Annotated in this window: 53 protein-coding genes (2 of these 53 running past the window's edge); 20 read left to right on the top strand and 33 right to left on the bottom strand. The window is 53.7% G+C overall.

All coding sequences use genetic code 11. The features are described 5' to 3' along the window. The 3 genes from PSE_RS08435 to PSE_RS08425 all read right to left on the bottom strand — a co-directional run. On the bottom strand, nt 1–622 hold the 5' portion of the coding sequence (locus tag PSE_RS08435; RefSeq protein WP_014284458.1) for a TIGR02186 family protein. It extends 164 nt beyond the left edge of the window; only the first 622 of its 786 coding nucleotides appear in the window; its start codon is at nt 620–622; its stop codon lies beyond the left edge, outside the window. Further along, nucleotides 619–1,548 carry a sulfite exporter TauE/SafE family protein gene (locus tag PSE_RS08430; RefSeq protein ID WP_008549954.1) on the bottom strand — a complete coding sequence of 310 codons (930 nt, stop codon included), beginning with the start codon at nt 1,546–1,548 and terminating at the stop codon, nt 619–621. The genes PSE_RS08435 and PSE_RS08430 overlap by 4 nt, the downstream gene beginning before the upstream one ends. A gap of 157 nt (nt 1,549–1,705) precedes the next feature. Next, nucleotides 1,706–6,250 (bottom strand): peptidoglycan-binding protein, encoded by a 4,545-nt coding sequence (locus tag PSE_RS08425; RefSeq protein ID WP_014284457.1) that lies wholly within the window; start codon nt 6,248–6,250, stop codon nt 1,706–1,708. Between the two features lie 478 nt (nt 6,251–6,728). Here PSE_RS08425 and PSE_RS08420 point away from each other — a divergent pair, with 478 nt between their 5' ends. Next, the gene (locus PSE_RS08420; RefSeq protein WP_008549503.1) at nt 6,729–7,175 is read left to right on the top strand and encodes a MerR family DNA-binding transcriptional regulator; all 447 of its coding nucleotides are present in this window, start codon (nt 6,729–6,731) and stop codon (nt 7,173–7,175) included. A gap of 142 nt (nt 7,176–7,317) precedes the next feature. Here PSE_RS08420 and PSE_RS08415 read toward each other — a convergent pair whose 3' ends face one another. Next, nucleotides 7,318–7,626 carry an antibiotic biosynthesis monooxygenase gene (locus PSE_RS08415; RefSeq protein WP_014284456.1) on the bottom strand — a complete coding sequence of 103 codons (309 nt, stop codon included), beginning with the start codon at nt 7,624–7,626 and terminating at the stop codon, nt 7,318–7,320. A gap of 30 nt (nt 7,627–7,656) precedes the next feature. Next, a complete protein-coding gene (locus PSE_RS08410; RefSeq protein ID WP_008549957.1) occupies nt 7,657–7,977 on the bottom strand; it encodes an NIPSNAP family protein in 321 nt (106 codons plus the stop codon). Between the two features lie 134 nt (nt 7,978–8,111). On the opposite strand from PSE_RS08410, the gene PSE_RS08405 reads away from it, so the two are divergent. The 6 genes from PSE_RS08405 (at nt 8,112) to PSE_RS08380 (ending at nt 16,168) form a co-directional block, all read left to right on the top strand. Next, complete coding sequence (locus PSE_RS08405; protein WP_041768922.1) at nt 8,112–8,792, top strand: helix-turn-helix transcriptional regulator; 681 nt, start codon at nt 8,112–8,114, stop codon at nt 8,790–8,792. Nucleotides 8,793–9,037: 245 nt separating this feature from the next. Further along, a complete protein-coding gene (locus PSE_RS08400) occupies nt 9,038–10,834 on the top strand; it encodes an acyl-CoA dehydrogenase C-terminal domain-containing protein (RefSeq protein ID WP_008549911.1) in 1,797 nt (598 codons plus the stop codon). A 98-nt stretch (nt 10,835–10,932) separates the two neighbouring features. Continuing rightward, complete coding sequence (locus tag PSE_RS08395; protein WP_008549823.1) at nt 10,933–11,571, top strand: glutathione S-transferase family protein; 639 nt, start codon at nt 10,933–10,935, stop codon at nt 11,569–11,571. Nucleotides 11,572–11,594: 23 nt separating this feature from the next. Further along, nucleotides 11,595–12,803: an acetyl-CoA C-acetyltransferase gene (locus PSE_RS08390; RefSeq protein ID WP_008550053.1), complete on the top strand. Its 1,209-nt coding sequence runs from the start codon at nt 11,595–11,597 to the stop codon at nt 12,801–12,803. A 15-nt stretch (nt 12,804–12,818) separates the two neighbouring features. Then, nucleotides 12,819–15,032, top strand: coding sequence for a 3-hydroxyacyl-CoA dehydrogenase NAD-binding domain-containing protein (locus tag PSE_RS08385; RefSeq protein ID WP_014284454.1), 2,214 nt, complete (start codon nt 12,819–12,821; stop codon nt 15,030–15,032). 230 nt (nt 15,033–15,262) lie between these two features. Next, nucleotides 15,263–16,168, top strand: a complete 906-nt coding sequence (locus tag PSE_RS08380; protein ID WP_014284452.1) for an AEC family transporter — start codon at nt 15,263–15,265, stop codon at nt 16,166–16,168. A 56-nt stretch (nt 16,169–16,224) separates the two neighbouring features. Here the strand turns inward: PSE_RS08380 and PSE_RS08375 are convergent, their stop codons facing one another. After that, nucleotides 16,225–16,584, bottom strand: coding sequence for a hypothetical protein (locus tag PSE_RS08375; protein WP_148266114.1), 360 nt, complete (start codon nt 16,582–16,584; stop codon nt 16,225–16,227). 67 nt (nt 16,585–16,651) lie between these two features. Then, nucleotides 16,652–17,167 carry a GNAT family N-acetyltransferase gene (locus tag PSE_RS08370; protein ID WP_148266113.1) on the bottom strand — a complete coding sequence of 172 codons (516 nt, stop codon included), beginning with the start codon at nt 17,165–17,167 and terminating at the stop codon, nt 16,652–16,654. Nucleotides 17,168–17,300: 133 nt separating this feature from the next. Between PSE_RS08370 and PSE_RS08365 the strand changes: the two genes are divergently transcribed. Beyond that, nucleotides 17,301–18,107, top strand: coding sequence for a hypothetical protein (locus tag PSE_RS08365; RefSeq protein ID WP_014284449.1), 807 nt, complete (start codon nt 17,301–17,303; stop codon nt 18,105–18,107). 33 nt (nt 18,108–18,140) lie between these two features. Here PSE_RS08365 and PSE_RS08360 read toward each other — a convergent pair whose 3' ends face one another. Together PSE_RS08360 and PSE_RS08355 are read right to left on the bottom strand one after the other, a co-directional pair. Then, entirely contained in the window at nt 18,141–19,469 is a 1,329-nt protein-coding gene (locus tag PSE_RS08360; RefSeq protein ID WP_014284448.1) for a GNAT family N-acetyltransferase, read from the bottom strand. Nucleotides 19,470–19,543: 74 nt separating this feature from the next. Beyond that, nucleotides 19,544–20,524 (bottom strand): alcohol dehydrogenase catalytic domain-containing protein, encoded by a 981-nt coding sequence (locus tag PSE_RS08355; RefSeq protein ID WP_014284447.1) that lies wholly within the window; start codon nt 20,522–20,524, stop codon nt 19,544–19,546. A gap of 285 nt (nt 20,525–20,809) precedes the next feature. Between PSE_RS08355 and PSE_RS08350 the strand changes: the two genes are divergently transcribed. Beyond that, nucleotides 20,810–21,082, top strand: coding sequence for a DUF6460 domain-containing protein (locus tag PSE_RS08350; RefSeq protein ID WP_008549654.1), 273 nt, complete (start codon nt 20,810–20,812; stop codon nt 21,080–21,082). Nucleotides 21,083–21,099: 17 nt separating this feature from the next. Here PSE_RS08350 and PSE_RS08345 read toward each other — a convergent pair whose 3' ends face one another. Further along, the gene (locus tag PSE_RS08345) at nt 21,100–21,663 is read right to left on the bottom strand and encodes a TetR/AcrR family transcriptional regulator (RefSeq protein WP_008549477.1); all 564 of its coding nucleotides are present in this window, start codon (nt 21,661–21,663) and stop codon (nt 21,100–21,102) included. A gap of 157 nt (nt 21,664–21,820) precedes the next feature. Next, complete coding sequence (locus PSE_RS08340; protein WP_014284445.1) at nt 21,821–22,660, bottom strand: histone deacetylase; 840 nt, start codon at nt 22,658–22,660, stop codon at nt 21,821–21,823. Between the two features lie 246 nt (nt 22,661–22,906). Here PSE_RS08340 and PSE_RS08335 point away from each other — a divergent pair, with 246 nt between their 5' ends. Beyond that, complete coding sequence (locus tag PSE_RS08335; RefSeq protein ID WP_014284443.1) at nt 22,907–24,235, top strand: MATE family efflux transporter; 1,329 nt, start codon at nt 22,907–22,909, stop codon at nt 24,233–24,235. Nucleotides 24,236–24,285: 50 nt separating this feature from the next. Here the strand turns inward: PSE_RS08335 and PSE_RS08330 are convergent, their stop codons facing one another. Further along, nucleotides 24,286–25,389: a quinone-dependent dihydroorotate dehydrogenase gene (locus PSE_RS08330; RefSeq protein ID WP_014284442.1), complete on the bottom strand. Its 1,104-nt coding sequence runs from the start codon at nt 25,387–25,389 to the stop codon at nt 24,286–24,288. After that, entirely contained in the window at nt 25,390–25,731 is a 342-nt protein-coding gene (locus tag PSE_RS08325; protein WP_014284441.1) for a DUF952 domain-containing protein, read from the bottom strand. Nucleotides 25,732–25,940: 209 nt separating this feature from the next. Between PSE_RS08325 and PSE_RS08320 the strand changes: the two genes are divergently transcribed. From PSE_RS08320 to PSE_RS08310, 3 genes are read left to right on the top strand one after another with little or no spacing between them, the layout of a single operon-like run. Then, on the top strand, nt 25,941–26,585 hold the full coding sequence (locus tag PSE_RS08320) for a helix-turn-helix transcriptional regulator (RefSeq protein ID WP_014284440.1): 645 nt from the start codon (nt 25,941–25,943) through the stop codon (nt 26,583–26,585). Between the two features lie 15 nt (nt 26,586–26,600). Beyond that, complete coding sequence (locus tag PSE_RS08315; RefSeq protein ID WP_051125891.1) at nt 26,601–27,497, top strand: thermonuclease family protein; 897 nt, start codon at nt 26,601–26,603, stop codon at nt 27,495–27,497. A 36-nt stretch (nt 27,498–27,533) separates the two neighbouring features. Continuing rightward, nucleotides 27,534–28,706: a calcium:proton antiporter gene (locus PSE_RS08310; protein ID WP_014284438.1), complete on the top strand. Its 1,173-nt coding sequence runs from the start codon at nt 27,534–27,536 to the stop codon at nt 28,704–28,706. Here PSE_RS08310 and PSE_RS08305 read toward each other — a convergent pair. After that, the gene (locus tag PSE_RS08305; RefSeq protein WP_051125890.1) at nt 28,644–29,420 is read right to left on the bottom strand and encodes an SGNH/GDSL hydrolase family protein; all 777 of its coding nucleotides are present in this window, start codon (nt 29,418–29,420) and stop codon (nt 28,644–28,646) included. The two genes, PSE_RS08310 and PSE_RS08305, sit on opposite strands and share 63 nt — an antisense overlap. 33 nt (nt 29,421–29,453) lie before the next feature. Continuing rightward, nucleotides 29,454–31,112: a lysine--tRNA ligase gene (locus tag PSE_RS08300; protein WP_014284437.1), complete on the bottom strand. Its 1,659-nt coding sequence runs from the start codon at nt 31,110–31,112 to the stop codon at nt 29,454–29,456. A 266-nt stretch (nt 31,113–31,378) separates the two neighbouring features. Here PSE_RS08300 and PSE_RS08295 point away from each other — a divergent pair, with 266 nt between their 5' ends. Next, on the top strand, nt 31,379–31,792 hold the full coding sequence (locus PSE_RS08295; protein ID WP_037037084.1) for a tellurite resistance TerB family protein: 414 nt from the start codon (nt 31,379–31,381) through the stop codon (nt 31,790–31,792). A gap of 80 nt (nt 31,793–31,872) precedes the next feature. Here PSE_RS08295 and apaG read toward each other — a convergent pair whose 3' ends face one another. From apaG to PSE_RS08270, 4 genes are all read right to left on the bottom strand, one after another. Next, nucleotides 31,873–32,265 (bottom strand): Co2+/Mg2+ efflux protein ApaG, encoded by a 393-nt coding sequence (gene apaG / locus PSE_RS08290; RefSeq protein ID WP_050773922.1) that lies wholly within the window; start codon nt 32,263–32,265, stop codon nt 31,873–31,875. Between the two features lie 108 nt (nt 32,266–32,373). After that, nucleotides 32,374–33,000 (bottom strand): CDP-alcohol phosphatidyltransferase family protein, encoded by a 627-nt coding sequence (locus PSE_RS08285; RefSeq protein ID WP_008549886.1) that lies wholly within the window; start codon nt 32,998–33,000, stop codon nt 32,374–32,376. Between the two features lie 179 nt (nt 33,001–33,179). Further along, nucleotides 33,180–33,986: an ion transporter gene (locus PSE_RS08280; RefSeq protein WP_083417076.1), complete on the bottom strand. Its 807-nt coding sequence runs from the start codon at nt 33,984–33,986 to the stop codon at nt 33,180–33,182. Nucleotides 33,987–34,346: 360 nt separating this feature from the next. After that, complete coding sequence (locus tag PSE_RS08270) at nt 34,347–35,165, bottom strand: ion transporter (protein WP_008549589.1); 819 nt, start codon at nt 35,163–35,165, stop codon at nt 34,347–34,349. Between the two features lie 253 nt (nt 35,166–35,418). Here PSE_RS08270 and PSE_RS08265 point away from each other — a divergent pair, with 253 nt between their 5' ends. Further along, complete coding sequence (locus PSE_RS08265) at nt 35,419–35,862, top strand: DUF1810 domain-containing protein (RefSeq protein WP_014284433.1); 444 nt, start codon at nt 35,419–35,421, stop codon at nt 35,860–35,862. A 14-nt stretch (nt 35,863–35,876) separates the two neighbouring features. On the opposite strand, the gene PSE_RS08260 is transcribed toward PSE_RS08265, so the two are convergent. Continuing rightward, nucleotides 35,877–37,919 carry a glycosyltransferase family 2 protein gene (locus PSE_RS08260; RefSeq protein ID WP_014284432.1) on the bottom strand — a complete coding sequence of 681 codons (2,043 nt, stop codon included), beginning with the start codon at nt 37,917–37,919 and terminating at the stop codon, nt 35,877–35,879. A 241-nt stretch (nt 37,920–38,160) separates the two neighbouring features. Between PSE_RS08260 and PSE_RS08255 the strand changes: the two genes are divergently transcribed. Continuing rightward, entirely contained in the window at nt 38,161–39,033 is an 873-nt protein-coding gene (locus PSE_RS08255; RefSeq protein WP_014284431.1) for a transporter substrate-binding domain-containing protein, read from the top strand. Here PSE_RS08255 and PSE_RS08250 read toward each other — a convergent pair. Further along, nucleotides 39,030–39,878, bottom strand: a complete 849-nt coding sequence (locus tag PSE_RS08250; RefSeq protein ID WP_014284430.1) for a sterol desaturase family protein — start codon at nt 39,876–39,878, stop codon at nt 39,030–39,032. The genes PSE_RS08255 and PSE_RS08250 overlap by 4 nt on opposite strands. A 132-nt stretch (nt 39,879–40,010) precedes the next feature. Between PSE_RS08250 and PSE_RS08245 the strand changes: the two genes are divergently transcribed. Then, nucleotides 40,011–40,661 (top strand): alpha/beta family hydrolase, encoded by a 651-nt coding sequence (locus PSE_RS08245; protein ID WP_014284429.1) that lies wholly within the window; start codon nt 40,011–40,013, stop codon nt 40,659–40,661. 55 nt (nt 40,662–40,716) lie between these two features. Continuing rightward, a complete protein-coding gene (locus PSE_RS08240) occupies nt 40,717–42,066 on the top strand; it encodes an anti-phage deoxyguanosine triphosphatase (protein WP_014284428.1) in 1,350 nt (449 codons plus the stop codon). 87 nt (nt 42,067–42,153) lie between these two features. On the opposite strand, the gene PSE_RS08235 is transcribed toward PSE_RS08240, so the two are convergent. The 3 genes from PSE_RS08235 to PSE_RS08225 all read right to left on the bottom strand — a co-directional run bounded on the left by PSE_RS08235 (nt 42,154) and on the right by PSE_RS08225 (nt 45,400). Continuing rightward, nucleotides 42,154–43,140, bottom strand: coding sequence for an Hsp33 family molecular chaperone (locus tag PSE_RS08235; RefSeq protein ID WP_008549972.1), 987 nt, complete (start codon nt 43,138–43,140; stop codon nt 42,154–42,156). A 122-nt stretch (nt 43,141–43,262) separates the two neighbouring features. Beyond that, nucleotides 43,263–44,201: an ornithine carbamoyltransferase gene (gene argF, locus PSE_RS08230; RefSeq protein WP_008550068.1), complete on the bottom strand. Its 939-nt coding sequence runs from the start codon at nt 44,199–44,201 to the stop codon at nt 43,263–43,265. After that, nucleotides 44,198–45,400, bottom strand: a complete 1,203-nt coding sequence (locus PSE_RS08225) for an aspartate aminotransferase family protein (RefSeq protein ID WP_083417075.1) — start codon at nt 45,398–45,400, stop codon at nt 44,198–44,200. Before PSE_RS08225 ends, argF begins: the two co-directional genes overlap by 4 nt. An 817-nt stretch (nt 45,401–46,217) precedes the next feature. Between PSE_RS08225 and PSE_RS08220 the strand changes: the two genes are divergently transcribed. Continuing rightward, a complete protein-coding gene (locus PSE_RS08220; protein WP_008549984.1) occupies nt 46,218–46,778 on the top strand; it encodes a GcrA family cell cycle regulator in 561 nt (186 codons plus the stop codon). 97 nt (nt 46,779–46,875) lie between these two features. Here the strand turns inward: PSE_RS08220 and PSE_RS08215 are convergent, their stop codons facing one another. The 8 genes from PSE_RS08215 to PSE_RS08180 form a co-directional block, all read right to left on the bottom strand. Continuing rightward, on the bottom strand, nt 46,876–47,346 hold the full coding sequence (locus PSE_RS08215) for a GNAT family N-acetyltransferase (protein ID WP_014284426.1): 471 nt from the start codon (nt 47,344–47,346) through the stop codon (nt 46,876–46,878). Between the two features lie 77 nt (nt 47,347–47,423). Next, on the bottom strand, nt 47,424–48,119 hold the full coding sequence (phoB, locus tag PSE_RS08210; protein ID WP_008549923.1) for a phosphate regulon transcriptional regulator PhoB: 696 nt from the start codon (nt 48,117–48,119) through the stop codon (nt 47,424–47,426). A gap of 220 nt (nt 48,120–48,339) precedes the next feature. Next, complete coding sequence (phoU, locus tag PSE_RS08205) at nt 48,340–49,044, bottom strand: phosphate signaling complex protein PhoU (protein WP_008549853.1); 705 nt, start codon at nt 49,042–49,044, stop codon at nt 48,340–48,342. Nucleotides 49,045–49,079: 35 nt separating this feature from the next. Continuing rightward, on the bottom strand, nt 49,080–49,883 hold the full coding sequence (gene pstB, locus PSE_RS08200; protein WP_051125979.1) for a phosphate ABC transporter ATP-binding protein PstB: 804 nt from the start codon (nt 49,881–49,883) through the stop codon (nt 49,080–49,082). 52 nt (nt 49,884–49,935) lie between these two features. Beyond that, a complete protein-coding gene (gene pstA / locus PSE_RS08195) occupies nt 49,936–51,783 on the bottom strand; it encodes a phosphate ABC transporter permease PstA (RefSeq protein WP_014284424.1) in 1,848 nt (615 codons plus the stop codon). Beyond that, on the bottom strand, nt 51,776–53,164 hold the full coding sequence (gene pstC, locus PSE_RS08190; RefSeq protein WP_014284423.1) for a phosphate ABC transporter permease subunit PstC: 1,389 nt from the start codon (nt 53,162–53,164) through the stop codon (nt 51,776–51,778). Before pstC ends, pstA begins: the two co-directional genes overlap by 8 nt. Before the next feature lie 198 nt (nt 53,165–53,362). Beyond that, entirely contained in the window at nt 53,363–54,382 is a 1,020-nt protein-coding gene (locus PSE_RS08185; protein WP_014284422.1) for a PstS family phosphate ABC transporter substrate-binding protein, read from the bottom strand. 163 nt (nt 54,383–54,545) lie between these two features. After that, nucleotides 54,546–55,913 (bottom strand): ATP-binding protein, encoded by a 1,368-nt coding sequence (locus PSE_RS08180; protein ID WP_014284421.1) that lies wholly within the window; start codon nt 55,911–55,913, stop codon nt 54,546–54,548. 484 nt (nt 55,914–56,397) lie between these two features. On the opposite strand from PSE_RS08180, the gene PSE_RS08175 reads away from it, so the two are divergent. Continuing rightward, nucleotides 56,398–56,982, top strand: coding sequence for a tetratricopeptide repeat protein (locus PSE_RS08175; protein WP_014284420.1), 585 nt, complete (start codon nt 56,398–56,400; stop codon nt 56,980–56,982). A 21-nt stretch (nt 56,983–57,003) separates the two neighbouring features. Here PSE_RS08175 and PSE_RS08170 read toward each other — a convergent pair whose 3' ends face one another. Then, nucleotides 57,004–57,671 carry the 3' portion of a hypothetical protein gene (locus PSE_RS08170; protein ID WP_014284419.1) on the bottom strand. 49 nt of this gene lie beyond the right edge of the window, so the window shows 668 of its 717 coding nt (coding positions 50–717); its start codon lies beyond the right edge, outside the window — the gene reads right to left on this strand; it ends in the stop codon at nt 57,004–57,006.

Here is a 57,671-nt window from a genome sequence, read left to right as displayed (position 1 = left end):
CGCCCCCACTGAAGAGGAAGGTTGTCACCTTATAGTCGCCAGTCGGAATGGTGGCTGGCAGGTCAACCGTGGTGGAGAACAGGGTCGGGCTCAGGAAGTTGATGGACTTGGACATCTGCGAATAGAGGCCGTGCTGAACGCGGTCGCGCAGGAAGGCTTCTTTAAACGCCTTGCGCTCAGTGGCCGGAGCTCGGGTGCCCAAGGCTGCGAGCGGCAGGTTTTCCAATCCGATGCGGTACTGCTTGAGCCAGTCTTCTGAGGCGATATTGCGCAGGTCATCGGTGGCGTGAACAGCATAGAAGCTGGGCACGGCGATATACGTCTGCGAGGTGGCATTGATCCAGAGGCCGAGGATACGATCCTTGCGCCAGGTGGTGACGCGCTCCAGCGGGCCTTCCACGACCACCACCACATCCTGACTGCCGGTTCTGGAGACGGTTTCTGCGTCTCTGGCGATCTCACCGTAAACGAGGATCTGCGTTCCGGTGAAGTTGGAGGTGATGGCCACGCGGGAAGATGAGACGGCCGAGACGAGCTTCTCGGCAAGTGCCGGTGCAGCAGCGGAAAATGCGATCAGCGTGACGGTCAACAGTGTGGTCAGGGATTGGAGTGCGAGCCTCATTTGACTGGCTCCTCAATCACGCTGACGGAGTACAGATCTTCCGGTTCCACAACGAGGTTGAACGCAAAGCGCAGGCCGACGAGCAGCACCAGCAGGCCGAGGCCAAGGCGCAGGTGTTCGCCGCGCATGCCCTGTCCTACCTGAGCGCCGAACTGGGCGCCGATGACGCCGCCAATCATGAGCGTGAGGGCGAGCACGATGTCCACGGACTGGGTGTTGATGGCATGCAGGAAAGTTGCCACCGCCATGGTGGCGAGGATCTGCAGCAGGGACGTGCCGATCACAATGTTGGCTGGTACGCGCAGCAGATAGATGAGCGCAGGCACCATCATGAAGCCGCCGCCGATGCCGAGGACTGAGCCGAGGAACCCGATGGAGCTGCCGATGCCGAAGATCGGGATGACACTCACATAGAGTTTGGAGCGACGGAACCGGACTTTGAATGGCAGGCCATGGACCCAGTTGTGCTGTCCGGGTCTGCGTCCGGCGGGTTCCTTGCCACTTTTGCGGCGCATGATGGCCTTCATGGATTCACCCAGCATCAGCACGCCGATGGTGCCGAGGAAGGTGACGTAGGCCAGTGAGATCACCAGATCCAGCTGCCCAAGTCTTTGCAGAATGCCGAAGATCCAGACGCCGAGGGCCGAGCCGATCACACCGGAACACAGGAGAACGCCTGCCAGTTTGAAGTCAATGCCCGCTTTGCGCCAGTAGGACAGAACGCCGGATGCAGAGCTGGCGACAATCTGTGTGGTGACGGTCGCAACGGAGACTGCTGGCGGAATTCCGGAGAAGATGAGCAGCGGTGTGAGGAGGAAACCGCCCCCAATGCCGAACAGCCCTGAGAGGAACCCGACGGTTCCGCCCATGGCGAAAATCATGAAGACATTAATCGGCAGTTCTGCGATGGGTAGATAGATCTGCAAAATGGCACCGCGGGTAACACAGGTGACCTGACAGCGCGCCCCGAGTCACCATTTATCCAACAACATTGTAGAGTGTTAAGCGCCATTCCAGACGCTCTGTCAATCTACGCGGAGCAGCAAGTGCAAATCTAACCAGAAATCCCCTAATAACGTTAAATTATATGGTCTGAGAGGCCAGTGCCGTCATCAGGCGCTGGTCCGGTTCACCCGTTGCTTCCATTCCTAAACGAGCCTGCAAGCTTTTGATTGCACGGCGCGTGTTTGGTCCCATTACACCATCCGGGTTGCCTGGATCGTACCCCATGTTCAGCAGCGCCTGCTGCATCTTCTTCACAGTTGGAGAACCCGCCTGTGAAACGGTGGTTTTCGGCTTGCCGGACCATTCGGTCGGGATCACAACTTTGTTCGCAGCAGGGTCAACTGGCTTCATCTGATAGGTCGCGACGGCTTCCAGTGCTTCTGCATGCTGGCGCTTGGTGAGGTTGGCGGCAACTTCATCACGCTTGCCAGCTGCATCCTCATCGCCCTGAAGGGCAGCGAGAGCGAACCACTTGTAGCTTTCGACCAGATCCTGCTCCATGCCGAGGCCACGGGCTGCAAGGATTGCCAGGTTGAACTTGCTGTCTGCTACGCCATGGTCCGCAGCGATGCGGAACCATTTGACGGCGGATGTATAATCAGGCTCACCATCGATGCCCTCCACGAAGAGCACGGCCAGATTGTGCATGGCTTTGATGTTGCCCTGAGCAGCAGCCAGTGAGTACCAGTCACGCGCCTGTGCCAGATCTTTCACAACACCGCGGCCCTTCTCGTAGAAGCTGCCCAGACGATACTGCGCAGGTGCCAGACCTTGTGCGGCGGACTTGCGGTACCATTCAGCGGCGGACCCGAGGTTTGCCGGAACCAGATTGCCTTCGGTGTAGCGGCGCGCCACTTCAAACTGCGCGGCAGCATCACCGGAAACGGCTGCGGAACGCAGGTCCATCGGACCGATGGCGTATGGCAGATCGTAGGCGGACTGGTTTGGCGCAACCTGCTGGATTGGCGGCTGTGGGATGATTGGTGTCACGTGCTCACCAAAGCTCGTTGCCGATGCTTGCGGAGAAGTGGGAACGCTCGCAGTGGTGATTGGGTCAGCGGCAACTTCCGGCGCAACTTTTTGGGTTGGCTGGGCGTTTCCAGCTGCCGGGCCAATATCCGTTGCCTGACCGAAAACCAATTCCTTGGTTGGTTCGGACGGCGCTGTGGCGGAGCCGGACTGCCAGATGCTTGTGGAGCTAACAGGTGACGGTAACTCTGTTTCTGATGGCAAACCGGTTGCGCTGCTGAGAACGTCAGGCGCTGCTACTGCATCAACACCACCGCTCAGCAGAGAGGTGTCGTCTTTGCCTGGCATTTCAGCGTTTGGCGCCATGATGCTTGGCTGTGCCTCAGAACCGGCAGTATCCACGCCATCAGCACTGGAGAAGACGCCAGACTTGAACACCTGGAAAGCGCCGATGGTCAGAACAATTGCAGCAGCTGCCAGCATGATCGCGCGGCGGCGGCTGGATTTGCTTTCCTTCTTCTTGCCTTTGGCTGGCTTTTCAGCTTTGCCCAGCTCAACAGGCTCTGCGGACAGATTGATTGGTTCTTTAACAGCAGTCTCTGTCTCAGGAACCATATCTTCTGCACTCAGAGAGATTGGCTCTTCAGCGACCTGAAGCTTGCTGAGAACCTGAGCGGTTGCGGCAGCCTTTTTGGCGCGCAGGCTTTCAGGCACCTCAACGTTTTTAGTGCGGTTCGGGCTGATGTAGTCCCGCAGGCGACGCGCGCGTTCCGGTGCTTTACTCTTGCCGGATGCTGGCTTGGCGTCTTCCTTCTTCGCTTCTTTTGCTTCCTTGGCGGCTGCTTTGGCGGCCCGGCGTGCAGCGGCGATGAAATCTGCCTTACGGTTGCGTGGTTCTTCCGGCTCGGTGGCGACAGCTGACTGTGCAGCAGTGTTGCCTTTGCGACCCATGTTGAAAGCGCCCAGAATGCTGCTGATTTGCTTGTCGCCAACCAGCTTCTGGTGTTCCTCGGAAATCTCAGTGTCGCCAATGGCGGCGCGGATGCTTTCCAGATTTTCCAGGCGGTTGGAGATGGTGCCTAGAACATCACGCACGTCTTGCAGCGCATGCTGGTCCACATCACCCTTCTGGCCGGAAGCTTCCAGCAGGGATTGCAGGTCGAGACGGAGCGCGGAGATTGCTGCTTCAACAGCTTCACCCTGATGCTCGCCGTTACCAAGAGCCAGATTGTTAGTGGCTGCTTTTACGGCGTCCTGAGCGATCTGCTGGGCTTTGTCCACCATGTCGGTGTGCAGGCCTTTGAGCTCCTGCTCAATGGAGCCGAAGCTGTTTTCCAGATTGCCGATGGAGCCGAACTGGCTCTGTGACATATCCAGCTTGTGAGACAGGTCTGCAATCTGCTGTTCCAGACGGTCAATTTCGACGTCAGAAGACAGGCCAGATGGGCTGGAGATGGTTGCTGCCAGATCCTGCAGCTGAGCTTCGATGTCGCCATTGGTTGCCAGCGCGCCAATGTGGCCACGCAGTTCTGCAATCTCGGCGCGGATCATGGACAGAGCTTTGTCAGAAGACCCGCCGTGTGCGCTGTCTTCCACCATCTGGGTTAGCGTCATCACACGCTGTTCAAGACGGGCGAGCGCTGCGCTTTCGTTCTCGTTCAAAGCAACTTCGAAGGAAGTGTCAGCGAGGCGGACCTCGATATCATCCACCTTGTTGCAAAGGTGATCGAGACGGCCTTCGATGGATGTGAACGCCTGATCGAAGCCGGTTGAGGTTTCCGGGCTGCGCTCCATACGGTCCAGCTGCTGACCAATGTTGGACAGACGCTCTTCCAGACGGTTCAGCTGGTCACTGTTGCCTGCGTTTTCCGGGCCTTCAGCCAGAATGTTGGAGATGGAGTCCAGACGACCATGCAGGCGATCGATCACTTCGCCATCCGGCATGCGTGTTTCAACACTACTGAGGCGGGACTGAATATCGCGCTGGATGGCGGAGAAATGGTCCAGCTCATCCATGCGTGCGGTCAGGAAGCGGATGCGCTGATCCACATCATGGATCATGCGACCGGAGTCCAGACGATCAATAACTTTTCTGAGCTGTGCTACTTCTTCGCGCACAACTTCAAGGCCAGCGGTGCCGGAACGGTGCAGAACATCTTCCAGACGATCGCCCATAGAGGACAATCGGTTTTCAAGCGAGTTGAGCTGGTCCACACGTGGCAACTGGCGGATCTGTGTTTCCACCTCTGCCATGCGCTGGGACAGGCTCTCATAAATCGCCGGGTCAACGTTTTTTTCTGCCAGTTCCTGCAAGCGGGACTGGATAGATGCATGGGCCATGCCCAGAGCGTTGAGGCTGTCTTCGATGTCAGATCGGGACAGAGATGCCTTCATCTGCTCCAGCTCGTGGCGCAGTTCCTTGAGCAGCAGGCCGTTGCCTTCCTCATCGCGCAGACGGCCGATGATTTCAGAAAGCTGGGCGCGATTGTCGGAGGTCCGATCCATCATCTCATCGCGCAGGCTGTTGAGCTGGGTTTGCATGCCATCGTGAAGCATTTCAAAGCGTGCTTCATCCGGCTCACGCATGTTGTCGAGCTGTTCGGCCAAATGCTTGAAGTGGCCGTCGATCATTGTGTTGAGCTCGGAATACTCTGCAGATTTTTCCGGCTGCTGCATGGCAGGCTGTGGCGCTTGCTGCGGCTGCACACCATGAGGGGCTGCAGCGGTGTTGAAGCGCGGCTCCATCTGGGTCACAGGCGGGCGGCTAAAGTCTTGTGCAGCTGGTGCCCAGGATGGCTCTTGCGGTGCTGGCTCAGGCTGACGATTAGATGCATTGCTTTCAGCCTTGAACGGCATGCCCTTCCCTTTTTCATTCTCGTTATGAGCAAGGGAATTGAGGCGCTCGTCCAGAGCGTTCAGTGCATCCAGAACAGAGCTGATGCGCTTGACCTTGGAATTTTCTGCGGTTGGCGCCTCTTCCTGCTTTGCAGGTGGGGCAGCCCATTCCATCTTTTCCTGTGGTGAAGGAGATGGTGAGTAAGCAGACGGTTGCTCAGAGCGCATTGGCATTGGAACAGGTTCAGCGTACGGCTCGGCTGGATGGCGCGGCGCATAAGCAGCCCCCATCTCTGGCGCAGGGCGCATGGCAGGCTGCTCATTGCGGCGCATGACTGGCGGGCGCGGATGTGACAGCGGATCACGGGAGATACCGGCGCGTGCGTACAAGTGCTGATCCACGGACGGATCATACTGGTCTTCGTAGGCATGCGGGCTGGTGGACTGGTCCAGTCCGGATCTCAGATCAGAGCGGTGCCATGGATCGCGCGGGCGCGGATTGTGTGCGTGTGGCTGCGGCTGAGGTTCGCCATAACCACGGGACGGACGGCCTTGTTCTGCATGCATCAGGCGGCTTAATGCCTGTGCAACTTCATTCATCGCCTCTTCCTGAGAGGTTGGCTGAGGTTGTCCGTAGGGTTGCTGGCTCGCGCCACCATACTCGTCAGCATATGGAGAGTGGGTCGCATGCCTTGCTGCTGCAGGATTTCGTTGCGCCATTCCACTTTCCTCCAACCACTTGATGTGGTCTGCATCCAGCCCTTCACCAAAGGACGTGTCTGAAGCGGATTTTCCAAATTCTGGTTTATTCCAAGACATGCCTGAAGGGCCCCATAAAACTGTCCGGTCCCGCGCGGTGTCCTGTTCACTTGCCCTAATCCAAATTTTTCAATCAACGTCAACTGCCTTACGCAGTGCATGAATAGGTCAAGGAACGAATCACTTTGCGGTTTTGCACCGGTCTCAAAACTCGTGGGACTATTTTTTTACTCGTTAGGGTAAATAGTGGGTTAATAGGTCGAATTCTGCGTGAAGAGCCCTTAAGGAATGTGAATTATGGCTGTTGTCGGGCAGATACCATGCATTTTTAGGGGTTACGGAACCAACTCATGAAAATAATTCGTGTTCTGATTTACCCGAATTAAGGGTTATCAAGCGGCTTCTGCTAGACCTACGTGTTCCTGCCAATGTATAAACTTGATAGAAATTGCGCGGTGCATCATTTAGCATGTACTCATGTACACATGTCGCGGGTTACCGACAGTGTCGCGGAAGCAAAAAAGAACAGGTCAAGCAGATGAGCGAAGCCCTACATATCAATGAGATGATTGTTGATGTTGTTGCCAATGAGCTGGGTAAGGGAAAGAAGACCCAGTTTTCAATTGGTGATCTGGCAAAAGAATTTGATGTTACACTCCGCACTCTTCGGTTTTACGAGGATAAGGGACTCCTGAATCCTAAGCGTGACGGGCTTAATCGTATTTATAACCGTCGGGATCGCGCACGCCTGAAGCTGGTTCTGATGGGCAAGCGGGTCGGTTTTTCGCTCTCAGAAATTCGCGATATGCTGGACCTTTATGATCTGCGCGACGGTCAGGTCACGCAGCTGGAGGTAGCTCTTGGACGCTTTCAGGAACAGATCAAGGTTCTGGAAGGTCAGCGCGCCAATATCGATGAAGCGATTGAAGATCTGCAGCGCACCGTGACGATTGTCGAAGGTATGCTACGAGAGAAAAAGAGCTGATTTTTCAAGCTCGGACAGGTGGGGCATAAACCCCACCTTTTTTGTTGAGCCGCCCTATTTGAGCGCTCCAATATATTCCCTGAGAATACATTCAATAAAATTCAGCTATTGAAGCCCGCTCGTGCTTGTGCTGTTTCTTAATTTAATTGTTATCCAAGCCATAATCTCGCAAAATGCTCGCTACGCGGATGCGATACTTCTGGAAATATTCGCTTTTTCCCTTCCGCTGTGCTTCCTGATGCTTTTCCTGAGCACGCCAGCGCAGCACGGCCTCTTCATCCTCGAAAAATGACAATGATAAAATTTTCTCAGGATTGGTGAGGCTCTGAAAGCGCTCCACGGAGATAAAGCCCGGGATTTTCTCCAGTTCCGGCTTAATGGAGGCGGCCATGTCCAGATAGCTGGCTTTGTGGTCTGCGAAGGGCTCAACTTCAAAGATAACGGCAATCATGCTGGGAACTTTCATTGATTAGAATGGCGATCAGGGCTTGGCATGTGGTGCAGATGCCAGGGTGAGAAAGGTTCTGTCTTCTTTAAGGATGAACTTCTCTCTCATTGCGAACTCATAGTTTTCACGCCCCAGCGGGTCTTTGGCAAGGGTGGCTCTGTATTCTTCGTAGTGAGCAAGGCTTTGTACATTGTAGATGCCATAGGCCAATGTGGTGGAGCCTTCATGGGGCGCATAATAGCCGATCAGATCTGCACCACAGCGTGGGATCGCCTGCCCCCAGTTGCGGGCATACTGTTGAAACTCCGCACGTTTTGTCGGATCGATCTCATAGCGGATGATACATGTAAGCATCACAGGTCTCCGGTTCGGTTTGTTGATGCTGATGGTGTAGCAAGGCGAAATGCGGTGTTGTTTCGATCATGATCGAACTATCACTTCTTTGTGTGTGCTATAGTCCGGAGACTGTTTCACGAATGGAGCCGCACATGAAAGAAGGACCGAACATTGCCGGGATCGCCGCGCTGATTGGAGATCCGGCACGGGCAAACATGTTGCAGGCTCTGATGACTGGCGTTGCCCTCACCGCCAGTGAGCTGGCACAGGAAGCTGGGGTGACGCCGCAGACCTCTAGCTTTCACCTGAGCCGTCTGGCCGAGGCCGGGCTGGTGAGCCTGCGTAAACAAGGGCGGCACAAGTATTACAGTCTGGCCGACAGTGATGTGGCGGCTCTGTTGGAGGCCATGAGCGGAATTGCCATGCGCACCGGGATGACGCGCGTGCGCACTGGCCCCAAGGAACCTGCCCTGCGTAAAGCGCGGGTTTGCTACAATCATCTGGCGGGTGAGTATGGTGTGCAGGCCTATGACAGCTTGCTGGCGCGGGATTTCCTCGTGGAAGATGGCGAGCAGTTGCATCTGACGGGTGACGGTCGGTCGTTCCTGACGGAGTTGGGTGTGGTGCTTCCTGAGAAGGAGACGAAACGGCGGCCTTTGTGCAAATCCTGTCTGGATTGGAGTGCGCGGCGCTCGCATCTGGCGGGGATTGCGGGGACTTCCCTACTCTCGTTCTTTCTGGACCAAGGCTGGGCCAAGCGTGTTGAGGGTAGTCGCATCATTGAGTTCTCAAGAGATGGCGATTCTCGCTTTCACGCCATATTTTCCCTTTAAAATTGAGGGGCAGACAAAGGTTACCCGTCACTTTCATAGTGCTAGAGGCAAGGCACACTGAGATTTCACAGGGAAGTTATCAGGTGGGAACCCGCAGGATTCCGCGGATACGTACCTGCCCCTAAGAAATTACACTTGGGTATAACTTGCCGCAGGCGCGAGGGCGCTCTATATTCCGAAACAAGTTGACGTTTACGCAAACGTTAAAGCCATGCCTCTAGGGTTGGTCGGAAGGAAAAATTGAGATGCCGAGTTATAGTGCTCCCGTTGAAGATACCCTCTTTTTGCTCAAGGACGTTTTGGGCTACGAGAAACATTCCAACTTGCCAGGGTTCGCCGAGGCAACGCCGGATCTTGTTGAAGCTATTCTGAAAGAAGGCGCAAAGTTCTCTGAAGAGATCGTGCAGCCACTGAACCAGAGCGGCGACAAGATTGGCTGTACCCGCCATGACGATGGAACCGTGACAACACCTCCAGGCTTCAAAGAGGCTTACCAGTCTTACGTGGAAGCTGGCTGGGGCGGTCTGTCCATTCCTGAGCAGTACGGCGGACAGGGCATGCCTGCAACCCTTTCTGTTATTCTGAACGAGTATCTGTGTTCCGCAAACCAAGCGTTTGCGATGTACCCTGGCCTGACCGCCGGTGCGATGGCAGCTCTGCTTGTTCATGCAAACGACGAAATCAAAAACACCTACCTGCCGAAGATGGTGACCGGCGAGTGGACAGGTACTATGAACCTGACCGAACCACACTGCGGTACCGACCTTGGCATGCTGCGCACAAAAGCAGCGCCACAGGGCGATGGCAGCTACAAGATTTCCGGCACGAAGATCTTCATCTCCGCTGGTGATCAGGACCTTTCCGAGAACATTGTCCACCTTGTTCTGGCACGTATCGAAGGTGCTCCAGAAGGCACCAAGGGTATTTCCCTGTTCGTCGTACCGAAGAAGAAGCTGGATGCGGACGGAAATCCGGGTGAGATGAACGGTGTGTCCGTTGGTTCCATCGAAGAGAAGATGGGCATCCACGGCAACGCGACCTGTGTCATGAACTATGATGAGTCCGTGGGCTATCTCGTTGGGGAAGAGAACAAAGGCCTGCGTGCGATGTTCGTCATGATGAACGAAGCACGTCTTGGCGTTGGTATTCAGGGTCTGGCTCAGTCTGAAGTGGCTTACCAGAACGCTGTGACCTACGCGAAGGACCGTATTCAGGGGCGCTCGCTGACCGGACCTAAAAATCCGGAGAAACAAGCTGATCCGATCATCGTTCACCCGGATGTCCGCCGTGTGCTGATGACCATCCGTTCCTTCAACGAAGCAGCACGTGCGCTTTACATGTGGACCTCTCTGCATGGTGACGTGTCCCACCTGTCTCAGGATGATGCTGAAAAGCAGGCCTCTGACGACATCATGGGTCTGCTGACACCTGTCGTTAAAGGCGTTCTGACTGATAAGGGTTTTGACAACACCGTTATGGCTCAGCAGCTTTATGGTGGTCACGGCTACATTCAGGAATGGGGCATGGAGCAGTTCGTTCGCGACGCTCGTATCGCCATGATCTATGAAGGGGCTAACGGTGTTCAGGCGCTCGACCTTGTTGGCCGTAAGCTGCCAGCAAATGGTGGTCGTGCAATCCAGGCATGGTTCAAGGAAGTCGGCGCGTTCATCAAAGAGCACGAAGGCGACGAAGAGCTTGGCGTTTACATGAAGGGTCTGAAGCAGTCCCTGAAAGACCTGCAGGCCGCAACCATGTGGTTCATGCAGAACGCTATGAAGAACCCGGATGATGCGGGTGCTGGTTCTACCGACTACATGCACCTGTTTGGTCTGGTGGCTCTTGGTTACATGTGGACCAAGATCGCGATTGCTGCGAACCGCAAGATCAAAGACGGCGCGAACGGTCAGGAAGACTGGCTGAAAACCAAGCTGACCCTTGGCACCTTCTTCATGGAACGCGTGATGCCTGAATCTTCAGCGCATCTGGCACGCATTTCCACCGGCTCTGAAACCATGATGAGCCTGGACGCGGAAGCGTTCTAATCACTTTATCGCAACTCAGGAGCTCAGGACCTATCCTGAGCTCTTGTCCTGCCTTATTCTCGATCTGATATATAACTGACAGATTTTAGGAGTGCGATATGGCGGAATATGAACTTCAGTGTTTTGCGCAGAGCGGCAATGCCTACAAGGTTGCGCTGATGCTGGAGCTTTCCCAGGCATCATGGACCCCGGTGTGGGTCGATTTTTTTAATGGTGCCACCCGCGATCCTGAGTTCCGCAGTGAAGAGAATGAGATGGGAGAAATTCCTGTGCTCCGGCACGGGGAGACACGGCTGACCCAGTCTGCCGTGATACTGGAGTACCTTTCTCAGCAGCTTGGCACATTTGGCTGGGAGAACGAGGAAGAACGCCGGGAAATCCTGCGCTGGCTGTTCTGGGACAACCACAAGCTGACCAGCTATGTGGCAACCCTGCGCTACATGCGAGCCATGGTGAAGACCGGTGAGACTGATGTGACCCGCTTTTTTGAAGGCCGGGCCATCGCCGCTTTGAAGGTGCTGGACCAGCGCCTTGCGGACACTGACTTCCTTGTTGGAAATCGCCCAACAATCGCAGACCTTTCGGTATGCGGATACTTATTTTGGCCAGAAGAGATTGGTGTGGACTTCGGCCCTTATTCAAATGTGAATGCATGGCTTGAGCGGATTAAGGCCCTGCCCCATTGGGTAGCCCCTTATGACCTGATGCCCGGCCACCCCTTGCCTACACCAGCCTGACCAATTTTTTCGCGGAGGACAATATGGCAGACGCCCTTATATTCGATCATGTTCGCACCCCACGCGGGCGCGGCAAGAAAGACGGCTCCTTGCATGAAGTTTCGACAGCGCGCCTTGCAGCGAACGCTCTTGAAGCCATCAGAGACCGTAATGAGCTTGACACCAAGCTTGTAGACGACGTTGTGCTTGGCTGTGTTGACCCAGTGGGTGATGCAGGTTCTGACATTGCACGTGCAGCTGTCTTCGCAGCAGATTATGACCGCTCTGTTCCTGGTATGCAGATCAACCGTTTCTGTGCATCCGGTCTTGATGCGGTGAACATGGGTGCTTCTCAGGTCATGTCCGGCCAGAACCAGCTGGTTGTTGCTGGTGGTGTTGAAGCGATGAGCCGCGTTGGCCTTGGTGCTTCTGGTGGTCCATGGCCTGCTGACCCGCAGGTGGCTATTCCTGCCTACTTCATGCCTCAGGGCGTTTCCGCTGACCTGATCTCCACCAAGTACGGTTTCAACCGTGATGATGTGGATGCTTATGCAGTTGAGAGCCAGAAGCGCGCGAAGAAGGCTTGGGACGAAGGTCGTTTCAAGAATTCTGTTGTGCCTGTACGTGACATCAACGGTCTGACCATTCTGGACCATGACGAGCACATGCGTCCACAAACAGACATGCAGTCTCTAGCTGGTCTGAACCCATCTTTTGAGATGATGGGCAATATGGGCGGCTTCAACGCTGTTGGCATTCAGGCTCACCCTGAAATCGAAAAAATCAACCACATGCACCACGCTGGTAACTCCTCCGGTATCGTTGATGGTGCAGCTGCTGTGTTGATGGGTACGAAAGAAGCTGGTGATGCGATTGGCCTTAAAGCCCGTGCACGTATCAAAGCTTTTGCCAATATCGGTTCTGACCCTGCCCTGATGCTGACCGGTCCGGTTGATGTGACTGAGAAGCTTTTGAAAAACGCAGGCATGGAAATCGGCGATATCGACCTGTTTGAGCTGAACGAAGCGTTTGCTTCTGTTGTTCTGCGCTACATGCAGGCCTTTGAAATTGACCACTCCATTATGAACGTGAATGGCGGTGCGATTGCGATGGGTCACCCACTGGGTGCGACCGGCGCAATGATCCTTGGCACAGTTCTGGATGAGCTGGAGCGTCAGGACAAGAACACGGCTCTTGTAACTCTTTGTATTGGTGCAGGCATGGGTACTGCGACCATCATCGAGCGCGTTTAAGGGGGGAGAACGACAATGACATACACACACTTTACCCTTGAAACCGATGCAGACGGCTTTGCAGTTCTGAAATGGGACTCGCCTGAAAAGCCGATGAACGTGTTTGACGAGTCCGTCATCAACGAGCTGGACAAAGTCATCGACGACATCACTGCTGATGACGCCATCAAGGGTGTTGTTGTTGCTTCCGGCAAGAAAGCATTCTCCGCAGGTGCTGACCTTTCCATGATCGGCAAGGCTCTTGGTGATTACAAGAAGCGCCAGAGCGTTGATCCTGAAGGTGCAGCGAAAGAACTGTTTGAAGGCACTCGTAAGCTTTCACTCGTGTTCCGCAAAATGGAAACCTCCGGCAAGCCATATGTGGCTGCAATCAACGGTGTTTCCATGGGTGGCGGCACCGAGCTGGCTCTGGCTTGTCATAAGCGTATCGGCGCTGAAGAAAGCCTGAAGATGGCTCTGCCTGAAGTTAAGGTGGGGCTGTTCCCAGGTGCCGGTGGTACGCAGCGCGTGATGCGCATGGTGCCTGATCTTCAAGGTGGCCTGCAGTTCCTGCTAATGGGTCAGAACCTTGATGCCAAGAAGGCTCTACGCCTGAAGCTGATTGACGACGTTGCGCCTGAAGCTGAGCTTGTTGATGCTGCCAAGAAGATGCTTGCTGAAGGCGTTGACCCTGTTGCGCCTTGGGACAAGAAGGGCTTCAAGATCCCTACCGGTAAGGTTTACTCCCCATCCGGTATGCAGTTCTGGCCAGCAGCGAACGCGATCTACCGTCAGAACACCTATGACAACTATCCGGGCGCACGCTACATGCTGCACTCTGTTGTCGAAGGTCTGATGGTTCCATTCGACACTGGTCTGACCATCGAGAGCCGCTACTTTGCGCATGTTCTGCAGAGCAAGGAAGCTGCTGCTATGGTTCGCTCCCTGTTTGGTTCCATGCAGGAGCTGAACAAAGGCGCACGCCGTCCAGCAGGCGTTCCGGAAAGCAACCTTAAAAAGGTTGGTGTTCTTGGTGCAGGCATGATGGGCGCAGGCATTGCCTATGTGACAGCAAAAGCTGGCCTTGAAGTTGTTCTGATCGACCAGTCTCAGGAAGCTGCAGACAAGGGTAAGTCCTACTCTTCAGACCTGATGGACAAGGCTATCAAGCGTAAGAAATCTACGCCTGAGAAGAAAGAGAAGCTGCTCAGCCTGATCACCGCGACCACCGATTACAGCGCGCTGTCTGACGTGGATCTGGTTATTGAAGCTGTGTTTGAAGACCGTGAAGTGAAGCGCGTTGTGACCGAGCAAGCAGAAGCAGCGATGCCAGCTTCCGCGATCTACGCGTCCAACACCTCTACGCTTCCGATCACTTCTCTGGCAGAAGCTTCTTCTCGTCCTGCAGACTTCATCGGCATTCACTTCTTCTCCCCAGTGGACAAGATGATGCTTGTTGAGATCATTCTGGGTGAGAAGACCGAGGACAAGGCAACTGCTGTTGCTCTGGACTACGTGAAAGCAATCAAGAAGACCCCGATTGTTGTGAATGACAGCCGTGGCTTCTACACCTCTCGCGTTGTTGGCACCTACGTTCGCGAAGGCATCATGATGCTTTCCGATGGTGTTCCGGCAGCGATGATTGAGAACGCTGGCAAGATGGCAGGCATGCCTGTTGGTCCGCTGTCTCTGGGTGATGAAGTTGCTCTGGACCTTGCCTGGAAGATTAAGGAAGCTACCAAGAAAGACCTTGGTGATGCGTATCCATCCAGCGGGTTCGATGAGATCCTTGATGCGATGGTTGTGAAGCATGAGCGTCATGGCCGTAAGAACACCAAGGGCTTCTACGACTACAAAGGCAAAGACAAGGCTCTGTGGCCTGGTATTACCGAGATCACCGGCCCAGCGAAGTCCGCTGATGAGTTTAACGTTGAAGAATTGAAGGACCGTCTGCTTGGCATTCAGGCTCTTGAAACCGCACGCGTGTTTGAAGAGAACTGCCTGACAGACGTTCGTGAAGCAGACGTTGGCTCCATCCTTGGCTTCGGCTTTGCGCCGTTCTCCGGTGGTACGCTGTCCTACATCGACGGCATCGGCACCAAAGAGTTCGTAGAGCGCTGTGACAAGCTGGCTGCCAAGTGGGGCGACCGCTTCGCACCAAACAAACAGCTGCGCGCAATGGCAGAAGCTGGTGAGACTTACTACGGTAAGTTCTCCCCTGCAGAGGCTGTGGCAGAAGCTGCTGAGTAATACAGACCCGGCTGGGCTTTGCGGCTCAGCCCTCTGGTCTAAGTTTGAAGCGCCGGTGGGAGACATCTCACCGGCGTTTTCATTGGGAGAGCTCTCGTTGCCCGCTTTGGGCTTTAAGAAGTGTTTACGGCATCGGGGCGGTGTTCATGAGTTCTTTCATGCCGCGTTTAACTTGCTCTTCTATTTTGCTGAGGAGGAAGGTTGTTTTCATAACGCAGGCATGATGCCCCATGGCCGAGATTGTTCTCATCGTATTTTGCCTTGTGATCGGGATTGTTCTGCGGCTCACCAAAGCGCTTCCTGACACAGCAACGAAGGTGTTTGGCGGCTGGGTCATCTACGTTGCGCTACCTGCCATGGCCATCAAGAATGTGCATGGGGTTACCGTTTCAGCTGATTGGTGGTTTGCAGCTGCTACTCCGTGGATCGGTGTGGGCTTCGCAATCCTGTTTTTTGTTCCCATTGGCAAGTACTTCAAATGGTCGTGGCAGAGGATTGGCGCGCTTCTGCTGGTTGCCGGATGGGCCAACACCAGCTTTGTCGGCCTGCCGATGATCTCAGCCTTAGCGGGTAGCCAGTATCTTGGCGTCGGGCTGGTGATCGACCTCTTCGGTTCTTACCTTGCCCTCTCCATTCTCGGGATCAGCATTGCCACCGTTGCCAGTGCCGGCGCTTTTGAACTGCCAGTAATCGTAGGGCGCATTCTCACGTTCCCCCCGTTTTGGGCGATCATTGTTGCCCTTGCGACCAACCATCTGGGGCGTCCGATCTGGGTTGATGATGTGGTCGGCACGCTGGCCGACACACTAACGCCGATGGCTCTTGCAGCTGTTGGCTTTGCCCTGAGATTTGAGCACTTAAAAGGGCGATGGGCTCCTATAGGCCTCGCCCTCGCCTTCAGCCTGGTTCTGGCGCCGTTGTTCTTGTATCTGGTTTATGCAGGCCTTGGACAGCTGGAGAACAACATCGCCCGCATCGCCCTTCTGGAAATGGCAATGCCCCCCATGCTGGGCGCAAGCCTGATCGCCCTGCAGTACAACCTGGAAAGCGAACTGGTCGCCGCCACAATAGGCGTCGGCGTCCCCCTCTCCCTAGCCACAGCAAGCCTCTGGTGGTTCTTTGTATTTGCGGGATAGGGCGGGATTACTGTTTGAAGAGAATGAGCTTACCTGTGCTAATCAGTTGTCAGACTTCAGTTTGAAGCACTAGCGGGTTTGGTCTCAGCGGCATTTTCTGTGGCATCTGAAGCGGTAAACGGCTTCAGTAGCTCAAAAAGATAGTTGATATTTTCCTCTGTTAAGTCTGTAGCAGATGCCTCTAAGTGCTCACATGCTTCGGCGCCTTCTTCTTCGCATTCTACAAAGACCTCAGGTGCAGGTTGCCATTCTTCGACGGCACCTTGCGCATCATTCTTGGAGCGAGTTTGTTCTTCCTCGCATCCAGCCGAGGAGCATTCTAACTGCTCAATTTTTTGCCGCTGTTGCTCATTGGCAGACACTAATCCTAATGTGCCGAGGAAAAGCAAACCAAAGCAACAAAACCTAGTTTTCATATTCTCTCTTTTCTTGCGAACAGTAAGCCTTTGATAGTCTTTATGTTTTCTAATTGGTGGGAGGTCTCTAAGCGGATACCTTGTGCCCCTCTACCCTCCACTCATACACCTTCTCCTCCTCCCTCTCCTCAACAAGCTTAAAGCCGTGGCGGAGGTAGAAGGGGTTGGCGCGGCTTTTGGGGAGGACGTCGAGGCGGATGGGTTTGGTTTGGGCGGTGGCTTGTTGCTTCAGGAGGGTGAGGATCTCTGCTCCAATGCCGCGGCCTTGTGCATTGGGGTGGAAGTAGAGGCGTTCCAGATAGAGGTGGTCTTGCTTGTCCCAAAGAACGTAGAAGCCCAGAACGTCATCGTTCTCGATGATCTTCCACGTGGTGGCAGGGTCGAAGCTGTCTTGGAAGTATTGCTGGTAGAGCTCATGGTCGAACATGCCATTGGCTTCCATATTGTCCTTCATGGCCAGATGGCGGATGTCTGCGAGCAGGTCAAAATCAGCTGCAGCCGCGGGTTCAATTTGCCATGAAGGCCGTTCTAAGAGAGCCTGCTGGTCACCGTTACAGCTCTCCAATTCGTTTTGTTTCATCATTCCCCACTTCATGATGAGATTACTCATGCGTCTTTGAATGCACGCTGATTTTGCAATGTGCTGAAGGACACTCGCTGGACTGCGCAAATCCTATACCAGTGGTTGAAGATAACAACCTAGCAAAGATCACGCGATGCCTATCAACACTCAGAGCATTACTAATGTTCAGGCCACACATCCGCTGCAGTCAGCAGCCGGTGTGCAGAACGTACAAAGCACCAACAAAGCCGTTGAAGTTGGACAATTCTGGAAAGGAAGCCTCAACTGGCAATCCGGGGCAACACCGCTGGAAGATAACTCGCATTTTCGCGAGAACCTGACCAACCAAGCTGCCTTGCTTCAGCCCACTGCGCACAGCTGCATGAACTGCAAGGAAGCCGTTTTGCTGATGGGCCTCAAGGCTTATGCTGATACGCCAGAGAGCAACAGGGTCATTCGCGAATTGGAAGACAATCTCAACTATGACATTGGCTACAATGAAATTCTGGATGAGGTTGTCGGGTATGACGAGAGCGAGCCTGCGACTTCATTTGAGGCTGGCGATGTTGTTTTCTTTTTTGCTGACACCCATGTGGCCCTTGGCGCAGAAGACGGCAAGGTGCTGAGCCTGTGGTTTGGGCCGAGCTCCTCCAGCAACCTACAAGAAGCGAGCCCGGAAGACCTCTTTCAGCTGACAAAGGAAAATCCAGAGGTCTACTATCAGGCTGCTAAAGGCTGGTTCAATGTGGAGTCAGGTGATCCTGAGATTGAGTTTCAGTTTCTGGATGTCAAATCTCAGCTGCAGGACGCTCTGGAAGCAAATGGCAGTCTCTCTCCAACCCAGAAGTATGAGTTCACAGCAAAAATCGACGGTTTACTTCGACAGGCGGGAGCTGATCCCAACAATGCCTGGGAGTTTATCACTGTAGCCAAACAGCCGCTGGAAGTGCTGGCCAAGTAAGGTTGTGGCTTACGCCACTTCCGCTGTGGCTATTCACTTCGGAGTGTACTCAAAGTAGTTGTTGACGCCTTCGGAGTGGGTCAGGTGGAAGCCGTGGTGCTGGTAGAAGGCGTTGGCGGGGCTGATGCGGAGGGCGTCGAGGCGGATGGGTTTGTTTTGCTTGTCCGCTTGTGCCTTGATCTGTTTCAGGAGTTTAGAGCCAATGCCATGCCCCTGTGCTTCAGGCAGCAGGTAGAACATATCCAGATACAGGTGATCCGGGTGGTTCAGGACCACATAGAAGCCGATGGTTTTGCCGTTTCGTTGGACTTTCAGCGTCTTTTCAGGTGCGAACTCGCTCAGGAACACCTCGCGGGCTTTGTCATGATGAAACAAGCCGTTGGCTTCTGCACTTTCCTTCATGGATGTGTAGCGAATGTGCTGGAGTTCTTCAAAGTCATCCTGAGAAGCTGTTTCGAGATAGAAGGCAGGTTCGGGCGTGAACTCATAAATGTTCTCGTAGCCCTCTGAATGGATCACAGAGAAGCCATGGGTCTGATAGAACTCATTTGACCGACTGATCCTGAGCGCATCAAGGCGTATTGGCTTACCTGCTTTCGTGGCAACCTCTTTCAGGTGATGAAGTACCTTCGAGCCAAACCCTCTCCCTTGCGCTGCCGGGCGCAGGAACAGCATGTCCAGATAGAAATGGTCTGGATAGGAGTGAAACGCATAGAAGCCCAGCAACTCCCCTTCTAACTCAATCTTCCACGTGGCGGCGGGTTTGAAGTCTTCGAAGAAATGGCTGCGGGCCAAGGGGTAGTTGGTGAGGCCGTTGGCGGCCCACTCGTCTTTCATGGCTTCGTGGCGCAGGTCGGCCAGTTGTTCGGCATCTTCGGGCTTTGCGCGCTTCAGGATGAACGTTGGTGTTCCCGGTTTGATGTGTTCCAGAGGGAGTTCGTAGTAGTTGTCGAACTCTTCACTATGAGTGTGCTGAAAGCCGTGGCGCTGGTAAAAGGCATTGGCTTTGCTCTGCTTGAGTGCACCAAGGCGGACAGGCTTTCCTTTTGCAAAAGCGTAGGCTTTAATTTGCGAGATTGCCTTTGCGCCAATGCCTCCCCCTAGGGCTCTTGGGTGGATGTAGAGGTGATCCAGCCAGATGTGATCAGGACGGGCTCGTAGCACATAGAACCCAATAGGCATTGCACCGCTGACGAGCTTGTAAGTTTGCTCAGGTTCGAACCCTTTGAGAAAGCGCTCCCGTGCTCTTTGCGGATCAAACCTGTCCAGCGCTTCAAGGCTTTCGCGCATGGCTTCTACGCGCAGGGCCGCCAGGTCTTCTGCATCTTGGGGCTCTGCTGCGTAGATTACAAACTCACTCATTCCTGCCTCCGCCGGTGAGGCTGAACAGGCCAGCCTCATTTGATTCCGATGGAGAGAAGGTATTGGATTACGGCTTAGATCTTCAACACAATCTTACCAACAGTGCGTTGGTTTCTCATGTCTTTCAGAGCAGGCCCTACATCTTCAAGACTGATCTGCCTGATCCTTGGTACAGAGATCTCGCCAGTTTCCAGAAGCTTTGAAAAGGCTGTGCCTGCTTTGACCAGATTTGCTTTGGCCTTTGGACCTGCGCGCAGACCTGATCCCAGACTGAGCTGGTGGAAACTAAGGCCTTTCAGGAATGCATTGTCATAGGCAGCAGGGCGCACGGTGCTGACGAGTTCAACCATCTCCCCTTCAAAGCCCAAACAGCTTGCAGCGGTAATGTCGTTGTCGCCTCCAACCGTATCAAGCGCTACATCAACGCCTTGCCGTCCGGTTTCTTCAAAAGCGATACCAATCACATCTTCCCAGCCGTAGTCGATCGCGCGGTTCGCACCGAGAGAATGCACGTAGTCGAGATTGCGCTCAGAACACGTCGCCAGAATTTTCTCTGTACCGAAGTGTTTGGCGATCTGGATGGCAAAGCCTCCCACACCACCTGAGCCGCCCATGACCAGCAGGGTATCGCGGTTTTCGATGTCCAGCTTATCCACGAGGGCGCGCCATGCAGTCCAGCCTGCGCATGGGGTTGCCGCGGCTATAACCGGGTCCACATCCGGGTGTCTGACGAGTGCCTCAGCATCGGTGACAGCAAATTCCGCAAATCCACCGTGGGGCTTGAACATGTTGCCGTGATACAGAACTGCATCGCCCACAGCCCAGTTTGTGACACCCTCACCGACCTGTTCGATGATGCCGGACACATCCAGACCGGGCACCCAGTTGTCACTCATATCGTGAGCAGCGGCGCACCATTTGTTGATCTTTGCATCGACCGGATTGAGGCCGGTGGCAATCACCTTTATCAGCACTTCCCCTTGTGCCGGGGTGGGCTTTTCCACGTCAGCCAGCACAAACTCGTCGGTCTCTTTGTGGTAGGTCACAGCTTTCATGGGCTATCCTATGGTCTTCTTTGCCAGCCTTTGGGCACGTGCAGTTAGCGCTCCGGCGGCCATCCTCTTGTTTTGGAGGTACTGTAAGGAAGACGCACTTAAAGGAAAGACCGATTACTGCGTATATGGAATGGAATAGAAAATTTGGCATCGCCCCATATGAAAGAGTAGGTTGGGTGCCTATATAGGGATCAAAGCATTGTAAAGCAGTTTGGTATTACCCTGTCCTTTGCCTGGGTTTTACGTCCACTGCCCTTTTTGAGCACGGCTATTGCGGAGATTTTGATGTCAAACGATAAGTTCAACCGTTTTCTTGGAGACACGCCGGGACGCGTGCTCATTCGGCTGATTTTTCTATCTTTGATTGTCGGGATTGTGCTGTCTGCGCTGGACTTTTCGCCGCTGACCCTGATCTACTCCGTGCAGGATTTCTTTATCCGGATCTGGAATATGGGTTTCTCAGCTATTGAGCGCTTTGGCTCCTACTTCTTCCTTGGAGCCATTGTGGTAGTGCCGCTGTGGTTTATCTCGCGGCTGATGAACTGGCGCGGACGATAACCGCGCCTGCTCTTAACTTACTGCATGCAGATATTGTGAATGTTGACGGACAGGTTGTCGAAGATCTCCGGATCTTCGCTAGTATTGCCGATCAGAACAGCCACTTCCAATGCTGCCAGAACAAAGTCCGACTTCACCAGAGCTTCTTCTGAGGACCAGTTGCCGCTGTATTCCAACAGGTCTGCGAGCCATACACGGGCACGGCGGGCAAAGGTTGCTGCAAGCTCCTGCAGGTCTTCAGGCAGTTCTTCGTCCTTATCGCCCAGCACTGCGGACAGGAATAGTTCGCCACCGTCTGCCATGCCAGCCTGGAAAGCTGCGATGTAAGTGTCCAGTGCTCTGCGGAAGTGAAGCGTCTGTGTGGAAGGATCACCAAGGATCTGCAGGAAGCGGTCGATGTATCTTTGCAGAACAGCACGCTCTACCCCATTGACTGAGGAGAACATTTCAGAAATGTCCTGTTCGCTGGTTCCGGTGGAACTGGCAAGCTGATCAACATCCAAGCCCAACAGTCCGCTTTCCCGGATCATGTAATCCGCAGTATCCAGTACAACGCTTCTATTGGTGACCACAACACCCATATGTGTCTCCTAGCCTTCCGAGGCATTTTATTTGCACTTTACGGAGGGGATACTGCGCATTTTTCATAAAATGGCAAGACACATTTACCTATTCAGTTCTTAAAGGTGGAATTTTATATTTTACTAAAATTTTATATAAAAAGGACTTGTTTTTGAATTATAAGTACTTCGCTGCCACGCGGTACAGGTTTGAGTGCCGGTTAACCAATAGTCTAAGATTATACGAATAACCGCCTCCCAGCACACCTGCAAGTGGAAGACCTTCATTCCTTACCAGTTTAAAGACCAGTTCCTCCCGTTTTCGCAGCCCTTCATCGGACAGGGCAAGGCGGCCTAAACGGTCGTCATGGTGAGGGTCAACACCGGCATTGAAGAACACCAGATCAGCTTTGAACGTGGTGAGAACGCGCTTGAGGGTGTCTTCCAGAATTGACAAGTACTCGTCGTCCTCCATGCCATCTTCCAGCGGCACATCCAGCGTGGAGGACTTCTTTCGGACGGGGTAGTTCTTCTCTGAATGGAGTGAGAGGGTGAAGACGCTGGTGTCGTGGGCGAAGATATCGGCAGTGCCATCCCCCTGATGCACATCCAGATCGATGATCAGTACGCGGCGGACCATTCGCATGGCCTGCACTGCCCTCACCGCGACTGCAACATCGTTGAAGACGCAAAAGCCAGCCCCCTGCGCAATGCGGGCGTGGTGAGAGCCTCCGGCGGTGTTGCAGGCCACGCCATGTTCCAGCGCCAGCATGGCCGTCAGCAAGGATCCACCGGTCGCACACTGAGCACGGAAGGAGACGCTCTCAGTCATGGGAAAGCCGATTTCGCGGACAATGGCGTGCGGTACTGTGCAGCTCAGCACCTGATCCACATACTCCCTTGCATGAACCCGGAGCAGATCATCGCGTGAGATTGGGGCTGGCTCATGGAAGTCATAGAGTGCGCCCTGCGGATCTGTCTCTTTCAGCCACCGTGCGACCTCGGCATACTTTCTCATGGGGAACCGATGGTCCTCCGGAATGTCCGCTGTGTAGGCGGGATGATGCACAATTGGTAGTCTCACGAGAGCAACACCTTCTCTGTTTCAAGCCAATCTAACTGATCTCTCAAGATTATAAATATGGACAAAAACAGAACAAACCAATATGAGCATAGAGACTTCAATTTCCCCAAGCCCATTTGAGCTGCTAGCTCGCATTGCTCTCGTGCGTTTAAAGGTTTCTCCGTGTCTACAAGTTTCAAAGTGACAAACCGCTCTTTCCTTGCGCTCGCTGTCCCGATGACCCTGGCGTATATCTCCACTCCATTGCTGGGGCTGGTTGATACTGCAGTGATCGGGCAGCTGCATGATGCTGCTTTGTTGGGTGGTTTGGCTGTGGGCACGATCCTGTTTGATGTGATCGGCGCATTCTTTTATTTCCTGCGCGCGGGCACTACGGGTCTGGCGGCACAAGCCCTTGGCGCCAGCAATGGCAATGAGATGCGGGCTGTGTTGGCACGTGCATTGTTGTTGGGGTTGATTGGCGGTGTGATTGTTATCTTCCTGCAATGGCCGATCCTGAGTTTCGGTCTGCCGATCATTGGCGGTACGGAAGCGGTTCAGGAAGCTGCAGCGACCTATTTTGCGATCCGTGCGTTCTCTGCTCCGTTTGTGCTTGCCAACTACTCCATCCTTGGCTGGTATCTTGGACTGAGCAAAGCGGGCATTGGGCTGCTTATTCAAACTTTCCTGAATGTCACCAATATGGTGCTTTCTGTGGTGTTTGTGCTTGGGTTCAACTGGGGCATTCCGGGTGTTGCCGTTGCGACCTTCATTGCGGAGATGCTGACCTTCTGTTTGGGGCTTTACCTGATCAAGCGTGAGCTGAACGGCGCGCCGCTGCCGACATTCTCTCAGATTATCATCTGGGAAAAGCTCAAGCCGATGCTGGCGTTGAACCGGGATATCATGATCCGGTCCATGGTGATGCTGTTTGCCTTTGGTTTCTTCACATCACGCAGTGCAGCTCAAGGCGAAGTGGTGCTGGCAGCGAATGCGGTTCTGGAGAAGTTCATTCTGGTTGCTGCGTTCTTTTTGGATGGTACGGCATCAGCTGCCGAACAGGTGGTTGGGCAAGCGATTGGCGCCAAGCAGCGTACGGCCTTCCGCAAGGCTCTACGGCTTTCCATCGGCTGGGGCTTTGGGCTTTCCTTTGGCGCAGCAATGGTGCTGTGGCTGACTGGGGGTGTCGTCATTGATCTGCTCACCACCCACGCGGAAGTACGAGAAACAGCGCGGACCTTTATGTTCTGGGCCGTCCTGACGCCAATCATCGGCACTCTGGCCTTCCAGATGGACGGGATTTTCATTGGCGCAACGTGGTCTCAGGACATGCGGAACTCTGTGGTGGTTTCAACCATACTGTTCCTTGCCAGCTACTATCTGCTGTTTCCGGTCTATGGAAACGACGGGCTCTGGTTCTCGTTACTGGTGTTCTTCGGTGCACGTGGATTGACGCTGAGCTATCTGTGCATCGTGCGTGAGCGGCAATATTTTGGCGCTCTGAAGCCAGCTTCCAGTAGGGCTGGCTGATCACAAAATCAAAAGGCGAAGCTACTGATACGCGCCTCGCCTAGTGTCTACTAGTCGAGCGTTTTGTCTGCCCAGATGTCGTTGTCGATACCGACCAGCTCCTGCAGGTTGGAAACACCTCGGGCTGCGACTAAACGAGAGAGATGCTGATTGATCTTCTTCACCAACGTCTGCCCCTCATACACCATGCCGGAATACAGCTGGATCTGGTTAGCCCCTGCAAAGATCTTCGCAGCCGCTTTTTCTGGCGTATCAACTCCACCAACACCAAAGAGCGGCAGGTCGGGCCCTACAGCGCGTCTGGTCTTAGCCAAAGCGATGGTTGCGCGTTCGAACAATGGGGCGCCTGACAGACCGCCTGCTTCCTTTGCCTGCTGCTGATCCTTGAGCGTGGATGGGCGGGCGATGGTGGTGTTGGAGACAATCATGCCATCGACCTTGTTGGCCATGACAACCTCAGCGATCTCCTTGAGCGCCTCTTCCGTGACATCCGGTGCGATCTTCAGCATGACCGGGACTTTGCGACCCAGACGATCTTCCTGCTCGTCACGTGCATTGACGATGGCGGAGAGTAGGTGCGCAAGAGCATCCTTTTCCTGTAGGTCTCGCAGACCCGGTGTGTTTGGAGAGGAGATGTTGGCCGTCAGGTAGTCTGCCAATTCAGCAAAACGCTTTACACCAAGCACATAATCGGCGACGCGATCCTCAGAGAGCTTGTTGGCTCCTACGTTGATGCCCAGAACTCCCGGCGTGCGACCAGCCTTGCGGATGCGCTCGTAAACCACATCGTGGCCGTCATTGTTAAAGCCATAGCGGTTGATCACGGCGCGGTCTGCGCTGAGGCGGAAATTCCTAGGCTTTGGATTGCCTTCCTGCGGCAGCGGGGTCACCGTACCCACTTCAACATGCCCGAAGCCGAGCTTCATGAGCGGCGCGATGGCTTCCGCGTTCTTATCAAACCCTGCTGCCATGCCGACTGGGTTCTTGAAGGCCAGATCACCGAGCTTGTACTCAAGTGCTTTATTCTCGATCTGGCCGAACGTTGGTGCCAGGCCAGAGGCAAGCATCTTGATGGTTGCGTTGTGTGAGGTCTCAGGATCCAAGCAATGCAGTGCCCGAATGCCTACTTTGTTGATCAGGTTTTCAATCGACATTTAAAGCTCCGGAAACTCGTGATTGCCTTCAGCGTCCAATGGCAATGGTTTGACCCACTTGGCCTTGGAGACAGGAAACTCGCCGTAGAGGTGCGGAAAGAGTGTGCCGCCTCGGGAAGCTTCCCACTTCATTTCATTTTCCGGGAAGTCTTCGCTCTCAACGGCAATCAGCAGCAAGTCGGTTTGTCCCGCAAAGTACAGTGCAGCGGTTTCTTTCACGGTCTCGGCGCTGGAGAAGTGGATGTAACCATCAGCCAGATCGATCGGAGCACCCGCAAAGATACCGGCGGCTTCAGCTTCCTGCCAAAGCGCCTTGGGGGCGATCTTGAATATGAGGGACATGGGAATTGCCTTTCAGGAGAGACGTCTACTCAACTGAAGCCATGCTCATACATCCACAAATCGGTGGCTGGCAACCCCTCTCTTTCGACTAGTGCTTGCAATAGGATTTTATTCACCACATACAAGATTTCTAAGAGGTGCAGAACAAGGCTGTTTTTCCAGCAAATCTGCAAGGTTTATGTCTGGTTGCTTCTGCTGTTGGAGGATGAATGTTAGATCACGAGCACCTTTGGGCAGCGCTTGATAAAGTGGCTGAGCGGCACCAGCTGACGCCCTCTGGTCTTGCACGCCGTGCAGGACTCGATCCGACCTCCTTCAATCCTTCCAAGCGCTTTGCTGCTGATGGGCGCCCACGCTGGCCGTCAACAGAGTCGCTTGCCAAGGTGCTGGAAGTCACTCAAATGACATTCGTGGACTTTGCCGGATTGCAGCAAGATAAAACAGAGATCTCTGGTACACATTTCCGGTCATTCCCAGCGTATTTATGCACGAGTGATGAGTTGCGAGAGGTGGATCTTGAGGATCTCTCGGGTTTTCAGCTAGATAAATTCTGCGATAGCTTCATTTTTCCCAGTTCTCAGAGTGAGAAATTCTTCGCACTGGAAGTTTCGAGTAATAGTTTTGAACCATACTACAGGGAAGGACAAATACTCATCGTCTCTCCCGAGAGCTCTTTGCGGCGAAATGATCATGCATTGATAGCGACTAAAACCGGAGATTTACATTGCGGCCCGTTGCAACGGCAAACGAACGAACGCATTGAATTTCGACGGAACAACCCGGATGACACTTCAAGGGTTGTTCAAGTTGCGGATCTGGTCTGGACAGCAAGGGTTTTGTGGGTGAGCCAATAAGCAGACAGGGTGCTTATGCGGATTACCAAGACCACGTGTTTTCTTTTTGGAGTGGCGCTTCTTGGCGTCGGGTTTTATGCGCTTATTGAGCACAATGCAGAAACCGCTCTGCGTGGAAACGCCCGCACTCTCTATCGCCCTTCCTCTTTCCCGGTTGAGCATAAGCCAAGCGCTGAAGAAAAGCAGAAAGAGCTCGCTGCTCTGGAAGCTGCCCGCCTTGCTGCTGAAGCCAAAATTCCCAAAACACCGCCTAAACATCCTGATGGACTGCGCAATGTGGGTGGCACACGCACGCCTCCTCCTGCGGTGACAGCTACTCTACAACGTGTTGCTCATGTCAAAGTACCGCGCAAGTCCAAGCAGCCTCCTCCGAAAGAACTGGTGCTCTATCGCCCTGTTGCGGTGGATGGGGCAACATTGAGCGATAAAAAGAAACGGATTTCGCTTCATCACGTCCAAGCTGTTCCTCTCAGCACAACATGCCCCAGTGAAGATGGTGAAAGATGGCCTTGCGGGATCAGAGCACGGACGGCTTTGCGTGCTTTCATCCGCCAGAAGCGTGTCACCTGCTCTGATATGAAGCCCATGCAAGGGGATGACTATGCTGCAACCTGCAACGTGGGCAAACATGATCTTGCCACTTGGCTGATTGAGAATGGCTGGGCAAAGGCTGAGCGAGATGCCCCAGAGGCCCTGAAAGACGTTGCTGCGAAGGCGCGGCGGACTGAACAGGGTATCTGGCGTTCCAAGCTTGTGCAGCTGAGTGATGATGAGTCAGCCACATTGGTGAACTCATGGGAGGAGCTTGCGGACGATAGCACCTCCGAGACACCACTGGTGATGGAAGGGGAACCTGCCATCATCTGGCGTCCACGCGAAGACGTTACTGCGGAGACCTCTGCAACGGAATAATTCATTTTTTACAGGGCCTTGGAGAACAAAAGTATAATGTCAGGGTTTTGGAGTACACTTAAACGAGAAGCCTGTTTTCTGGCAGGTGCTGCAACCACAGCCTTTTTCTTTTTGGCTGGGGCGGACCTATTGCAGCCGTCTGCTGGTTTAATCGTACAGATGTTCTGCTTTGTATGGCTCTTTGGGGTTATGCTGTGGTGTGCCTTTGGCGTGGTGCGTCATGCAGACTGTCTGGCCGTTATTTTGGGGGAACCCTACGGGACACTGATCCTGACCCTGTCGGTGATCGGCATTGAGGTATCGCTGATTGTCTCCATCATGCTAACAGGTGGCACCAATGAGCCTCTGGCACGGGATACGATGCTGGCGGTGCTCAACATCGTGCTAAATGGCATGGTGGGCATCAGCCTACTGCTGGGCGGCCTCAAGTATGGAGAACAGCCCTTCAACACCACGGGTGCCCGCTCCTTCCTTTCAGTTCTCATTCCTCTTGCAACGTTTTCTCTGATCCTTCCCCGTTACACCACTTCCACCGCAGACCCTTCCCTTTCCACTGGACAACAGATTTCCTTCGCGGTGATGATCAGCCTGCTTTATGCAGTGTTCCTTGCGACGCAGAGTATCCGGCATAAGTCCTTCTTCATTCAGCCTAAACCGCACTCCGGTGTAGCTCTGTCGTTTCTGATGGCGAAGGATGAAGTGGAGGATGATAAGCACGCTCATGATGAGGATGACCATCATCATGATCTGGAGATTTACTCCACCGGCTATCATGCGATGTTCCTGATCCTGACCATGTTGCCGATTGTGCTGCTTTCCAAGAAGTTCGCGGTTTTGGTGGACTTTGGCATCGCCAGCTTCCACATGCCTGCGGCCTTTGGTGGTGTTCTTGTGGCGCTTCTGGTTTTGACGCCAGAAGGGCTTGGCAGCTTCCGTGCGGCGTTGGCCAACAGGCTACAGCGCTCCGTCAACATCTGTCTGGGCTCGGCTCTGGCAACCATCGGGCTGACAGTCCCGGCAGTTTTGATCGCAGCCGGGATCTTTGACATTCACATTGTGCTGGGTGTGAAGGACACAGATATGATCCTACTGCTCCTGACACTGATCCTGAGCATGATCACATTCACAGGGACCCGAACGAACGCCCTACAGGGCGCTGTCCATCTGGTTCTGTTTGTCTTCTACTTCATCCTCATCTTCCAGCCCTAGGAGGCCGCGCTCAAGAAGATCAGCGACCATGTGGTCTACCCAGATCTGGTTCCCCAGCGATGTCGCGTGCACGCCGTCCTCGCAAAAGGCAGCGCTGGTGATCTGAGGTATAGCTGCCATGGAGATGGCTCCACGCTCGAAGCAGAGCTGAGTACCGACACGGTTGATCATCTGACGGCGCGGCTCCAGAACACCTGCCAGCGCTTTTGAGAGGGCTGGCACATAGGTGGGGGACATGAGGTTGGGCCAGTAGAGGCGCGCATTCGGATACTTAGTGCGCAGCGCGTAGATCAACTCGCCAAAGCCCTTCTTCCAAGCACGACCGGATTTGAAGTTCTTTAGATCATTGAAGCCGATACTGATGCAAACGTGGGTGTAGTCAGCATCCGGAAGGTTCGGCACCACAACATCCCTCAGCTGTGCTGATGTTGCAGAGTTGTTGCCTGCTGCCCGCCATTTAATGGGCTGACCGCTGATTTCTGAGAGTTTGGTGGCCAGCTTGTAAGTCAGGCCATTTGTGGTGTGGTCTAGGCCAACACCTGCAACGGAGGAATCTCCAACGACAAGCAGATTTATCTGTTTGCCCTGCCCGGCGATTTCGCCGGATTGCGGACCGGGAGCAGGTGCAAAACGCACGGAGTTGGCGCGTGCGCGCAAACCTTCAACAATATAGACGGGTAAAAGTGCCCAAGTAAGCCAGCTGGGAAAAGACATAAAAAAGCCCCCTCGTTTGAGGGGGCTAATTCATCACGCTGCAAGCTCTCCTGCAAGTGCTTTTGCAATCAAACTACGGGTTTCTGGAATACCGTAGAGAGCGATGAAGGATCCGAAGCGAGGACCTTTCTCCTGACCCAGAAGTACCTGATAAATCGCGGAGAAGAAGGTCTGCGCTACACCCGGGCGACCATCTGGTCCCGGCTTGGCTGTGTTCTGGTAACGCTCAATATTACGACCAATGTCGTAAATTGCGTTCTGGATATCGCCGCCATCGGTATCAGCAGGCAAACCAGCCAGAACTTCGTCCAGCTTAGTCAGCATTTCTGTTTCAACTTCATCCGCAGCTTTGAACTTCTTCGTTGGTTTCACGAAGTCATCGTAATAGCGGATTGCGTAACCAACCAGCTCATCCAGCATCTTATGCGTTTCAGCCGAAGAACCCGGTGCGTAGCGGGAGATGAACGCCCATAGCACGTCCTTGTTTTCTGCGTTGGATGCAGAAACGAGGTTGAGCAGCATCGCGAAGGAGATTGGCATTTCTTCCTTCGGTGGGTTGCCGTAGTGGATGTGCCACACAGGGTTCATCAGCTTTTGCGCTGCTTCCATGCTGTCGAACTTGGACAGGAAGGTGCAATACTCGTCAACCGCTTTCGGGATCACATCAAAGTACAGCTTCTTCGCAGTCTTTGGCTTCTGGAAGTTGAACAGGGACAGGCTTTCCTGAGAGGCGTACTGAAGCCACTCTTCCATGGTCAGACCGTTGCCCTTGGACTTGGAGATCTTCTGACCTTTGTCATCCAGGAAGAGCTCATAGTTGAAGCCTTCCGGAGCAGGACCGCCCAGAGCCTTACAGATCTTGCCAGACAGGTTCACACTGTCGATCAGGTCTTTACCAGCCATCTCATAGTCGATGCCCAGTGCGTACCAACGCAGAGCCCAGTCAGCTTTCCACTGACATTTGACGTTGCCGCCGGTCACCGGTACTTCAACGCGCTCTTCCGTTTCCGGGTCAATGTAGGTCACAGTGCCTTTTTCGACATTGCGGTCCACCATTGGCACCTGCAGCACAATACCTGTGCGCGGGCAGACTGGCAGGAACGGAGAATACGTCGCCTGACGCTCTTCACCCAGAGTTGGGAGAATGATCGCCATGATCTTGTCGTAGACTTCCAGCATGCGCAGGAGCGCTTTATCGAATACACCAGAGGTGTAGTATTCAGTGGAAGACGCGAATTCGTATTCGAAGCCGAATTTGTCCAGAAACGCCATCAGTTTCGCGTTGTTTGATTGAGCGAACCCATCAAACTCACCAAATGGATCCGGCACGCGTGTCAGCGGCTTACCAAGATACTCTGCCAACATTTCTTGATTAGGCACGTTGGTTGGCACTTTGCGGAAGCCATCCATATCATCTGAGAAGCAGATCAGCTTGGTCGGGATCTTGTCTTGTGTGAGCAAACGAAAGGCGGTGCGCACCATGGTGGTGCGGGCAACTTCGCCAAAGGTGCCCATGTGAGGCAGACCAGATGGACCATAGCCGGTCTCGAACAAGACCGGCCCGGTCTTGGGTTTCTTCTCCAACCGTTTGACCAGTTTGCGTGCTTCTTCAAACGGCCAGGCTTTAGATACCTGTGCCGCCTCGATAAGTTCTGGGCTGAGATCGAGTTGAGGCAAACTGTTCGTAGACATGGATTTTGAGATCCGTATTTGGAGATTAAATTGTAACTGAGTTTCGCTTTCACCAGCTCAATTAGATGCCGGAAAGCTGCGCGAACTTATGTAAAACTAGCGCCCACGTCAATGACAGTTCTCGGGTTTTCGGCTGTAACCCCTTGTATGTGTCAGGAAGCCAACTTACCTTTGCAGTCATTAACCGCTGCCGGACGATTTGGCGAAGCGAAAAACTAAAGCAAACCAAGAGGCAAAGCTTTTTGCTTTGGGGAGATATGGGTACAATAGATAGATTACTGAGCGTAGAAGAAGCTCTCATTCATGTGATGGTGATGGTTTCTGCCGCTGATAGCGCGATGAGCGATGCTGAGCTACGTCAGCTTGGCGATATTGTGGGCATTCTCCCTGTCTTCAAAGACTTTGATGACAATGACCTGATCAAGATCACCCAGCAGTGCGCTGAGCGTCTTTCCGGCGAAAATGGCATGAACGCAACATTGGCGCTTGTGGCAGAGTCTTTGCCAACCAAATTGCATGACACGGCTTATGCGCTTGGTGTTGAAATTGCAGCGGCTGACCTTCGTGTAAGCCCGGAAGAAGTGCGTATGCTGCAGTTGCTACGCGACCACCTGAAGCTAGACAAGCTAACCATCGCCGCCATTGAGCGCGGTGCACAGGCACGTTTCCGTACTCAGTAAGCCAAGATTGTTATGGAAGGCGGGCGGTAAGGCTGCCCGCAAGTCCTCCCTCGCCCTGAGGGAGTGATGCAGACAGAGCCTTAATGCACTGTCTTAACCATATCCGGCAAGTCTAACGAGAACGCCGGAATTTTCACCGCAAAGAACTCGCCTTTGTCCGTTTGCATGCGGTAGTTGCCCGTCATGATACCTGAGGAGGTGTTGAGAGGGCAGCCGGATGTGTATTGGAATGAGCCACCGGGCTCAATGATTGGCTCTTCTCCAACGACCCCTGCCCCGTTGACTTCCTGCGTATGACCATTGGCATCAATGATATGCCAGTGACGTGAGCGCAGCTGCACGGTTTCGGAGCTGAAGTTTTCAATCGAGACCGTATAGGCCCAGAAGAACTGCTCATCTTCAGGAGTAGACTCCTCAGCAAGATAATACGGCTCCACAGTGATCTGTATATTTCGGGTAACGGCACGATACATAGCACAACCCATATTTCAGGAAAATTCCGCTGCAATTACAACAGCAGTACGCATCCTATTTTTAATAAGTCTAGCCTTTTCACCCCGATCTTCGCAAGAGCAACGATCTTACACCGAGGGATCTGGGTGGTTCAAAACCATATGCCTGACCATGAAAACGCGAGAAATGGCCGAAAGTGTGCAAATCGCAGCAAAAGTCCACGCAACCCATGAGAAGTAAGTGGGAAACAGGCAAAATGCGACGAAGACGCCAATGGTTTCAAAGCCTTCAGCCAGCCCTCCCAGATAATAGAAGGACTTCTTACCGCGCAATGTGGTCTGCATACCCAGCTTTTGTGCCAGAGTGGCAAATGCAAGAAATGTGGAACCGTTAATGTAAAAGCTGAAAAGTAGCGCGGCTGCGGCCAGGGCATTCTGTTCAGGAGCGACAAACGCGAAGGCGAGCGGGATGGCTCCGTAAAAGATGAAGTCGAATGTGATGTCGTAAAACCCGCCGAGATTAGTGGATCCGGCTGCACGAGCGATTGCACCATCCAACCCATCGGCGAAGCGATTAAGCAGAATGAACAGCAGTGCAGTATAGAACTGACCAGCAGCCACCGCCGCAGCTGCAGCAAGACCAAAGCCGAGGCCAACCAAAGTTACAGCATTTGCCGTAATCCCTAGATCTGCCAGTGCTTTTCCCATTCTGTTGAGTGGGGGATCTATATAGCCGCGGAGTTTTGCATCAAACATATCGTATCCTATCAGATATGCTTTTCGTCTTAGGCCTTTTTTGCGCAGGTGCCTATATTAGCAAACCCGCAATCCACACGCGCTGCGATCAAGATTACTTCAACACGACTTGATCACAAATGCAGCAGCGGCAATCCTTTGAAGGGAAAGAAGCTCCGCTGCAAAGACCTGAGAGTACATCAGCCCTTCTTGCGGTCCTTTCGGATGCGCTCCAGCTCGCTAAGCAGTTCAACCTTCAGATCTTTGAGTTCGTGCAAAACGTGGCGTGTTTCTTCGTGCACGTTGATACGGTCTTCCTCAAGATCCTTATCGTGTTCCTGCTGCATTGCTGCAACGATTATACCGATGAACAGGTTCAACACCGTGAAGGCCGTGCACAGGATGAAGGGAATGAAGAACATCCACGCATTCGGGAAGACTTCCATCACCGGACGCACAATGCCCATACTCCAGCTTTCCAGCGTCATGATCTGGAACAAGGAATAGGCCGAAGCGCCGATGGAGCCAAACCATTCCGGAAACACTGCGCCGTATAGCCGTGTCGCCATGACGGAGAAGACATAGAACACGAGACCCATCAGCAGAACGATGGAACCCATGCCCGGCAGAGCAAGGATAAGGCCTCCGATAACGCTTCTGAGCGATGGGACCACGGAGATCAGGCGTAAGATCCTGAGAATTCGCAGGGAACGCAGGATGGTTGCCGGGCCGGTTGCCGGCACAAGCGCAATGGAAATGATGAAGAAATCGAAGAGATTCCAAGGACCTTTGAAGAAACTTGGGCCAAACGCGATGATACGCAGGGTCAGCTCTACGACGAAAATTGCGAGGATCAACTCATCCAGAAACCGCAGGATCATGCCGTAATTCGCAATCAGCGACATGCTTGTATCCAACCCCAGGATAATAGCATTCAACGCGATTATACTAATAATTGTGTATTCCCATTGGCGGCTTTCAATGATGGATCGTAACTTCGCCCGCATTTCGACACTTGACCTCACAATACGTATTTGGGCCCAGCCTAAGTATTTATCTGATGGTTTCAAGTTGAAAGGGGCCTGCAAAATAATGGCGCGCAGAGATGAAGAAATCGCCAAGAACTAGAGGTAGTAAAGGTGAAACAACACCACCAAATTTAGCTTATAGTTTTCATGGGGTTGCTCGTTTCCACAAGACCTTACACAAATTTGTTCAAATTCTGTAGATATTGCAACAGCACCCCGCCCAGAGGCTGATGCTTTGAGAAATATGAGAGGGTTGGTATGAAAGATGTCGTTTTAACCTCGATAACGTGGCATTGAGACCGCCGCTTGTTTTGACAACCGGCGGTCGTATCTTTGCGCTTAAGTCATTTCGACTTTCTGTTTGTGGCTGGCCTTACGGTTGCGTCTCAGCTTTGCCACATCCTGCCGCAGTGTTCTGAGTTCTTTCATGATCTCACTGGCTTCCATGCGCACGTAGTGATGGTGTTCTTCCATCTCCTTTTCATGCTCCTCCTCCATGGCTGCCACGATGACACCAATAAACAGGTTCAGCACAGTCAGGGCCGTGGTGAGGATGAAGGGGATGAAGAACATCCAGGCATTTGGATAAACATCCATGACCGGGCGCACAATCGCGTCACTCCAGCCTTCCAACGTCATGATCTGGAACAGTGAATAGGCTGAAGCGCCGATTGTGCCGAACCATTCGGGGAAAGTCTCGCCATAGAGCTGCGTGGCCATGACGGAGAAGACATAATAGACGAGAGACAGGAGCAGCATAATTGAGCCCATGCCGGGCAATGCCAGAACCAGCCCTCCGATTACGCGTCTGAGTGATGGCACAACTGAGATCAGGCGCAGGATACGTAGGATCCTGAGTGAGCGCAGTATGGCAGCTGGGCCGGTGGTTGGAACAAGAGCAATGCTTACGATTATGAAATCAAAGAGATTCCAGGCTCCTCGAAAGAACCGTAAGCCATATGCATATACGCGAAGAGATATCTCAACCACGTAAATGCCCACTACGATGTCATCCAATGTGCGGAGAATTGGGCCGTAATGTTGTTGAACAGTCTGGCTGGTTTCTATCCCTAGTGTTATCGCATTCAACGCGATAATGGATATGATTGTGTACTCCCAAGCCTTACTTTCGATGATCGCACGAAGTTTTTCTCGCATCGTCCATATACCCAGAACATTACGTTAGGGAAGGTCAATTAAAACTCCGAAACCAGATGTTTTTTATGTTCTTGCAATGTGAAACTTATCAGGACAGCAAACAGCAGATTACTCAGTGAGATAAAAATGTAGTTCACTCTTAGGTATCTGCACGGTTTTGGCTCTGGTTGAACGTCAAAAGTATTCGTGTTTTCGCTGGGAAGTCGTAGTCACCGTGTTTACTGTTAAGCTGAAACCTAGTGGAGGAAACCCCATGGTCAGAACCGTTAAAGACGACATCACCCGGTTTGTTATTGGGCAGGAGCCAGTGTTTCAGCAGGTGGTTCAGGAGCTGCAGCAAGGCCGTAAGACCAGTCACTGGATCTGGTTCATCTTCCCGCAACTTCGAAAGCTTGGGCGCTCCTCAACAGCCCACTTTTATGGGATTGAAAACCTTGATGAAGCACGACGGTATCTTGCCTATCCCCTCCTCGCCTCACGTTTGCGCGGGTGTTGCCAGTTGTTGCTTCGGCAATCCGACCTTACCTCCCGCCAGATCCTTGGAGAGATTGACAGCATGAAAGTGCGCAGCTGTGCCACCCTGTTTGCATATGCGGCAGATGATCCAACAGTGTTTCATCAGGTACTCACCCAGTTTTATGAGGGCCATCCCTGTGAGCTTACGGTCGATGCACTCGGTATCCCTTGGAAACCTTAGTCGCATCCGCTCAGCTAGACTCCTTCTGCATCCTTGATTTTTCCACGGTGCCGAACGATGCCGTGCTCAGTCTTACGCCAGTAATGCGGTTTGACGATGAACTCAAACAGGGCTTTGTAAGAGGCGATGCAGCCTAACACCCAGTAAAGCGGGATACTCGCAATCTCCCAGCTACGAGGCCTGAAACCCCGTTTTGCGCTGCCTTGAAGGACAGTCACGACAGTCCCCCCCAAACCGAATAGGAAGCAGAAGAGTGCGTAGATGCTGAAAGCATCGAAGGCTTGCAGACCGGATTGGTGGACACCCCAAAGGACTTTGGCAAACATCAATGCTGTCAGTGGAGCCGCCCAGAGACATAGCATTCCACCGAAGAAAGTCAGCAGAAGAAGAGCAAAGTTCTTTGCGCCCAGTTGCTTATAGGTCAATCGTGGGCTTCTGAGGTGAACGGCAAGCGTCTGTATCCAGCCTTTATGCCAACGGGTGCGTTGATGTAGCCATGCTTTGAGCGTGAGCGGCGCTTCCTCATAGGTGGAACTGTTCAAGGTACGCGTTCTGAAGCCCTGCCTGGCAAACCTGACGGCGAGATCTGCATCTTCAGTGACGTTGAAGGGATCCCATCCCCCGACTTTACGAAGCGCGCTGACGCGGAAATGGTTGGAGGTGCCACCCAGCGGGAGCAGTAGGTTCTTGCGCGAGAGGAACGGCAGGAAGACATCAAACAAAGCCGCATATTCAAAAGCAAACTGGCGCACGAGCCAGCCTTCTTTGGCGTGATCGATAGATAGTGCAGCTTGCAGGCAAGCGACGTCGTGTCCTTCCAACGCAAACTGGCAGATCGCTTTTTTAAGCTGCTGCGGTTCTGGACGGTCTTCTGCATCAAACACCGTGACAAACTCACCCTTTGTGGCAGCCAAACCAACAGAAAGTGCTCTTGGTTTGGTTTGAGGCTTGCCGGGAGGCAGGATGATCATCCGCATGGACTTGCGCAGAAGTTTGCGCAGGTTCTTTTGCGTGAGTTCATCATCCTGTTCCACCAGAAAGATAACATCGAGCGCCTCTTTTGGGTAATCCAATGCATCCAATGCATCAACCAGTTGGCGGCAAATAGCTGACTCTTTGTAAAGTGGGACCAGAACGGTGTAATGCGGCCACTTTTCAAGTTCTGGGACCACGAAATCCTGTTTGTCGGAGTAGGTGAAGAAGGAGGCAATCCTGAGCAATCCAATGGCTCCGAGAGAGAGCGTCAGCAGTATGAACAGGGCCCAATAGAATACATCAAATGCAAATCCAATTGTGCCGAGGAAGAAGATTGGCGAGACCGTGAGAAGCTTTCGCTGTGACGGCATGAAACGATGAACCGCTGACATGGAAAGATCGTCTTGCATCAAGGCGTTAGAGCTGGCTGTGGTGACGGTTAGGGCCTTTTGGTACCTGGGCGTTACCACGACAATTTTGCTGGTGGCTTCATCAAAGTATCCAAGCGCTCGCTCAAAGGCCTCCAACTGATGGCCGAGGGGAGCTGCGGCGAAGACAACTTTCTGGTTCAGGTCCAGTGCTGGTACAAACAGAATACCTTCTGTTTCAAAGGGTTTTAGCTTGTCAGAGATGGGAGCAATGGCAGAGAGGCTACCATCCGTAGCATAGCGGATGTTCATTTTGCCGGAGATGCCCCAATAAAACACGGAGGCATCCAGAAATCCTTGATCAATCAAATAGCTGCTGACGCATTTATCTTCGGTTGAGCATCGGGATTTTGCAAAATCAATCAAGGCATCAGAGCAGTTGCATTGTAGCAAGACATCTCGCTCTAAAGCATTGCGTAAACGCAGAAATTCCGGGACATAGCGTTCTTTGTCTGAGCTGCCTGAGATTTTCTGAACAACTGGTGATGTTCTTTGCGAATGAGAAGGAGCGTCCAGCGGTGTGATGGTCGTCATGCGGCTTCGTAGGGCTTGTCCGGCTTCGGCGGAGCGCATGCTGTCGATACGGCTGATGGAGAGCGCCAGAGAGCGCAGAGTGTTTGCCTGCTGTACTGACCTCGATGGCTCGTTACTCACTGAGTTATCAGAGTATTCCCGACTTCCCCATGATACTTCCGCCCCTGTTAATCCATGAGGCTGGTTTCCGGCTACAGGCCTTTCCCTCTCGCAGACATTCACTTAGTATCTCCTTGAGAATTTCCCGTTAGGCTTACGCTCTGTTGCAAACTGGATTGGATAGCTTTTGCGTTTCCCTTTATTCTTCATATTGCTGATTTTCTGTAGTGCCCAGCCGCTCATTTTCGCGGCGTCAAATGCCATGGCACAGAATGCATATGGCACTGATACATGGGCGATTTCCCAGAGCTCTCCCTTGTTGGGAGCGGGAAACGATGGCTCTGAAAATGCAGTAAACTCGCAAAAAGCTCCCTCTTCCGTGACAATCCCACTGTTCTCAGGTGGACAATCTGGCTTAGCGACAACTGGTAAGGCACCAGAGCGTATTCGCTTCATTGCAGCCGATGATTTTCCGCCCTTCATTTTCCGGGATAGTGAAGAGCGTTTGATGGGATACAACGTGGATCTTGCCCGCGAGATCTGCCAGAGCTTGAAAGCGGCTTGCAGCCTGAAGATTCTGCCGTTTAACCACCTGGCCAATACCGTGGCCAATGGTGAGGCTGATGCTGTGATTGCTGGTGTTAGCATGACACCGGCCAACCTTGAAAAACTTTCCTTTTCGCAGATTTACATGCGGTTTCCGGGCCGCTTTGTAACCAGCAAGCGCAGTTCTCTGGAGCCTCTGCCTGAAACCATGGGCGGCAAACGGGTTGCGGTGGTTCAGGGATCTCGGCACGAAGCGTTTTTAGAGCGGTTCTTTACGGATGCGATTGCAGTTCCCTTTGAAAATGAGGAACTTGCACGAAACGCTCTTGTGAGCTCCGAGGTAGATGCCTTGTTCGGCGATGGGATGCGGTTGTCGTTCTGGCTGGATACCCAGAAGGCCAACGGGTGCTGCAAGTTTGCTGGGGGGCCGTGGCTGGATCCAAGTTACTTCAGTGGCGGACTGGCGATTGCAACAAAGGCAGGCAATACCAAGATGTTAAATGCGATCAATCTTGGTCTTACCCGCCTTCAATCCAATGGCCGATTGGGGGAACTTTATCTCAGATATTTCCCACGCGGTTTTTTTTAGTGCCCTGCTTTGGGCGTGCCATCTTTGTTGACACGGCTGGACAGCCAGCCTTGTACATGGGTTAAGGCCTTGAAAGGCAACAGCAATGCCCAACCCAACTGGCGCGGTTCCTTGCCCTGAAACTCTTTCAGACCAAACGTAATGTTCTCCTGTCCACCTTTCGGGTCATGAACATAGGTGGAGAATAACCGGTCCCACCAAGGGAAGTTGAAGCCGTAGTTGCTATCGGTCTCAATTGGACGGGTTGAATGGTGGATGCGGTGCATGTCAGGCGTCACGATCACCCATCTCAGCACACGGTCAGCCTTCTCTGAGAGCTTGATGTTGGCGTGGTTGAACATGGCGGCTGCGTTAAGGACCACCTCGAAGATCACAACTGAGAGAACAGGCGCGCCAAGCAAGGCGACCACGATCACTTTCCAGAGCATTGAGACGGCAATCTCAAGCGGGTGGAAGCGAAGTGCGGTGGTGACGTCGAAACGTGGATCGGTGTGGTGCACCTTATGCAGATGCCATAGGAACGGAACTTTGTGGCTTGCAACATGCATGGCCCATACGGCGAAATCGAGGGCAAAGAATGCAATGATACCGCCGAGGACAGGATCCAGCGCCAGCCAGTGAAACAGACCGAAGCCCTGCATCTGCGCCCAGTAAGCCGTTGAAACTGCAGCAAAAGGCAGGGCAAAGCGCAGCATCAGTGTATTGATTGCCGACAGGATAAGGTTGGTGGACCAGCGCTGCGGCCGTTCCTGGCTCTCTGAGCGCCGGGGGATAAAGATTTCCAGCAGTGCGAACACAAGGAACGCTCCTGCAAAAATTCCCAGGCGAATGACGCCTTCTTCCATAATGTATTCCGTTCTATTTTCGCGTAGGTTCTACGCATTTATATTAGCTAATTTGAATATGGGTCTTATTGAAGACGGGGACAAGTAAATTTCCTGTCACTTTTGATGTGAAAGAGGCGTTAAAATAGCGTCATGACTGAGATTTTATGGACACGTCCTGAAGGTGAGTGCCTTGGCACTCTTGTGTTGGCTCATGGTGCGGGTGCGCCGATGGATGCCAATTTTATGAACCGGTATGCGGAAGCGGCGGCTTTGAACGGCATTGCTGTGGCGCGGTTTGAGTTTGGCTATATGGCTAAACGTCGGGAAACAGGGAAGAAATCGCCTCCACCAAGAGCTGACAAGCTGATTGGTGAGTACCAAAAGGCTGTACAGCTGATTTTAGAAAATGCTGAGGGGCCGGTTCTGATTGGTGGGAAGTCCATGGGTGGACGCGTTGCGGCGATGCTGGCGGGTGGTGAGAGCCTTCCGAAGCGGGTTCTGGGCGTTGTATGTCTGGGCTATCCCTTTCATGCTATTGGGAAATCTGATCTGGCGGACTGGCGTGTGGAGCCGCTGCAAAATGCTCAGCGCCCGATCTTCATTGCGCAGGGTGACCGGGATCAGATGGGGAACCAGAGCGAGGTGCAAGCTGTTGATCTTCCTGAGACAATCAGCATTGACTGGCTGGAGGATGGCAACCATGATCTGGCACCGCGCGGGGCTTCTCCCGCGACCTGGAACGGCAATATCGAGCAGTCTGCTGCGAAGACCGCCGAGTTCCTTAAGAGCCTGATAGATTAAGCTTTTTTCTGCCCTGCGCTTTGTTGTGCAGGGCTTTTTTGTGTGAGGTTTAGACGTGAGTGATGTTGTTTGGACTGCTCGTCAGAGTGGCTGGGTTCCCAAGTCGGATGATGCGCGAACGCCTTATGATGTAGATTATGCCCGCATTGTTCACTCTCATGCCTTTCGCCGCCTGCAGGGGAAAACCCAAATCCTCAATCTGGGGGACAGCGACTTTTATCGCACGCGTTTGACCCACACACTGGAAGTGGCCCAGATTGCTTCTGGCATCACACGGCAGTTTCGGGCGTTTTTCAAAGATCATCCGGCCTATGACTTCGTCCCGGAAGAAAGCCTCGTTAAAACAATCAGCTATTGCCACGATATCGGGCATCCTCCGTTTGGACATGGGGGTGAAGTGGCGCTGAACTACTGCATGCGAGAGAATGGTGGGTTTGAAGGCAACGGCCAGACCCTGCGCATTGTTTCACGGCTGGAGAAGATGTCTGCTGAGCATGGGGCTGATCTGACACGGCGGGCATTACTGGGTATGATGAAGTATCCGGTGGCGTTTTCCCGCGTGCATAATCCCGATTTATCCCCGCAGCTTAGCCCCAACACTTCAACAGTGAGCCTGATCGACAGGAAACGCTCTGCTCCGCCCAAGTGTTTTATGGATGGGGAACAAGAGATCGTCGATTGGGTGCTGGAGCCGCTCTCTGAGCAGGATCGCTCGCTGTTCTGCAGCTTTGTGCGTAAAGACGGCAAGCACGCAAAATCCCGTTTTAAATCATGGGATTGCTCCATCATGGATCTGGCTGATGACATCGCTTACGGGGTCCATGACTTTGAAGATGCTATTGCTTTGGGGCTGGTGCGCGAGGAGCAGTTCCGGGAGGATATCTCGAAAGAAGACTGCTCTGCATTCCTTGAAGATCTGGCTTCCAGCAATCCGGGTAAGTATTCTAAAGATCCTTATGAGCAGATGATTGCAGGGCTGTTTGGCAATGCCAATCGGCGAAAGCAGTTCATCGGTAAGCTGGTTCATTTCTTCATTGTGGCCGTTCAGATCAAGGAACAAGAGGCCTTCAGCGAGCCGCTTTTGAAGTACAAAGCTGTTCTTCCAGAAGGCCATGCGAAGGTTCTGGATGCGCTCAAAGGCTTTGTCTTTAAACGGGTTATACAGGCACCGAACGTTCAGCATCTTGAGTTCAAAGGGCAGACCATGGTGGTTGCCGTTTTTGAGACGCTGATGAGCGAGCCGCAAGCGTTTTTGCCGGAAGATGTTTACGCGGACTTCAAAGAGGCTGAAGAGGGTTCACGGATCATCTGTGATTACGTTGCCAGCATGACGGATATGATGCTGCTGAAAACATATGACCGGCTGTTCAGTCCACGCATGGGGTCGATCTTTGATCGTGTTTAGCGGCATAACCCGTTCAGCTTCAATAAGTTAAAGAAAAACGCTGCCAGAGGATTTCTGACAGCGTTATTTACGCTTTTTCTGCGCGGATTAGTCCTTGAACACCTTGTTGGCGTCCAGCTCGTAATCCTTGGAGCAGAAGTCACACTTGATGTGGACGGTGCCTTCCGCTTTCATCTCGGCTTTGTCTGCATCAGAAAAGTTCTGCATCATGGCAGTGATCTTTTCTTCAGAGCAGGTGCATTTGTCTGCCATGCTCTGCGGGGAGAAGACGGATGCACCACGTTCGTGGAACAAACGATAGAGCAGACCTTCAACTGTGAGGCTCGGATCGATGAGTTCGTCATCTTTCACGGTCTCAACCAGTGAGCGCGCTTCAACCCATGCGTCGTCTTCGTCGACCTGATGAGCTTCGTGCCCTTCTGGCGCGTCGCCTGGGTGGATGTCTGCCTGTCTCAGGCGATCCAGAGACTGTGGCAGGAACTGAACCATGATGCCGCCCGCAGCCCAGGAGTGCTCAGCACCCCCTTCTTCTGCCTTGGTCAGCACTTCAGCAACGCCGAGGCGAACGAAAGTCGGGATCTGTTCGGACTTCTGGAAGTACTCATGCGCAGCTTCTTCCAGAGTGGTGCCGTTCAGAACCACGATACCCTGGTAACGGCTGGTATGGGCGCCCTGATCGATGGTGAAGGCGAGATGGCCTTTGCCGAGCAACTGGTCTGGCTTGAAGCCATCCTTGCTTGCGACTTCAGCAACCTTTGCCTCGTCAAACTGAGCCATGGCGCGCAGGCCGTCAGGTGCGTTGAAGTCTACCACGAGCATGGAGACTGCACCGTCTGTCTGGGCTTGCAGAGTCAGGCGACCTTCGAACTTGAGGGTACTGCCAAGCATGGATGTCAGGACAATTGCCTCTGACAGCAGCTTGTTTACCGGCGCAGGGTACTTGTGCCGCGCCAGCATTGAGTTCAGCACCGGCCCCATATTGATAACCCGACCGCGAACGTCCAGTGCTTCAACAGCAAATGGTACGACAGCGTCAACGCCGGCGGCGGTCGGTTGAGCAGGTGTATTTGTCATCTTGTTCTTTTATCCTTGCGCATATCTTCGACTGAAGACCGGACAACCACTTTTCAGCGATATGCACTATGCTTGCGCATATCGTCACCTGAAAACCAGCAGCCACTTTTCAGCGATATGCTTTATCCTTGAGGCGATGCACCCATGCACCACGCCATAATGCCTTTTTGGGCGTGGAGTCGGTTTTCTGCCTCGTCGAATACCACAGAATGCGGGCCGTCGATCACCTCATTTGTCACTTCTTCCCCACGATGTGCAGGCAGGCAGTGCATAAACAGGGCTGAATCGTTGGCTTCACTCATCAGGCGTTCGTTCACCTGATAGGCAGCCAGCATGTTGTGACGGGTTTCAGCATCGCTGTCACCCATGGAAACCCAGCAGTCGGTGATAACACAATCACTGTTTTTAACAGCAGCAAACGGATCGTCTGTTACTGAAAGTTCAGCACCGGATGTATAGGCCTTTTCGATCCATTCAAGGGGTACTGTCAGTTCATTTGGTGCGGCAACGTTAATTTTGAAGTCAAATTTGGATGCCGCTTCGATCCAGGAGTAAAGAACGTTGTTGCTGTCACCCACCCAGGAAACGGTTTTACCCTTAATGCTTCCGCGGTGTTCTTCGAAGGTCATGATGTCTGCCATGATCTGGCAAGGATGTGAAATCTTGGTCAAACCGTTAATGACAGGCACGGTCGCATATTCCGCCAGCTCTCTGACCGCGTCATGGTCCAGCATGCGGATCATGATCATGTCGACGAAGCGGGACAGGACGCGGGCGGTGTCCGGAATGGACTCGCCACGGCCAAGCTGCATTTCTGCACCGGTCAGCATCAGGGTTTCGCCGCCAAGCTCGCGCATGCCTACATCAAAGGAGATACGGGTTCTGGTGGATGGCTGTTCGAAGACCATGGCCAGCACTTTGCCTGCCAGAGGCCCCTGCCCGCGATGAACGCCATTGCGGGTGGATTTGATCTGCTTGGAGACATCCATGATGTGACGGAGTTCGTCACTTGAAAAATCACTGATATCGAGAAAGTGCTGTGGTTTTGTCAGTGTAGTCATTTGGCAGTCTCGGCAGTTTTCAGCTCGTTTTCCATGTCCGCAGCAGCGGCTTCAATTTTCTGGGCGAGCACGTCAATTTCTTCAGCGGTGATGGTCATTGGCGGCATGATGCGGAGCACGTTGTCTCCGGCACCAACCGGCAGCAGACCATTATTACGCATGTGAACCAGCAGCTGGGTGTTTGGCACCTTACATTTGAGGCCAAGCATCAGGCCTTCACCGCGCACCAGCTCAAACACGTCGCCGTGCTGGTCTACAATGCAGGCAAGCTTTTGCTTTAGCATCAGGCCTTTTTCCTGAACGGCTTCCAGAAAGCCCGGTTCCAGGACGGTTTCCATAACAGCAGTGCCGACAGCCATTGCCAGCGGGTTGCCGCCGAAAGTGGTGCCATGCACGCCCGGCACCATGCCGCTGGCCGCTTCATTGGTTGCGAGGAACGCCCCCATCGGGAAGCCACCGCCGATGCCTTTTGCAATCGCCATCAGGTCTGGTGCAACACCAGCCCATTCGTGGGCAAAGAGCTTGCCGGTACGACCAACACCCGTCTGGATCTCGTCATAGATCAGCAGCAGGTCGTTTTCATCACAGATCTCGCGCAGGCCTTTCAAGAAAGCCGGATCCATGGAGCGGATGCCGCCTTCGCCCTGAACAGGCTCCAGCATGATGGCTGCTGTTTCCGGGCCAACAATCTTTTTGACTGCTTCCAGATCGCCAGCCGGCACCTGATCAAAACCTTCTGGTGCTGGACCGAAGCCTTCCAGATACTTTTGCTGACCACCAGCAGCCAGAGCTGCCATGGTTCTGCCGTGGAACGCATTTTCAAAGGTGATGATGCGGTTCTTTTCCGGGTTACCCTTGGCAAAGTGGTAGCGACGCGCTGCCTTCATGGCACCTTCGGTCGCTTCCGTACCGGAGTTGGTAAAGAACACAACGTCAGCAAAGGTGTTGTCTGTCAGCAGCTTTGCGAGCTTTTCACCCTCTGGAATGGTGTAGAGGTTGGTGACGTGCCACAGCTTTTCAGCCTGAGATTTGAGCGCCTCAACGAGCTTCGGATGCGCATGACCCAAGCCGGAGACGGCGATACCCGAGGCACAATCCATGTATCGTCGACCATCAGCCGCATAAAGCCAGACACCTTCCCCACGCTCAAACGCCAGGTCTGAACGTGCATAAGTCTGCATTAGCGACGAAGTCGTCATTTCTCACTCCTCATGGATTGAGCTCTGGGCTCAAAAATCTTGGTTGCTACAAAAACAAAAAACGCCATCTGGCGCTTCATTCAACACCCGAAGGTGTTCAGTTGTAAGGGAAGCGACATATAAACCGCGTTCCCTCAGGGCAGTCAATAACACGTATTGCCAGCAATACCTTACTCCTGTTCAGGAATGGGCAGCCGGCTTTTTGTTCTTCCTATCGGTGCATTCCGGTTGGTCTACTACCTGAGGAAAGGCACATTGTGGCATTTTTAAATGATGGAGTAGAGGTCTAATCCCCTCTTCACTGGCCAGTTTTTTTCCATATCTCTTAAGGTTTATTCAATACACCTCTAGCGTGTACCGCGTCATATGAAGGTGTCATTCGGCGAGTGCATCTGCACTGCAATTTGTAGTTTACTAGTGTTTTTTACTAGTTGTTTTTCAGTGGTAAATATATGTATTAAATATCAACGGGGTAACGCTATCAGCTCTTACTTTGTGTTGGAAAGAATGCGGTGGAACTTGGTTTAACAAACAGCTCCTATTCTTTAGATTGATAATCTTCTCCCACCACAAGAAGGCTGTTATAGGTAAGTAGTAGTACGGCAATTCTGGGGAAAACCAGAGTCTTCCCCACCTCAATTCTTTGAGGTTATTGCTCGTAGGAACGCCGATATAGTACTGTGCGATAAGAGTTATACACCATCTCGTAGTTACTGAACGCTGCAAGCACACACGCTCAGGTTAGCGGCAAATTCGGATACGTCCGAGCTGAGCGAATACTGTTTTGCGCGCCACTGAAGGAAGACGGGGGCCTTTAATGAGCTGGACAGCAGAACGTGTAGAGTTACTAACCAAGCTTTGGGCAGACGGGTTAAGCGCAAGCCAGATCGCTGGGGAACTAGGCAATGTGACCCGAAATGCCGTAATTGGTAAGGTTCACCGGCTAGGGCTTTCAGGGCGTGCTAAATCAGGGGGCGGTGCAACCAAGACGAGAAAGGCAACTGCCCCAGCGGCAAGAACAGCTTCTCCAATTAAACCGACAGTGACCGAAGCGGTCGCAGCAGCAGCTCCCTCTCCTACTCCTCGACAAGTTCAGCCAACAGTGGCAGGCGCCAACGCTCTTAAAGTTGAGCCAATTGAAACGATCGAGACCGAAATCGCTCCCGTCCCAGTCGCAGAAATCTTTATTCCGGTTTCCGAACGCGCATCCATCCTGACATTGAACGAACGCACCTGTAAGTGGCCAATTGGCGATCCGGGTTCTGAAGACTTCTACTTCTGCGGTCGTCAGTCAGATGCAGGCACACCGTATTGCGCGCATCACCGCAGCATTGCCTATCAGCCAGTCAGCGACCGCCGCAACCGCCGCGCCAGCTAAAACAGACTGAAAGCAAGCGCTATGAGCCGGGTCCAGTGCCCGGCTTTTTGCTGTCTGGATGCCTGTTTTGTAACGACTATCCGCCTGTGACTGTGACCTAGTGTTTGTGAGCGCTGAAAGTCTGGCGGGTGACATTGCCCCAGTACGGGTCGTTGTAGCTGTCTTCCTGATAGTGGCCTGAGGTGTAGTCGTTCACCACAGCGCGCCAGAAGGCGGTGGCGTGGTCCGCGCCTTCAATCTGCTTGATCTGCCAGTTGCCGGGCATCTGATCAAACAGCGCGCCGGCAAACTGCAAGCCCAGCTTGTGTCGGCGATAATAGGGGACGACGTAGAACTCACAGACTTCGAACCCCTCCTGCTCATCCTGTTTGATGGCGGCCAGTCCTGCCGGGAGGTCGTCGCTGTACACCAGATAGCCGATGATGTTGCCTTCCAGCAGCGTGTCCTTAGCGAACAGACCGTTGGCGTCAGGCTGTTTGTGTGTGAGAGGCGAGAACTCTGCCTCGTAAGCCTGGCAGAGATTGTCGTAGATATGAGCGGTTGCTCTATCAACCGTCTTGATTTTCATTTGTTTTCCGCATTGTTTTTAGTCTGCATCTCCGGATCAGAGATGCAGTTTCACAATGCGCATATAGCAGAAATCGATTACCCGACAGCAAACTGGTCGTTGAACGCGTATCCGGCGCCGCGGACGGTGCGGATTGGGTCTTTCATGCGGCCTTTATTAATGGCTTTACGCAGGCGGCCCACATGGACATCCACGGTGCGCTCATCCACATAGACATCATGTCCCCACACGCCGTCGAGCAGTTGCTCGCGGGAGTAGACGCGGCCCGGTGCGCTCATGAGGAACTCCAGCAGGCGGAATTCGGTTGGGCCGAGGTGGATTTCGCGGCCAGTTCTGCGGACGCGGTGGGTTTCGCGGTCCAGCTCAATATCACCGGACTTGAGCATGGTGGAGACAACTTCCGGCAATGCACGGCGGAAGATCGCTCGCACGCGGGCCATAAGCTCCGGAATGGAGAAAGGTTTGACGACGTAATCATCGGCTCCGGTTGCCAAACCGCGGATGCGTTCAGACTCTTCACCACGCGCTGTGAGCATGATGATTGGCATTCGTTCGGTTTCTGAACGTGCCCGCAGACGGCGGCAAAGCTCGATACCGGAGAGGCCGGGCAGCATCCAGTCCAGCAAGAGCAGGTCCGGCTGGCTTTCTTGCAGCAGGAGTTCCGCCTCATCTCCTCTTGCGCATACGTCGACATTGTAGCCTTCCGCTTCGAGATTGTATCTCAGCAGCAGGCTTAAAGGTTCTTCGTCTTCTACAATCAGTATCTTAGGCATACCCTAGTGCTCTCTTTGCACCTTCTGTTGTAAAGCAGTTTACCGCCATCACTGTGCATGTAAACCACTTTAACCTTTTGTAGTTGCGTCTTTTCTTATCAGAAACACGAAGTCGCCCTCTGATTTGACACATGAAGTGCCGCGTAATGAACCCGACACTCCAAACCTTGTTCAACGTGGTCGCCTTCCGGGCTTGCAGCTTCCCGGAGAGCGGCACGTCTCAGACAGCGCTGCTGTCTGCCAGTTCGTCCGTTTTTGGACGATCAGCCGGAAGCTGATTTCCGGAGATCATGTAGTAGATGTTCTCGGCAATGTTGGTCGCATGGTCACCGATGCGCTCGATGTTCTTTGCACAGAACAGCAGGTGGGCACACATGGTGATGGAGCGTGGATCTTCCATCATGTAGGTGAGCAGCTGACGGAACAGACTGGTGTACAGCGCATCTACCTCATCATCGCGCAAATGTACGCGCTGAACGACTTCCAGATCGCCGGAAGTATAGGCATCGAGAACGGCTTTGAGCTGTTCCAACGCCAGATCGGACATATGCTCCACGCCGACAGCAAGCTGCTTGTTGTTGAACTCACTCTCAATTGCGAGCGTCCGCTTTGCAATGTTCTTGGCCATGTCGCCAACGCGCTCCAGATCGTTGGAGATGCGCATGGCGGCGATGATGTCGCGCAGGTCGCTTGCCATCGGCTGGCGGCGTGCGATCACGGAGATGCACAGCTCTTCCAGCTCAGCCTGCATGTTGTCGAGGCGTCTGTCCGCCGCAATGGTGCGGGTTGCCAGCTCGCGATCCTGTCTCAGCAGTGCGCTGACGGCATCATGTACCAGCGTTTCTGCGAGGCCGCCCATTTCGACGACACGTCCGGCCAGCTCTTTCAGTTCTTCATTGAAGGACGAGACGATATGATCTTTCATCGGATGATCTCCTTAGACCTCCTTGCCTATTATTTTTAACCGAAACGGCCAGTGATGTAATCCTGCGTGCGCTGGTCTTTGGGGTTGGTGAAGATGTCGTTGGTCAGCCCCTCTTCCACCAGTGTCCCTAAGTGGAAGAATGCAGTGCGCTGCGAAACACGCGCCGCCTGCTGCATGGAGTGGGTTACGATGACGATGGTGTAGTTCTGGCGCAACTCATCGATCAGCTCTTCCACTTTAGCGGTGGCGATCGGGTCAAGCGCAGAACATGGCTCATCCATCAGGATCACTTCCGGAGACACTGCGATTGCGCGCGCGATGCACAGACGCTGCTGCTGACCACCGGAGAGGCCGGTTCCCGGCTCATCCAGACGATCTTTCACTTCCTCAAACAGACCGGCGCGCTGCAGGGAGCTGGCAACGATCTCTTCCAGATCGGCCTTGTTTTGCGCCAGACCGTGAATGCGTGGGCCGTAAGCCACGTTCTCGAAGATAGATTTCGGGAACGGGTTTGGCTTCTGGAACACCATGCCAACACGGGCCCGCAGTTCCACCACATCAATGCGTGGGTCGTAGACATCATCGTTGTCGAGAAGGATGTCACCTTCCACGCGGCAGATGTCGATGGTGTCGTTCATGCGGTTGAGGCAGCGCAGGAAGGTGGACTTGCCGCAACCGGATGGGCCGATCAGCGCGGTCACCTGATTTTTGCGCACATCCAGATCCACGCCATGCAGGGCCTGCTTGTCACCGTAAAACACTTTTACATCACGGCCACGCATTTTGAGCGTTTCGCCTTCAGCTGATACGGCTGGAGGGGTGCTTATTGTTGTATCCATTGCACTCTCGGTGTCTGTGGTCATTTCCAATGCCATGATCTTGCCTTTCAAATCACCAGCGGCGCTCAAAACGTTTACGAAGAACGATTGCGATTGCATTCATCGAGATCAGGAAGCCGAGCAGCACCATGATCGCGGCAGAGGTTTTCTGCTGGAAGGCCGGTTCGGGGAAGTCTGCCCACATGAAGATCTGAACCGGCAGCACAGTCGACGGATCAACCGGGTTTGCCGGGATGTCGACGATGAAGGCCACCATGCCGATCATGAGAAGCGGTGCGGTTTCACCCAAAGCCTGCGCCATGCCGATGATGGTTCCGGTCAAGATGCCTGGCATTGCCAGAGGCAGCACATGGTGGAACACGGCCTGCAAGCGGGAAGCTCCAACACCCAGTGCAGCCTCACGGATGCTTGGCGGCACGGCCTGCAGTGCTGCGCGGGAGGCGATGATGATGGTTGGCAGGGTCATGAGCGCCAGCACCATACCGCCGACGACCGGCGCGGATCGCGGCAAGCCGAAGACGTTGAGGAACACTGCCAGACCAAGCAGACCGAAGACGATCGATGGCACGGCTGCCAGGTTGTTGATGTTCACCTCAATCAGGTGGGTCCAGCGGTTCTTAGGCGCGAACTCTTCCAGATAAATCGCAGCAGCCACGCCAATCGGGAACGACAGGGACAAGGTGACGAGCATGGTCCAGAAGGAACCAACAGCAGCGCCCCAGATACCGGCCATTTCAGGTTCACGACTTGCACCGGACTTGAAGAAGATGGAGTTCCACTGGTTCTCGATGGTACCTTTGGAGACCAGATAGTCCGTGTAGGCGATTTCTTTGTCAGAGAACTTGCGGAAGCTTTCCGGTGTTTCCAGCTCTTCAACGCCCCACTGACCAGCAGCGGCAGCTGCATCGGAGCTCAGCGGGATGAAGGCGGTGCCGGTGACGCTGGTTGGCGTGACCTTTTCCGCTTTGATGGTGCCGCCATTCACGTTCACAAAGAAGCTTGGCATCTTGTTGTTGAGTGTGCCACCGTTCTCAACATTGGCGAGGTGGCCCTGCAGAACGGCCAGTTCAGCCTTGCGGGTTTCCAGAGTGGCCTTGATTTTCTCAAGCGCCTCTCTGTTGCTCTCAACTTCAGCTGTCAGGCGCTGTACGACCAGCGGATCTTTTTCGCTTTTCAGACGGGTTTCGAGGCCTGTGATCTTGGTGTTGACGCTGACTTCAGAACGGCCACGGGCTTCGATCTTGTCAGAAAGCAGCGTGATCTCATTCTCATAGTAAGATTTGAGCGCAACGATGAGTGCACCGAACTCCGGCTTCTCGGCGGTGATGGTCACCTGCCCTTCGGTTCCGGAAACGGTGGCTGCACTTGTTGTGGTGATCTCGTTTTTCTGCGTGATCAGGCCTTTGACATAAAGGTCTGCGAAATCTGAAAGCGGGATGGCGACTGGACCGGTTCCACCCAGCATGGATGTGTCGGCGACCACCTGCTTTTGCAGGATGACGTTGGCGCCGGAGGACACCAACGAGTACAGCACGCGGCGGTTTTTGCGGTCGGATGCAAATGGCAGTTCAGCCTTCAGACCATCACGGATGATCTTGTTGTAGCTGGCGCCTGCCGGATTGGCTGGATCAACCTTTTCAGCACTCAGGTTCAGCGGCACGCTCACGTAGTTGTAGGTGAAAGCTGGCAGGCCAGTGCCGACAATTGTGAAGAGCAGCAGAACCAGAAAGGTTGCGGCCAATGCAATGGCACCGATGCCGTAAGCCTTGAAGCGCGCTTCCATGCTGTAGCGCTTTTTCAGGCGCTTGCGAGCTTCGTCTGTCGTATGGACGCCGGAAGGAATGCCTTTGACACGTCCGCCAATTGCGGAACCGGCAGTGTCCTGAGCGATATCAATCATACTGTTCCCTATATTTCTTCACGACGCGCAGAGCGAAGATGTTCAGAGCAAGTGTGATGCAGAAGAGGAGAAGACCGAGAGCAAATGCTGCGAGTGTTTTCGCGCTGTCGAACTCCTGGTCACCGACCAGCAAGGTGACGATCTGCACGGTCACGGTTGTTACCGCTTCCAGTGGGTTCACTGTCATGTTGGCGGCAAGGCCTGCTGCCATCACCACGATCATGGTTTCGCCAATGGCGCGGGAGATGGCGAGGATCAGCGCCGAGACGATGCCCGGCAGAGCTGCTGGCAGAACCACACGGCGAATGGTTTCGGACTTGGTGGCACCAAGGCCAGCAGAGCCATCACGCAGAGACTGGGGCACCGCGTTGATCACATCGTCAGACAGGGAGGAGACGAACGGGATGATCATGATGCCCATAACGAGGCCCGCGGCCAAAGCGCTTTCTGAGCTGACTGACAGGCCGATGCTTTCACCCCAGCCGCGGATAAACGGTGCCACAGTGAGCGCGGCAAAGAAGCCGTAGACCACTGTTGGGATACCGGCCAGAATTTCCAGAACCGGCTTTGCGATGGCGCGCACTGGTGTGCTTGCGTAGTCAGAAAGATAGATCGCTGAGAGCAACCCGATTGGTGCGGCCACGATGATCGCGATTGCGGTGATCAGCATGGTGCCGACCAGAAGCGGGATTGCGCCGAAGATCTTAGTGTTTGCTTCGCCGTGTTCTGCGCCCGCACCTTCAAACGCGCTTTGCGGGCTCCAGTGGGTGCCAAAGACGAAGTCCAGAATTGGGATCTGGCGGAAGAACATCAGGCTTTCGAAGATCAGTGAGAGCACGATGCCGATGGTGGTGAAGATCGCAACAGCGGAACACAGGATCAGCAATCCCATGACGGTGCGCTCTACAAAATGGCGAGCCCGCATTGTTGGGCGAATGGCACGGTTGCCGTACCACAAGCCGCCAAGCACGAGGCCAACCATGAGAACTGATTTAAGGACAAAGGAGGTTTGAGCGAGCGAGGCAAACACCTCAGCTGCTTGTTCCTTGCCAGCATCGGAGAAGGCAACAATGCCGCCGAATGCGATGGCGCGGGCATCGCGCAGGAATGCTTGAAGTTCTGGTTTGGACAGTCCCTCGATCACCTCGGCATTGGCGCTGATGACCAGGGTATCAAGCATGCCCGGCTCTACAACTGCCCATGCAATCAGGAGCACAAATGCCGGAAGTGTGGACAGGATTGCCAGATACCCACCGTGGTAGGTTGGCCGGGAGTGAAGCACGGAAAGCTGATGACCAGCGACCTGCAGAGCCCGGAAGCGTCCATAGACGTTAGCGGCTACGAAGACCAGTAGAAGAAGGGCAGCGTAAGTCCAGAACATTTGATTGCGTCGCCTTATTTGGCTCTTCTGTCAGAGCGTATTTCTGCCTGCAGATCAGGCTTGTTATGCGGAAACACGCTGCAACTGTTATAGCGAATTCATGGTGTTTGTTTGGAAGCACCCGAACGCGCTGTCGACCTTTTGCGGATGCGTGAAAGCGGTCAGCTGAGGTGCTGACCGCTCTCTGATTTTTTGCAATTAGAATGCAAGTGGTGTCAGAGCTGATGCAGACTTGGAAACTGATGCGCGGTCAGCTGCTGGCAGTGGGATCAGACCCTTGTCTGCCAGGTAACCTTCGTCGCCCCAGGTGTCTTCGTTGGTGAACTCAGCCAGGTATTCTGCGATGCCTGGGATGACGCCAACGTGCTCTTTCTTGATGTAGAAGAACAGAGAACGGGACACTGGGTAGTCACCAGCTGCGATCGCATCAAAAGTAGGAGCAACACCGTTGATGTTTGCGCCCTGCATTTTGTCAGCGTTCTGGTCGAGGAAGGAGAAACCGAAGATGCCGAGTGCGTTCGGGTTTGCTTCCAGCTTCTGAACGATCAGGTTGTCGTTCTCACCAGCTTCGATGTAAGCACCGTCTTCACGAACTTCGTGACATGCTTTTTTCTTCAGGCCGAGTTCTGCAGCGCCTGCAACTTTCTTACAGCCACCCTGCATTGCCAGCTCAGCAAATGCATCACGGGTACCGGATGTTGGAGGAGGACCGAGAACTTCGATCTTGGTGTTTGGCAGAGATGGGTCGATGTCGGACCACTTCTGGTATGGGTTTGCAACCAGCTTGCCGTCAACCGGGACTTCTTTCGCCAGAGCCAGGAATACCTGATCAAGGGTCAGGTCCAGCTGAGCGCCCGCTTTGGAGTTTGCCAGAACGATGCCGTCGAAACCAACAGTGACTTCAACCGGGGTTACGCCAGCCTCATTACACTTGACCAGCTCCTTTGCCTTCATGCGGCGGGAAGCGTTGGTGATGTCAGGTGTGTTTTCGCCAACGCCTTCACAGAAGAGCTTGATGCCGCCACCGGAACCAGTGGATTCAACAACTGGTGTTTTGAAGTTTGTTTTCTGACCAAACTGCTCAGCTACTGCTGTTGCAAATGGGAAAACAGTGGAGGAACCAACGATCTGAATCTGATCACGAGCCTGTGCGGAACCTGCAGCAATGGTACCTGCGAGAGCGAGCGCTGCGACGCTTGCGAATGCCTTGATTTTCACCTGAAGTCTCCTGAGAGTCTTGGTTTTAAAACTGATTAATTACGTTCACCTCACAGCGCCCCGGCTGTGAGCTGGCTGTAACCTAGCGTTTGGCTGTGATGGTTATATGAACGTTGAGTATCAGTTTTATGACATCGCAAGAGATTGATTTTGCTACATATTTTTAATCGAGTTCATTTTCGTCATAAATAACGGCACCGGGTATGAACACACGGAAGCAGGCGCCTTCATCCGGCTTACTTTCGATTTCCAGACGGGCCCTATGGCGAGTCAGAATGTGTTTTACGATGGCCAGACCGAGGCCTGTGCCCTTCATCTGACGGGAGGTGACCACGTCAACCCGGTAGAAACGCTCGGTTAATCGCGGCAGGTGTTCCGGATCGATGCCCGGGCCGTAGTCACGAACCTCTGCGATCCAATGCGGTGTCTCGGTGGAATCAGGGTCCGGGCGGCATGTGACATCGACTCGGCCACCGCTAGAGCCGTATTTCAGGGCGTTTTCGACCAGATTGTTGAAGACCTGAACCAGCTCGTCGTTTTCACCGCGAATCTCTGCAGGTTCATCGGGCACTGTCACATTCAACTCGACGCCATTTTCCTTGGCGACGGGCAGCAGCGATTCCACGGAGTGGCGCATGATCAGGCCGAGGTCCACGAGGGTTTCGGGCTGGACGTGCACTTTCATCTCGATGCGGGACAGAGACAGCAGATCATCAATGAGACGACGCATGCGCTCTGCTTGATCCAGCATGATGCCGAGGAACTGGTCCTGCGCCTTCGGGTCGCCTTTCGCTGGTCCCTGTAAGGTTTCGATAAAGCCTGTGAGGGAGGCAAGCGGCGTGCGCAACTCGTGTGAGGCGTTAGCGACAAAGTCGGCGCGCATACGCTCTAGACGGCGGGCTTCGGTCAGGTCGCGGATGACGACAAGGATGAGGCCCGGGCGTCCACGAGGGACTGCAAGGTTTCCGCTGGAGACGGACCAGAGCGGCGCGATATGCGCTTCCAGCCACAGTTCCATTGGCACCTTTTCGGTCCAGTCGATGACTTCAGTAGAACCACCATTGGAGACGCGATCCAGCGCTTCCAGCAAGGATGGTGCACGGATGCGGAAGGACAGAGGATCCCCCACCGCGATGGTGCCGAAGCGGCGCTGTGCGGCGAGGTTCACGTACTGGGTGGTACCGCGGTAGTCGACGACGAAACACGGGTCCGGCAGTGCGTTGACGGCGGACTTCATGCCGCGATCCACGATCTCGCTGGCTTCCTTGCGGCTGACACCGCTTGGCGCTTTGACCTTTGTGCGGCTTTTCATGCCGCCGCCGATGACCAGAATGAAGATGAGAGCGTAGGCGAAGAATGAGGCCCAGACGGGCACCTGAAAGGCAACAGAGAAGACAGCAAAAATGCCTGCGGCGGCCAGAAGGATCCAGCGTACATCGACGGTTTTGCGATAAATCGCCTGCCTGTTGAGACCCAGTCTCAACGGCTCCTGATTTATCTGCTTTTCTTCCTTGTCAGTATCCAGGGACATACGTGCCACTCTCTAAACGCCGCTGCGCGTTTACGTTGTTTTTTCTTTCAGACTGACCGAGAATTTAACTGGGTCAGCATGACATTCTCGCGACGGCGGCTGCTCATTTTTGCAATTTCCCCACAAGGAGACGTAGCGAAACCAAGGATCTTGGAGGTTCGGTCCACTTAGGAAATGGCGTAGATCCACTCAGACATTTTCGACGCGTTGGCGCGGTTATATATTTAGCAGGTTTAACAAATCAAGCAGAAGAGAAGCTGAGGAATAATAATTAATCGGCAAAGCTTCATTTGAGGCAGGTTCAACGTCACGCAACTCTCATCTTTTGCGTTTAGAGCCCAATTGAAGCGAAGTGTCATCTCACTCTTACCTTTGGTAATTGTATTTAAATGGCCTGCGCCTTTAAATAGGTACTGCGGGTGGACCTGAGAGTGAGGGCAGTTTGCTTGCTGGGGCACGCTTTAGGACGCGGAACGAAGGGCTGATGATGGAAGAGATTCTGGAAAAACTGGAAGCAGCAATTTCGCAGGAAAACTGGCCAGAAGCGGAGAAGTATATTCTTCTCATGCTGGAAGAAGACGAGACCAACCCGAGCCTCTGGTACAATCTGGGCCTTGTGCGCCGGCGTGCAGGCAATAATACTCAGGCCCTTGAGAACTTTGAGAAGACGCTGGAATTTTCACCGCAGCACCAAGGCGCAATGTTTGAGCGAGCTGCGGCTTGTCTGGACATGGAAGATTTCAACACCGCCCTTAATGACTTCGCCGAGTACACAGCCGCCTACCCCGATGATGGAGACGGATTGCTGAATCTGGCGCGCATTGCGCTTCACATGGAAGTGCCGGATCTTGCGTTGCAGGCGTTCCAGAAGCGGGCTGAGATTGAGAATGATGCGGAGAACATTCTGGGTGCTGCCGAGGCCATGCAGATGATGGGGGATGAAGAAGGTATCAGTATGCTGCGGCGCCTGTTTGCCAACAACCCACCTGTGCGTCCTGAACTTTTGAAGATTATGAGCCAGGGCTCCTTTGGCCGTGTGCCGCTCAACTCAAAGGCTATGCTGCCCTAGAGATTAGAAGCCCCCTCACCTTTACGCATCCACGGAGCGTTTGGCGCGAACAGACTTGCGGTAGTGTCCCGGCTCTGCCTGCAGTTTGTTTTGCGTGTCTAAATGAGTTTCGAACTCTGCCTCATCCATCGGGGCACAATCCAGCTCCATTGCTTCCCGCTTGAAGGGGAAGGCCTGTGCGATGGGGGTGCCAGCTTGGAGCGTACCTTCAAACTCCGGGTTCTTCCAAAGCGCCGGGAAGTGCACAAAACCACCTTTGAAGCGATCACAATCTACCACGCCAGCCAGCGTTCTGAACGGCAGTTCCTCGCGATTGAGGGGATGAGTGAAGAGCAGTGAGATGCCTTCCGGAGCCTCGATGCTCCAGAAGTTGTTGAGCTTGATGATGAAATCGCCGGGGTTCGTGCCCAGCGGCGCCCCGGTTGCTTGTTCCGGCACATGCAGGCCGATGGGGGATCGAGTTTGCTGTGCTTTTGGTGAGACCGGTTTGGGCCAGTGCCACGAGAACTCGCCGTCTTTCATCGTCACATCACAGGGCAGTTTGAAGAGGATGCCCGTGGAGAAGCCGTCAATGATGGGTGGGCAGTGTTTGAGGGTGCGCACCTGTTCGTTGCCCAGCAGCTCACTTTCCACGGTTGAAGGGATGTCTTTCAACCATTCTGGAAGCGCTGACTTTGCCTCAACCGGCT

Origin of the sequence: Pseudovibrio sp. FO-BEG1 (assembly GCF_000236645.1) — a bacterium.
In the GTDB taxonomy this organism is placed as follows: Bacteria; Pseudomonadota; Alphaproteobacteria; order Rhizobiales; family Stappiaceae; genus Pseudovibrio.
This window is presented reverse-complemented; position numbering and strand designations above follow the sequence as displayed.

Coding starts and splice junctions, on each gene's coding strand:
- PSE_RS08425 (WP_014284457.1), bottom strand. CDS start 6,250: ATGTCTTGGAATAAACCAGAATTTGGAAAATCCGCTTCAGACACGTCC.
- PSE_RS08420 (WP_008549503.1), top strand. CDS start 6,729: ATGAGCGAAGCCCTACATATCAATGAGATGATTGTTGATGTTGTTGCC.
- PSE_RS08415 (WP_014284456.1), bottom strand. CDS start 7,626: ATGATTGCCGTTATCTTTGAAGTTGAGCCCTTCGCAGACCACAAAGCC.
- PSE_RS08410 (WP_008549957.1), bottom strand. CDS start 7,977: ATGCTTACATGTATCATCCGCTATGAGATCGATCCGACAAAACGTGCG.
- PSE_RS08405 (WP_041768922.1), top strand. CDS start 8,112: ATGAAAGAAGGACCGAACATTGCCGGGATCGCCGCGCTGATTGGAGAT.
- PSE_RS08400 (WP_008549911.1), top strand. CDS start 9,038: ATGCCGAGTTATAGTGCTCCCGTTGAAGATACCCTCTTTTTGCTCAAG.
- PSE_RS08395 (WP_008549823.1), top strand. CDS start 10,933: ATGGCGGAATATGAACTTCAGTGTTTTGCGCAGAGCGGCAATGCCTAC.
- PSE_RS08390 (WP_008550053.1), top strand. CDS start 11,595: ATGGCAGACGCCCTTATATTCGATCATGTTCGCACCCCACGCGGGCGC.
- PSE_RS08385 (WP_014284454.1), top strand. CDS start 12,819: ATGACATACACACACTTTACCCTTGAAACCGATGCAGACGGCTTTGCA.
- PSE_RS08380 (WP_014284452.1), top strand. CDS start 15,263: ATGGCCGAGATTGTTCTCATCGTATTTTGCCTTGTGATCGGGATTGTT.
- PSE_RS08375 (WP_148266114.1), bottom strand. CDS start 16,584: ATGAAAACTAGGTTTTGTTGCTTTGGTTTGCTTTTCCTCGGCACATTA.
- PSE_RS08370 (WP_148266113.1), bottom strand. CDS start 17,167: ATGATGAAACAAAACGAATTGGAGAGCTGTAACGGTGACCAGCAGGCT.
- PSE_RS08365 (WP_014284449.1), top strand. CDS start 17,301: ATGCCTATCAACACTCAGAGCATTACTAATGTTCAGGCCACACATCCG.
- PSE_RS08360 (WP_014284448.1), bottom strand. CDS start 19,469: ATGAGTGAGTTTGTAATCTACGCAGCAGAGCCCCAAGATGCAGAAGAC.
- PSE_RS08355 (WP_014284447.1), bottom strand. CDS start 20,524: ATGAAAGCTGTGACCTACCACAAAGAGACCGACGAGTTTGTGCTGGCT.
- PSE_RS08350 (WP_008549654.1), top strand. CDS start 20,810: ATGTCAAACGATAAGTTCAACCGTTTTCTTGGAGACACGCCGGGACGC.
- PSE_RS08345 (WP_008549477.1), bottom strand. CDS start 21,663: ATGGGTGTTGTGGTCACCAATAGAAGCGTTGTACTGGATACTGCGGAT.
- PSE_RS08340 (WP_014284445.1), bottom strand. CDS start 22,660: ATGAGAAAGTATGCCGAGGTCGCACGGTGGCTGAAAGAGACAGATCCG.
- PSE_RS08330 (WP_014284442.1), bottom strand. CDS start 25,389: ATGTCGATTGAAAACCTGATCAACAAAGTAGGCATTCGGGCACTGCAT.
- PSE_RS08325 (WP_014284441.1), bottom strand. CDS start 25,731: ATGTCCCTCATATTCAAGATCGCCCCCAAGGCGCTTTGGCAGGAAGCT.
- PSE_RS08320 (WP_014284440.1), top strand. CDS start 25,941: ATGTTAGATCACGAGCACCTTTGGGCAGCGCTTGATAAAGTGGCTGAG.
- PSE_RS08315 (WP_051125891.1), top strand. CDS start 26,601: ATGCGGATTACCAAGACCACGTGTTTTCTTTTTGGAGTGGCGCTTCTT.
- PSE_RS08310 (WP_014284438.1), top strand. CDS start 27,534: ATGTCAGGGTTTTGGAGTACACTTAAACGAGAAGCCTGTTTTCTGGCA.
- PSE_RS08305 (WP_051125890.1), bottom strand. CDS start 29,420: ATGTCTTTTCCCAGCTGGCTTACTTGGGCACTTTTACCCGTCTATATT.
- PSE_RS08300 (WP_014284437.1), bottom strand. CDS start 31,112: ATGTCTACGAACAGTTTGCCTCAACTCGATCTCAGCCCAGAACTTATC.
- apaG (WP_050773922.1), bottom strand. CDS start 32,265: ATGTATCGTGCCGTTACCCGAAATATACAGATCACTGTGGAGCCGTAT.
- PSE_RS08285 (WP_008549886.1), bottom strand. CDS start 33,000: ATGTTTGATGCAAAACTCCGCGGCTATATAGATCCCCCACTCAACAGA.
- PSE_RS08280 (WP_083417076.1), bottom strand. CDS start 33,986: ATGCGGGCGAAGTTACGATCCATCATTGAAAGCCGCCAATGGGAATAC.
- PSE_RS08270 (WP_008549589.1), bottom strand. CDS start 35,165: ATGCGAGAAAAACTTCGTGCGATCATCGAAAGTAAGGCTTGGGAGTAC.
- PSE_RS08265 (WP_014284433.1), top strand. CDS start 35,419: ATGGTCAGAACCGTTAAAGACGACATCACCCGGTTTGTTATTGGGCAG.
- PSE_RS08255 (WP_014284431.1), top strand. CDS start 38,161: ATGGCACAGAATGCATATGGCACTGATACATGGGCGATTTCCCAGAGC.
- PSE_RS08250 (WP_014284430.1), bottom strand. CDS start 39,878: ATGGAAGAAGGCGTCATTCGCCTGGGAATTTTTGCAGGAGCGTTCCTT.
- PSE_RS08245 (WP_014284429.1), top strand. CDS start 40,011: ATGACTGAGATTTTATGGACACGTCCTGAAGGTGAGTGCCTTGGCACT.
- PSE_RS08235 (WP_008549972.1), bottom strand. CDS start 43,140: ATGACAAATACACCTGCTCAACCGACCGCCGCCGGCGTTGACGCTGTC.
- argF (WP_008550068.1), bottom strand. CDS start 44,201: ATGACTACACTGACAAAACCACAGCACTTTCTCGATATCAGTGATTTT.
- PSE_RS08225 (WP_083417075.1), bottom strand. CDS start 45,400: ATGACGACTTCGTCGCTAATGCAGACTTATGCACGTTCAGACCTGGCG.
- PSE_RS08220 (WP_008549984.1), top strand. CDS start 46,218: ATGAGCTGGACAGCAGAACGTGTAGAGTTACTAACCAAGCTTTGGGCA.
- PSE_RS08215 (WP_014284426.1), bottom strand. CDS start 47,346: ATGAAAATCAAGACGGTTGATAGAGCAACCGCTCATATCTACGACAAT.
- phoB (WP_008549923.1), bottom strand. CDS start 48,119: ATGCCTAAGATACTGATTGTAGAAGACGAAGAACCTTTAAGCCTGCTG.
- phoU (WP_008549853.1), bottom strand. CDS start 49,044: ATGAAAGATCATATCGTCTCGTCCTTCAATGAAGAACTGAAAGAGCTG.
- pstB (WP_051125979.1), bottom strand. CDS start 49,883: ATGGATACAACAATAAGCACCCCTCCAGCCGTATCAGCTGAAGGCGAA.
- pstA (WP_014284424.1), bottom strand. CDS start 51,783: ATGATTGATATCGCTCAGGACACTGCCGGTTCCGCAATTGGCGGACGT.
- pstC (WP_014284423.1), bottom strand. CDS start 53,164: ATGTTCTGGACTTACGCTGCCCTTCTTCTACTGGTCTTCGTAGCCGCT.
- PSE_RS08180 (WP_014284421.1), bottom strand. CDS start 55,913: ATGTCCCTGGATACTGACAAGGAAGAAAAGCAGATAAATCAGGAGCCG.
- PSE_RS08175 (WP_014284420.1), top strand. CDS start 56,398: ATGATGGAAGAGATTCTGGAAAAACTGGAAGCAGCAATTTCGCAGGAA.